The 49,577-nt window shown below is 42.0% G+C and carries 38 protein-coding genes, 1 tRNA gene and 5 rRNA genes (2 of these 44 running past the window's edge); 6 read left to right on the top strand and 38 right to left on the bottom strand.

The window, feature by feature from the left end; translation table 11 throughout:
- The 7 genes from IGI42_RS12995 to IGI42_RS12965 form a co-directional block, all read right to left on the bottom strand.
- Nucleotides 1-957, bottom strand: a 23S ribosomal RNA gene (locus IGI42_RS12995) (it extends 1,956 nt beyond the left edge of the window).
- A 259-nt stretch (nt 958-1,216) separates the two neighbouring features.
- Nucleotides 1,217-2,776: ribosomal RNA gene (locus tag IGI42_RS12990) — 16S ribosomal RNA — on the bottom strand.
- A 485-nt stretch (nt 2,777-3,261) separates the two neighbouring features.
- A 5S ribosomal RNA gene (gene rrf, locus IGI42_RS12985) occupies nt 3,262-3,377 on the bottom strand.
- A gap of 66 nt (nt 3,378-3,443) precedes the next feature.
- A 23S ribosomal RNA gene (locus IGI42_RS12980) occupies nt 3,444-6,356 on the bottom strand.
- 259 nt (nt 6,357-6,615) lie between these two features.
- Nucleotides 6,616-8,175 (bottom strand): 16S ribosomal RNA (locus IGI42_RS12975).
- The 16S, 23S and 5S rRNA genes sit together here, the layout of an rRNA operon.
- A 378-nt stretch (nt 8,176-8,553) precedes the next feature.
- Nucleotides 8,554-8,910 carry a hypothetical protein gene (locus IGI42_RS12970; protein WP_438716292.1) on the bottom strand — a complete coding sequence of 119 codons (357 nt, stop codon included), beginning with the start codon at nt 8,908-8,910 and terminating at the stop codon, nt 8,554-8,556.
- A gap of 94 nt (nt 8,911-9,004) precedes the next feature.
- A complete protein-coding gene (locus IGI42_RS12965; RefSeq protein ID WP_438716291.1) occupies nt 9,005-9,385 on the bottom strand; it encodes a CvfD/Ygs/GSP13 family RNA-binding post-transcriptional regulator in 381 nt (126 codons plus the stop codon).
- A 381-nt stretch (nt 9,386-9,766) separates the two neighbouring features.
- Between IGI42_RS12965 and IGI42_RS12960 the strand changes: the two genes are divergently transcribed.
- A complete protein-coding gene (locus tag IGI42_RS12960) occupies nt 9,767-10,933 on the top strand; it encodes a MalY/PatB family protein (RefSeq protein ID WP_438716290.1) in 1,167 nt (388 codons plus the stop codon).
- A 132-nt stretch (nt 10,934-11,065) separates the two neighbouring features.
- Here the strand turns inward: IGI42_RS12960 and IGI42_RS12955 are convergent, their stop codons facing one another.
- Complete coding sequence (locus IGI42_RS12955) at nt 11,066-11,653, bottom strand: peptidylprolyl isomerase (protein ID WP_438716289.1); 588 nt, start codon at nt 11,651-11,653, stop codon at nt 11,066-11,068.
- 215 nt (nt 11,654-11,868) lie between these two features.
- Here IGI42_RS12955 and IGI42_RS12950 point away from each other — a divergent pair, with 215 nt between their 5' ends.
- Complete coding sequence (locus IGI42_RS12950) at nt 11,869-12,858, top strand: NAD(P)/FAD-dependent oxidoreductase (RefSeq protein ID WP_438716288.1); 990 nt, start codon at nt 11,869-11,871, stop codon at nt 12,856-12,858.
- A 12-nt stretch (nt 12,859-12,870) separates the two neighbouring features.
- The gene (locus tag IGI42_RS12945; RefSeq protein ID WP_438716287.1) at nt 12,871-13,380 is read left to right on the top strand and encodes a phosphatidylglycerophosphatase A family protein; all 510 of its coding nucleotides are present in this window, start codon (nt 12,871-12,873) and stop codon (nt 13,378-13,380) included.
- A 151-nt stretch (nt 13,381-13,531) separates the two neighbouring features.
- On the opposite strand, the gene nifJ is transcribed toward IGI42_RS12945, so the two are convergent.
- The 14 genes from nifJ to IGI42_RS12875 form a co-directional block, all read right to left on the bottom strand.
- Nucleotides 13,532-17,065 carry a pyruvate:ferredoxin (flavodoxin) oxidoreductase gene (gene nifJ / locus IGI42_RS12940; protein ID WP_438716286.1) on the bottom strand — a complete coding sequence of 1,178 codons (3,534 nt, stop codon included), beginning with the start codon at nt 17,063-17,065 and terminating at the stop codon, nt 13,532-13,534.
- A gap of 15 nt (nt 17,066-17,080) precedes the next feature.
- Entirely contained in the window at nt 17,081-18,499 is a 1,419-nt protein-coding gene (gene gltA, locus IGI42_RS12935; protein ID WP_438716285.1) for an NADPH-dependent glutamate synthase, read from the bottom strand.
- Nucleotides 18,492-19,328 (bottom strand): sulfide/dihydroorotate dehydrogenase-like FAD/NAD-binding protein, encoded by an 837-nt coding sequence (locus IGI42_RS12930; protein ID WP_438716284.1) that lies wholly within the window; start codon nt 19,326-19,328, stop codon nt 18,492-18,494. Before IGI42_RS12930 ends, gltA begins: the two co-directional genes overlap by 8 nt.
- A gap of 28 nt (nt 19,329-19,356) precedes the next feature.
- A complete protein-coding gene (locus IGI42_RS12925; RefSeq protein WP_438716283.1) occupies nt 19,357-19,800 on the bottom strand; it encodes a flavodoxin in 444 nt (147 codons plus the stop codon).
- 585 nt (nt 19,801-20,385) lie between these two features.
- Nucleotides 20,386-21,198 carry an RnfABCDGE type electron transport complex subunit B gene (locus IGI42_RS12920; RefSeq protein WP_438716282.1) on the bottom strand — a complete coding sequence of 271 codons (813 nt, stop codon included), beginning with the start codon at nt 21,196-21,198 and terminating at the stop codon, nt 20,386-20,388.
- Between the two features lie 13 nt (nt 21,199-21,211).
- The gene (locus tag IGI42_RS12915; RefSeq protein WP_438716281.1) at nt 21,212-21,802 is read right to left on the bottom strand and encodes an electron transport complex protein RnfA; all 591 of its coding nucleotides are present in this window, start codon (nt 21,800-21,802) and stop codon (nt 21,212-21,214) included.
- Nucleotides 21,802-22,479 carry an electron transport complex subunit RsxE gene (gene rsxE / locus IGI42_RS12910; protein ID WP_438716280.1) on the bottom strand — a complete coding sequence of 226 codons (678 nt, stop codon included), beginning with the start codon at nt 22,477-22,479 and terminating at the stop codon, nt 21,802-21,804. The genes IGI42_RS12915 and rsxE overlap by 1 nt, the downstream gene beginning before the upstream one ends.
- A gap of 14 nt (nt 22,480-22,493) precedes the next feature.
- Nucleotides 22,494-23,048 carry an FMN-binding protein gene (locus IGI42_RS12905; RefSeq protein ID WP_438716279.1) on the bottom strand — a complete coding sequence of 185 codons (555 nt, stop codon included), beginning with the start codon at nt 23,046-23,048 and terminating at the stop codon, nt 22,494-22,496.
- Nucleotides 23,045-23,986, bottom strand: a complete 942-nt coding sequence (locus IGI42_RS12900) for an RnfABCDGE type electron transport complex subunit D (RefSeq protein WP_438716278.1) — start codon at nt 23,984-23,986, stop codon at nt 23,045-23,047. The genes IGI42_RS12905 and IGI42_RS12900 overlap by 4 nt, the downstream gene beginning before the upstream one ends.
- Nucleotides 23,983-25,308, bottom strand: coding sequence for an electron transport complex subunit RsxC (rsxC, locus tag IGI42_RS12895; RefSeq protein ID WP_438716277.1), 1,326 nt, complete (start codon nt 25,306-25,308; stop codon nt 23,983-23,985). Before rsxC ends, IGI42_RS12900 begins: the two co-directional genes overlap by 4 nt.
- A gap of 297 nt (nt 25,309-25,605) precedes the next feature.
- Nucleotides 25,606-26,241, bottom strand: coding sequence for a TIGR01906 family membrane protein (locus IGI42_RS12890; protein WP_438716276.1), 636 nt, complete (start codon nt 26,239-26,241; stop codon nt 25,606-25,608).
- Nucleotides 26,234-27,004: a TIGR01457 family HAD-type hydrolase gene (locus tag IGI42_RS12885; protein ID WP_438716275.1), complete on the bottom strand. Its 771-nt coding sequence runs from the start codon at nt 27,002-27,004 to the stop codon at nt 26,234-26,236. The genes IGI42_RS12890 and IGI42_RS12885 overlap by 8 nt, the downstream gene beginning before the upstream one ends.
- 5 nt (nt 27,005-27,009) lie before the next feature.
- A complete protein-coding gene (locus IGI42_RS12880) occupies nt 27,010-27,603 on the bottom strand; it encodes a YutD family protein (RefSeq protein WP_438716274.1) in 594 nt (197 codons plus the stop codon).
- A gap of 34 nt (nt 27,604-27,637) precedes the next feature.
- The gene (locus IGI42_RS12875; RefSeq protein ID WP_438716273.1) at nt 27,638-29,020 is read right to left on the bottom strand and encodes a bifunctional metallophosphatase/5'-nucleotidase; all 1,383 of its coding nucleotides are present in this window, start codon (nt 29,018-29,020) and stop codon (nt 27,638-27,640) included.
- An 85-nt stretch (nt 29,021-29,105) separates the two neighbouring features.
- Between IGI42_RS12875 and IGI42_RS12870 the strand changes: the two genes are divergently transcribed.
- Entirely contained in the window at nt 29,106-29,561 is a 456-nt protein-coding gene (locus IGI42_RS12870) for a methylated-DNA--[protein]-cysteine S-methyltransferase (protein WP_438716272.1), read from the top strand.
- A 42-nt stretch (nt 29,562-29,603) separates the two neighbouring features.
- Here the strand turns inward: IGI42_RS12870 and IGI42_RS12865 are convergent.
- The 4 genes from IGI42_RS12865 to IGI42_RS12850 form a co-directional block, all read right to left on the bottom strand.
- Nucleotides 29,604-29,687 (bottom strand) — tRNA-Leu (locus tag IGI42_RS12865).
- Nucleotides 29,688-29,757: 70 nt separating this feature from the next.
- Nucleotides 29,758-30,948 (bottom strand): AI-2E family transporter, encoded by a 1,191-nt coding sequence (locus tag IGI42_RS12860; RefSeq protein WP_438716271.1) that lies wholly within the window; start codon nt 30,946-30,948, stop codon nt 29,758-29,760.
- Between the two features lie 73 nt (nt 30,949-31,021).
- On the bottom strand, nt 31,022-31,504 hold the full coding sequence (locus IGI42_RS12855) for an LURP-one-related/scramblase family protein (protein WP_438716270.1): 483 nt from the start codon (nt 31,502-31,504) through the stop codon (nt 31,022-31,024).
- The gene (locus IGI42_RS12850; protein ID WP_438716269.1) at nt 31,501-32,391 is read right to left on the bottom strand and encodes an SPFH domain-containing protein; all 891 of its coding nucleotides are present in this window, start codon (nt 32,389-32,391) and stop codon (nt 31,501-31,503) included. The genes IGI42_RS12855 and IGI42_RS12850 overlap by 4 nt, the downstream gene beginning before the upstream one ends.
- A 180-nt stretch (nt 32,392-32,571) precedes the next feature.
- Here IGI42_RS12850 and IGI42_RS12845 point away from each other — a divergent pair, with 180 nt between their 5' ends.
- Nucleotides 32,572-33,702, top strand: a complete 1,131-nt coding sequence (locus tag IGI42_RS12845; RefSeq protein ID WP_438716268.1) for an AI-2E family transporter — start codon at nt 32,572-32,574, stop codon at nt 33,700-33,702.
- Between the two features lie 71 nt (nt 33,703-33,773).
- Here IGI42_RS12845 and IGI42_RS12840 read toward each other — a convergent pair whose 3' ends face one another.
- Nucleotides 33,774-34,274, bottom strand: a complete 501-nt coding sequence (locus IGI42_RS12840; RefSeq protein ID WP_438716267.1) for a hypothetical protein — start codon at nt 34,272-34,274, stop codon at nt 33,774-33,776.
- A gap of 371 nt (nt 34,275-34,645) precedes the next feature.
- Between IGI42_RS12840 and IGI42_RS12835 the strand changes: the two genes are divergently transcribed.
- Nucleotides 34,646-35,293: a hypothetical protein gene (locus IGI42_RS12835; protein WP_438716266.1), complete on the top strand. Its 648-nt coding sequence runs from the start codon at nt 34,646-34,648 to the stop codon at nt 35,291-35,293.
- Between the two features lie 45 nt (nt 35,294-35,338).
- On the opposite strand, the gene IGI42_RS12830 is transcribed toward IGI42_RS12835, so the two are convergent.
- The 11 genes in view from IGI42_RS12830 to IGI42_RS12780 are tightly spaced (at most 39 nt apart) and all read right to left on the bottom strand, a layout consistent with a single transcriptional unit that may run on beyond the window.
- The gene (locus IGI42_RS12830) at nt 35,339-36,118 is read right to left on the bottom strand and encodes a peptidoglycan amidohydrolase family protein (RefSeq protein WP_438716265.1); all 780 of its coding nucleotides are present in this window, start codon (nt 36,116-36,118) and stop codon (nt 35,339-35,341) included.
- On the bottom strand, nt 36,118-36,450 hold the full coding sequence (locus IGI42_RS12825; protein WP_438716264.1) for a phage holin, LLH family: 333 nt from the start codon (nt 36,448-36,450) through the stop codon (nt 36,118-36,120). The genes IGI42_RS12830 and IGI42_RS12825 overlap by 1 nt, the downstream gene beginning before the upstream one ends.
- 16 nt (nt 36,451-36,466) lie before the next feature.
- Nucleotides 36,467-36,997 carry a phage holin family protein gene (locus IGI42_RS12820; protein ID WP_438716263.1) on the bottom strand — a complete coding sequence of 177 codons (531 nt, stop codon included), beginning with the start codon at nt 36,995-36,997 and terminating at the stop codon, nt 36,467-36,469.
- Nucleotides 36,998-37,036: 39 nt separating this feature from the next.
- Nucleotides 37,037-37,198, bottom strand: coding sequence for a hypothetical protein (locus IGI42_RS12815; RefSeq protein ID WP_438716262.1), 162 nt, complete (start codon nt 37,196-37,198; stop codon nt 37,037-37,039).
- 1 nt (nt 37,199) lies between these two features.
- Nucleotides 37,200-37,652, bottom strand: coding sequence for a hypothetical protein (locus IGI42_RS12810; RefSeq protein ID WP_438716261.1), 453 nt, complete (start codon nt 37,650-37,652; stop codon nt 37,200-37,202).
- The gene (locus IGI42_RS12805) at nt 37,653-40,940 is read right to left on the bottom strand and encodes a BppU family phage baseplate upper protein (protein ID WP_438716260.1); all 3,288 of its coding nucleotides are present in this window, start codon (nt 40,938-40,940) and stop codon (nt 37,653-37,655) included.
- An 11-nt stretch (nt 40,941-40,951) separates the two neighbouring features.
- Nucleotides 40,952-41,179 carry a hypothetical protein gene (locus IGI42_RS12800; RefSeq protein ID WP_438716259.1) on the bottom strand — a complete coding sequence of 76 codons (228 nt, stop codon included), beginning with the start codon at nt 41,177-41,179 and terminating at the stop codon, nt 40,952-40,954.
- A 39-nt stretch (nt 41,180-41,218) separates the two neighbouring features.
- Nucleotides 41,219-41,638: a DUF1617 family protein gene (locus IGI42_RS12795; protein WP_438716258.1), complete on the bottom strand. Its 420-nt coding sequence runs from the start codon at nt 41,636-41,638 to the stop codon at nt 41,219-41,221.
- A gap of 18 nt (nt 41,639-41,656) precedes the next feature.
- A complete protein-coding gene (locus IGI42_RS12790; RefSeq protein WP_438716257.1) occupies nt 41,657-45,406 on the bottom strand; it encodes a gp58-like family protein in 3,750 nt (1,249 codons plus the stop codon).
- Between the two features lie 8 nt (nt 45,407-45,414).
- Nucleotides 45,415-45,774 (bottom strand): DUF6711 family protein, encoded by a 360-nt coding sequence (locus IGI42_RS12785; protein WP_438716256.1) that lies wholly within the window; start codon nt 45,772-45,774, stop codon nt 45,415-45,417.
- 11 nt (nt 45,775-45,785) lie between these two features.
- Nucleotides 45,786-49,577 carry the 3' portion of a hypothetical protein gene (locus IGI42_RS12780; protein WP_438716255.1) on the bottom strand. It continues 1,026 nt past the right edge of the window, so the window shows 3,792 of its 4,818 coding nt (coding positions 1,027-4,818); its start codon lies off the right edge, out of view; its stop codon occupies nt 45,786-45,788.

Here is a 49,577-nt window from a genome sequence, read left to right as displayed (position 1 = left end):
TTCGGAGTTTATCTGAATTCGGTAACCCGAGATGGGCCCCTAGTCCAAACAGTGCTCTACCTCCATCATTCTTACTCTGAGGCTAGCCCTAAAGCTATTTCGGAGAGAACCAGCTATCTCCAAGTTCGTTTGGAATTTCTCCGCTACCCACACCTCATCCCCGCACTTTTCAACGTACGTGGGTTCGGTCCTCCAGTGCGTTTTACCGCACCTTCAACCTGGACATGGGTAGATCACATGGTTTCGGGTCTACGACCACTTACTCATTCGCCCATTTCAGACTCGCTTTCGCTACGGCTCCGTCTTTTCGACTTAACCTCGCAAGTAATCGTAACTCGCCGGTTCATTCTACAAAAGGCACGCCATCACCCATTAACGGGCTTTGACTTGTTGTAGGCACACGGTTTCAGGATCTATTTCACTCCCCTTCCGGGGTGCTTTTCACCTTTCCCTCACGGTACTGGTTCACTATCGGTCACTAGGGAGTATTTAGCCTTGGGAGATGGTCCTCCCGGATTCCGACGGAATTCCTCGTGTTCCGCCGTACTCAGGATCCTCCTAGGTGCTATCCAAATTTCATCTACGGGGCTTTTACCCTCTCTAGCGGACTTTTCCAAGTCCTTCGATTATTTGAATAAACTACCATATCGGAGTCCTACAACCCCAAGATGCAAGCATCTTGGTTTGGGCTTTTCCCGTTTCGCTCGCCGCTACTCAGGGAATCGAATTTTCTTTCTCTTCCTGCAGGTACTTAGATGTTTCAGTTCTCTGCGTCTACCTCTAATCAGCTATGTATTCACTGAAAAGTAACATCCTATAAAAGATGTTGGGTTTCCCCATTCGGAAATCTCCGGATCAAAGCTTACTTACAGCTCCCCGAAGCATATCGGTGTTAGTCCCGTCCTTCATCGGCTCCTAGTGCCAAGGCATCCACCGTGCGCCCTTATTCACTTAACCTTATCAACCTTACGGTTGGTTCTTGATCTTCTCTTCTAGCGATAGAAGTCCGATCAATAAAAAAAGCAATTGAACTATATAAAAAACTCATTCAACGCGGTGTTTTTTTCTCGGTTTGTTTGTTTATTTTCTGTATCCAGTTTTCAATGAACGACGTGTTTCTTTGAGAGTAAACCTCTCAAAACTGAACGAATAAAAGCAAGCCTGTGTAGTCTTCCGTAACGCTAGTCTGCATTGCTGCATCCTAGCTAATCCTTAGAAAGGAGGTGATCCAGCCGCACCTTCCGATACGGCTACCTTGTTACGACTTCACCCCAATCATCTATCCCACCTTAGGCGGCTGGCTCCATAAAGGTTACCTCACCGACTTCGGGTGTTACAAACTCTCGTGGTGTGACGGGCGGTGTGTACAAGGCCCGGGAACGTATTCACCGCGGCGTGCTGATCCGCGATTACTAGCGATTCCGGCTTCATGTAGGCGAGTTGCAGCCTACAATCCGAACTGAGAGAAGCTTTAAGAGATTAGCTTAGCCTCGCGACTTCGCGACTCGTTGTACTTCCCATTGTAGCACGTGTGTAGCCCAGGTCATAAGGGGCATGATGATTTGACGTCATCCCCACCTTCCTCCGGTTTGTCACCGGCAGTCTCGCTAGAGTGCCCAACTAAATGATGGCAACTAACAATAAGGGTTGCGCTCGTTGCGGGACTTAACCCAACATCTCACGACACGAGCTGACGACAACCATGCACCACCTGTCACTTTGCCCCCGAAGGGGAAGCTCTATCTCTAGAGTGGTCAAAGGATGTCAAGACCTGGTAAGGTTCTTCGCGTTGCTTCGAATTAAACCACATGCTCCACCGCTTGTGCGGGCCCCCGTCAATTCCTTTGAGTTTCAACCTTGCGGTCGTACTCCCCAGGCGGAGTGCTTAATGCGTTAGCTGCAGCACTGAAGGGCGGAAACCCTCCAACACTTAGCACTCATCGTTTACGGCGTGGACTACCAGGGTATCTAATCCTGTTTGCTCCCCACGCTTTCGAGCCTCAGCGTCAGTTACAGACCAGAGAGCCGCCTTCGCCACTGGTGTTCCTCCATATATCTACGCATTTCACCGCTACACATGGAATTCCACTCTCCTCTTCTGCACTCAAGTTTCCCAGTTTCCAATGACCCTCCCCGGTTGAGCCGGGGGCTTTCACATCAGACTTAAGAAACCGCCTGCGCTCGCTTTACGCCCAATAAATCCGGACAACGCTTGCCACCTACGTATTACCGCGGCTGCTGGCACGTAGTTAGCCGTGGCTTTCTGGTTAGATACCGTCAAGGGGTGAACGTTTTACTCTCACCCTTGTTCTTCTCTAACAACAGAGTTTTACGATCCGAAAACCTTCTTCACTCACGCGGCGTTGCTCGGTCAGACTTTCGTCCATTGCCGAAGATTCCCTACTGCTGCCTCCCGTAGGAGTTTGGGCCGTGTCTCAGTCCCAATGTGGCCGATCACCCTCTCAGGTCGGCTATGCATCGTTGCCTTGGTGAGCCGTTACCTCACCAACTAGCTAATGCACCGCGGGTCCATCCTCGAGTGACGCAAAAGCGCCTTTCAAAAGAAAACCATGCGGTTTTCTTTGTTATGCGGTATTAGCACCTGTTTCCAAGTGTTATCCCCCGCTCGAGGGTAGGTTACCCACGTGTTACTCACCCGTTCGCCACTCCTTTTCTTTCGGTGGAGCAAGCTCCGGTGAAAGAAAAAGCGTTCGACTTGCATGTATTAGGCACGCCGCCAGCGTTCGTCCTGAGCCAGGATCAAACTCTCATATAAGATGTTTGAAACAGTCCTAAGACTGTTAAGCTCAATTTAAAAATTGATTCGCTAGCAATTGCTTGCTATGTTGTTTGTTTCTATATAATAGAAACGCCCTACACATTTGGTTTGTTTTATTCGTTCAGTTTTCAAAGGTCTACTTAATGAAATTTGCGTTTCTCGCTGCATCAGCAACTCATATATCATAACAGCTTACTGATTGTTTGTCAATAACTTTTTTGAAGTTTTTTGAATCTTTTCTTCGAAAAGTTATGATTTGTATTTCAGCGACTTAGTTATAATAACTTATATTAACAAGGCTGTCAATAAGTATTTGAATAAAAATGGTAATAATTTTATTCAAATTTTTGGCGTTGGGATAACATTTACCAACGTTTTGTATCATATCAATTAGCAGAAAAAAAGTCAACAGGTAAACAAAAAAAATTCAAGACATTATTTTAACGAAAAAAAAGACCACCCAAGACTGGATGATCTAACTTGCGTGGCGGCGTCCTACTCTCACAAAGGGAAACCCTTCACTACAATCGGCGCTAAGAAGCTTAACTTCTGTGTTCGGCATGGGAACAGGTGTATCCTTCTTGCCATCGCCACCACACTATTTACTTGAGTAAGTTTCGCTCACTCAAAACTGGATCAGAAAATAAACATTTGCCGAGTTTTTTTGGTTAAGTCCTCGATCGATTAGTATCAGTCCGCTCCATACATCACTGTACTTCCACTTCTGACCTATCTACCTGATCATCTCTCAGGGATCTTACTTTCTTAAAGAAATGGGAAATCTCATCTTGAGGTGGGCTTCACACTTAGATGCTTTCAGCGTTTATCCCTTCCCTACATAGCTACCCAGCGATGCCTCTGGCGAGACAACTGGTACACCAGCGGTAAGTCCATCCCGGTCCTCTCGTACTAAGGACAGATCCTCTCAAATTTCCAACGCCCGCGACGGATAGGGACCGAACTGTCTCACGACGTTCTGAACCCAGCTCGCGTGCCGCTTTAATGGGCGAACAGCCCAACCCTTGGGACCGACTACAGCCCCAGGATGCGACGAGCCGACATCGAGGTGCCAAACCTCCCCGTCGATGTGGACTCTTGGGGGAGATAAGCCTGTTATCCCCAGGGTAGCTTTTATCCGTTGAGCGATGGCCCTTCCATGCGGAACCACCGGATCACTAAGCCCGACTTTCGTCCCTGCTCGAGTTGTAGCTCTCGCAGTCAAGCTCCCTTGTGCCTTTACACTCTGCGAATGATTTCCAACCATTCTGAGGGAACCTTTGGGCGCCTCCGTTACTCTTTAGGAGGCGACCGCCCCAGTCAAACTGCCCATCTGACACTGTCTCCCAGCCCGGTAAGGGCTGCGGGTTAGAGTGGCCATAACACAGGGGTAGTATCCCACCAGCGCCTCAGCCGAAACTGGCGTCCCGGCGTCTAAGGCTCCTACCTATCCTGTACATGTGGTACAGACACTCAATATCAAACTGCAGTAAAGCTCCATGGGGTCTTTCCGTCCTGTCGCGGGTAACCTGCATCTTCACAGGTACTAAAATTTCACCGAGTCTCTCGTTGAGACAGTGCCCAAATCGTTACGCCTTTCGTGCGGGTCGGAACTTACCCGACAAGGAATTTCGCTACCTTAGGACCGTTATAGTTACGGCCGCCGTTTACTGGGGCTTCAATTCGTACCTTCGCTTACGCTAAGCACTCCTCTTAACCTTCCAGCACCGGGCAGGCGTCAGCCCCTATACGTCATCTTTCGATTTTGCAGAGACCTGTGTTTTTGATAAACAGTCGCTTGGGCCTATTCACTGCGGCTGATCGTTAGATCAGCACCCCTTCTCCCGAAGTTACGGGGTCATTTTGCCGAGTTCCTTAACGAGAGTTCGCTCGCTCACCTTAGGATGCTCTCCTCGACTACCTGTGTCGGTTTACGGTACGGGCCGTTGTTTTCTCACTAGAAGCTTTTCTTGGCAGTGTGACATCAGGAACTTCGGTACTTTTAGTTCCCTCCCCATCACAACTTGTCCTTAAAGAAGTAAGCATTTGACTCACCTCAAGACTCATTGCTTGGACAGACATTTCCGATCGTCTGATTCCTTAGCCTACTGCGTCCCTCCATTGCTCAAACAAAAACAACGGGTACAGGAATATCAACCTGTTATCCATCGCCTACGCCTTTCGGCCTCGGCTTAGGTCCCGACTAACCCTGGGCGGACGAGCCTTCCCCAGGAAACCTTAGTCATACGGTGGACAGGATTCTCACCTGTCTTTCGCTACTCATACCGGCATTCTCACTTCTAAGCGCTCCAGTAGTCCTCACGATCTACCTTCAACGCCCTTAGAACGCTCTCCTACCATTGCACCATAAGGTGCAATCCACAGCTTCGGTAATATGTTTAGCCCCGGTACATTTTCGGCGCAGGGTCACTCGACTAGTGAGCTATTACGCACTCTTTAAATGGTGGCTGCTTCTAAGCCAACATCCTAGTTGTCTGTGCAACCCCACATCCTTTTCCACTTAACATATATTTTGGGACCTTAGCTGGTGGTCTGGGCTGTTTCCCTTTCGACTATGGATCTTATCACTCACAGTCTGACTCCCAGAGATAAATGAATGGCATTCGGAGTTTATCTGAATTCGGTAACCCGAGATGGGCCCCTAGTCCAAACAGTGCTCTACCTCCATCATTCTTACTCTGAGGCTAGCCCTAAAGCTATTTCGGAGAGAACCAGCTATCTCCAAGTTCGTTTGGAATTTCTCCGCTACCCACACCTCATCCCCGCACTTTTCAACGTACGTGGGTTCGGTCCTCCAGTGCGTTTTACCGCACCTTCAACCTGGACATGGGTAGATCACATGGTTTCGGGTCTACGACCACTTACTCATTCGCCCATTTCAGACTCGCTTTCGCTACGGCTCCGTCTTTTCGACTTAACCTCGCAAGTAATCGTAACTCGCCGGTTCATTCTACAAAAGGCACGCCATCACCCATTAACGGGCTTTGACTTGTTGTAGGCACACGGTTTCAGGATCTATTTCACTCCCCTTCCGGGGTGCTTTTCACCTTTCCCTCACGGTACTGGTTCACTATCGGTCACTAGGGAGTATTTAGCCTTGGGAGATGGTCCTCCCGGATTCCGACGGAATTCCTCGTGTTCCGCCGTACTCAGGATCCTCCTAGGTGCTATCCAAATTTCATCTACGGGGCTTTTACCCTCTCTAGCGGACTTTTCCAAGTCCTTCGATTATTTGAATAAACTACCATATCGGAGTCCTACAACCCCAAGATGCAAGCATCTTGGTTTGGGCTTTTCCCGTTTCGCTCGCCGCTACTCAGGGAATCGAATTTTCTTTCTCTTCCTGCAGGTACTTAGATGTTTCAGTTCTCTGCGTCTACCTCTAATCAGCTATGTATTCACTGAAAAGTAACATCCTATAAAAGATGTTGGGTTTCCCCATTCGGAAATCTCCGGATCAAAGCTTACTTACAGCTCCCCGAAGCATATCGGTGTTAGTCCCGTCCTTCATCGGCTCCTAGTGCCAAGGCATCCACCGTGCGCCCTTATTCACTTAACCTTATCAACCTTACGGTTGGTTCTTGATCTTCTCTTCTAGCGATAGAAGTCCGATCAATAAAAAAAGCAATTGAACTATATAAAAAACTCATTCAACGCGGTGTTTTTTTCTCGGTTTGTTTGTTTATTTTCTGTATCCAGTTTTCAATGAACGACGTGTTTCTTTGAGAGTAAACCTCTCAAAACTGAACGAATAAAAGCAAGCCTGTGTAGTCTTCCGTAACGCTAGTCTGCATTGCTGCATCCTAGCTAATCCTTAGAAAGGAGGTGATCCAGCCGCACCTTCCGATACGGCTACCTTGTTACGACTTCACCCCAATCATCTATCCCACCTTAGGCGGCTGGCTCCATAAAGGTTACCTCACCGACTTCGGGTGTTACAAACTCTCGTGGTGTGACGGGCGGTGTGTACAAGGCCCGGGAACGTATTCACCGCGGCGTGCTGATCCGCGATTACTAGCGATTCCGGCTTCATGTAGGCGAGTTGCAGCCTACAATCCGAACTGAGAGAAGCTTTAAGAGATTAGCTTAGCCTCGCGACTTCGCGACTCGTTGTACTTCCCATTGTAGCACGTGTGTAGCCCAGGTCATAAGGGGCATGATGATTTGACGTCATCCCCACCTTCCTCCGGTTTGTCACCGGCAGTCTCGCTAGAGTGCCCAACTAAATGATGGCAACTAACAATAAGGGTTGCGCTCGTTGCGGGACTTAACCCAACATCTCACGACACGAGCTGACGACAACCATGCACCACCTGTCACTTTGCCCCCGAAGGGGAAGCTCTATCTCTAGAGTGGTCAAAGGATGTCAAGACCTGGTAAGGTTCTTCGCGTTGCTTCGAATTAAACCACATGCTCCACCGCTTGTGCGGGCCCCCGTCAATTCCTTTGAGTTTCAACCTTGCGGTCGTACTCCCCAGGCGGAGTGCTTAATGCGTTAGCTGCAGCACTGAAGGGCGGAAACCCTCCAACACTTAGCACTCATCGTTTACGGCGTGGACTACCAGGGTATCTAATCCTGTTTGCTCCCCACGCTTTCGAGCCTCAGCGTCAGTTACAGACCAGAGAGCCGCCTTCGCCACTGGTGTTCCTCCATATATCTACGCATTTCACCGCTACACATGGAATTCCACTCTCCTCTTCTGCACTCAAGTTTCCCAGTTTCCAATGACCCTCCCCGGTTGAGCCGGGGGCTTTCACATCAGACTTAAGAAACCGCCTGCGCTCGCTTTACGCCCAATAAATCCGGACAACGCTTGCCACCTACGTATTACCGCGGCTGCTGGCACGTAGTTAGCCGTGGCTTTCTGGTTAGATACCGTCAAGGGGTGAACATTTTACTCTCACCCTTGTTCTTCTCTAACAACAGAGTTTTACGATCCGAAAACCTTCTTCACTCACGCGGCGTTGCTCGGTCAGACTTTCGTCCATTGCCGAAGATTCCCTACTGCTGCCTCCCGTAGGAGTTTGGGCCGTGTCTCAGTCCCAATGTGGCCGATCACCCTCTCAGGTCGGCTATGCATCGTTGCCTTGGTGAGCCGTTACCTCACCAACTAGCTAATGCACCGCGGGTCCATCCTCGAGTGACGCAAAAGCGCCTTTCAAAAGAAAACCATGCGGTTTTCTTTGTTATGCGGTATTAGCACCTGTTTCCAAGTGTTATCCCCCGCTCGAGGGTAGGTTACCCACGTGTTACTCACCCGTTCGCCACTCCTTTTCTTTCGGTGGAGCAAGCTCCGGTGAAAGAAAAAGCGTTCGACTTGCATGTATTAGGCACGCCGCCAGCGTTCGTCCTGAGCCAGGATCAAACTCTCATATAAGATGTTTGAAACAGTCCTAAGACTGTTAAGCTCAATTTAAAAATTGATTCGCTAGCAATTGCTTGCTATGTTGTTTGTTTCTATATAATAGAAACGCCCTACACATTTGGTTTGTTTTATTCGTTCAGTTTTCAAAGGTCTACTTAATGAAATTTGCGTTTCTCGCTGCATCAGCAACTCATATATCATAACAGCTTACTGATTGTTTGTCAATAACTTTTTTGAAGTTTTTTCAAGAAAGTTTCGATTGATGTTTTCAATGTGAATCAGCAACTCCAATAATTTATCATTCTTTAGGGAGTACGTCAACTACTTTTTTGAAGTTTTTCAAAAAAAACAGCGGACATTTTTGCCGCTGCGCAGGTATTATGTACTTCTTTAAAAAAGTGGTACGCCTTCGATTTCAAAAGTATCCAAAATTTCACGTACACTGTCAGGTGTTTCCCAAGCAAAGCCCTCAGGCAGTTCCGTTACCTTCTCTTCGTTCATTTCAAAAACATACAATGGAAGGTTTACCCCATTTGATTGGGTATTGGTTAATTCAACTAAACTAATTTCATTGATATTAATTTGAACCACACTTTTCAAAAAATTCAAAAAGCTTGCTAGAACAGTGTTTTCTTTTCTGATCTCTGTACGGGCGAATTCATTTGCGGTACCTTCTTGATGGACCAAAAAACGTTTCGTTCCATCTGATAAATTCAACATTACTGTCCCGGATACTTCTTTTGTCAAACTGCTTCACTCCTATGGTAGCTACTTAGTCTTAACTGAATTCTATCATATCATATTTTCAGAAACAAAGATATCTGCTCATGAAAATAAATAGTCAACTTTCACTCTTTATATTACTCAAGTAGTGCAACGTTTCTTCTATCCATATAGGCATTTTTGTCTGAATAGAACGAAATCCGATATTCTTATTTCGATTGGTAAAATATCGTTTTCGTTGATAGGGTATTGCAGGAGGATGTTCTGCCAATGTTCTTAATGACAGACTGATTTTTTGAGTATATTCGTCAATATCGATGATTTGTACACGCACCTTTTGACCGATCTCTAAGAATTGATGGATATTTTTTGTATAGCCGGATTGTATTTCTGAAACGTGAATTAATCCTTGCGTGTGGCTATCTAAAGAAACAAAAGCTCCATATGGCTGTATTCCCGTTATATCTCCTTTAATAATTTGTCCAATTTTATATCCCATTTAATTCCCTCTTTTCGCAAGTTTTATTATACTGCATTTAACTTCTCACGTCACTAAAGAGTCTTATCTGATTAACAATCAGACTAAATAATGGCTTTACTAGTTTTTTTACCAATCTATTCCATCGTACAATGCGAGATTGCTCATACCTTTTTGCAACCATAGCATTTGATTGCTGAAATATGAACAACGATTACATCGTTCGTAGTAGAACTTTAGCAAAGAGTCCAGCTCACTGACGAGCAATTTCGTGGTATGATTCTAATAACACTAAAAAAGAAATTGGCACATTTTTGATAATCACTCCCCTTTGAATATCAAAATTTTTTTATTATACTATACCTATATTCAAAAGGAAGATAAAAAATTAGGAGGAATAGAATGGTTAATTTTGACGAACAACTGAATCGAAAAGGGACAAATAGCGTCAAGTGGGATGAAATTTGCCAGCGCTATCAAGAAGAAGAATTGCTGCCATTATGGATTGCTGATATGGATTTCAAAGCGCCAGCTGGTGTGATTAATGCCTATCAAGAGATGGTTCAACATGGTATCTTCGGCTACAGTACAACACCTAACTCACTTTATGATGCCATAATCAAATGGGAAAAAGAGCAGCATCAGCTGATTGTAGCTAAAGAAGAAATTCTTTTTTTCAGTGGTGTATTAGCTGCGTTAGCAACAGCAGTTCAAGCTTTTACTGAGCCAAATGATGCCGTTTTGATTCACGACCCAGTCTATCCTCCATTTTCTGGCATACTCGCGGAGAACAAACGAAGAATTGTCCGCAGTAGACTTCTTGAAAAGGATGGTCGATTTGTTATGGATTATGCGGACATGGAAGAAAAAATCAAACAAAACCAGATAAAACTAGCCATTTTATGTAATCCTCATAATCCTGGCGGACGCGTTTGGACGAAAAAAGAATTGAATCAATTCGGTCAGTTATGTCACAAATATGGTGTGCTTGTTTTAAGTGATGAGATTCATCAAGATTTAGTTTTTACACCTAACCAAATGACTAGTTTCTTCAATGCAGGAGAAGGCTTTGAGAATTTTGCTATCCAATTTACTTCTATGACTAAGACCTTTAATTTAGCTGGAATCAAGAACTCTGTTGCTTTTGCCAAAAATCCAAAACTGCACAAACAATTGGAACGAAAGCAAGCTGAAAACTTCCAACAAGAAATCAACACCTTTGGTCTGGTAGGGATGGAAGCTGCCTATCGAACAGGTGAAGAGTGGCTAAAAGAATTAATGGTATACTTGCAAAAAAATATCGAGGATACTTTCGCCTTCTTTGAAGAGCATTTGCCTGAGGCTAAAATTATGAAGCCTGAAGGAACTTACTTACTTTGGGTTGATTTTTCAGCGTATGGACTAACTGACGAAGAGTTAGAAAACCGCTTAGTTCACGAAGGAAAAGTTGTATTGAATACTGGAGTCAGCTATGGACCTGGTGGTAAGCAGCACATGCGCTTAAATGTGGCCTGCGCAAATGCCATATTGCAAGAAGGTTTGCAGCGTATTGCAAATACATTGAATTAAGGAGTACCGCAGAGTCTCACTCAATTTCTGTGTATTAAAACGAAAATTCCGATAAAGCATTCGCTAAGTTTCACTTTATCAGAGCAGATCGGCTAATTGAAGATAAAAAAATCGGCTCAATGGCCGATTTTTTTATTCGCTTACTTCAATAGTTTCAATGACTACATCATGAGTTGGACGGTCTTGTGGTCCACGTTGAACGCCACCAATAGCATCTACTACGTCCATACCTTCTACTACATGTCCAAAGACTGTGTGGCGGAAGTCTAACCAAGGTGTGCCTCCTTGTTTGTAGGTCTCAACGATTTCGCCAGGGAATCCGGCTTCTTCTAGTTGAGTCATCATGTTAGCTGGAACATTTTGGTTGTTTACGATAAAGAATTGGCTGCCGTTTGTGTTTGGGCCAGCATTCGCCATTGATAAAGCACCACGCAAGTTATAGACATTGCGAGAAAATTCGTCTTCAAATTTATCACCATAGATGCTTTCACCGCCCATACCTGTACCGGTTGGATCGCCACCTTGGATCATGAAATCAGGAATGACACGGTGGAAAATTACGCCGTCGTAATAGCCTTTTTTAGCTAATTCAACAAAGTTTTTCACTGTTTTTGGTGCTTCTTCTGGGAATAATTGAACAACGATATCGCCCATATTAGTTTTAATAGTTGCTTTTGGACCCTTATGGTCTGCTAAATTTAATTGTGGAAATTGAGTCACAGATGTAGCCTCCTTTAATTTTGTCTCGTTCTATCATAACAAACTTTACAGGTTTTTCCACGTAAATTTGATTGATGGATTTACTTTTTTATTGGTCATCGATTGAACATGGCTTCTTTACTAAGATTATTTCCCACTTCATCCGTCACACAACCTCATCTTGGTAGGTTTTAAAAAAGTTTGATACAATCAGTAGCAAAGAAAGGAAGAAGACAATGGAACTTTTTGATATAACAATCATCGGAGCAGGTCCAGTAGGTATGTTTGCGGCTTTCTATGCGGGGATTCGCCAAGGCAAGACTAAATTAATCGACAGCTTGCCCCAATTAGGCGGCCAGTTGACTACACTTTACCCTGAAAAAAACATTTATGATATTCCGGGATTCCCAGAGATCAAAGCAGCGGATTTAGTGGAAAATCTGGAAAAACAGTTAAGGACTTTCCCTCATACCTATTGCTTAGAAGAAGAAGTAACTGATCTAATACAACATGAGGATTATTTAGAGTTGGTTACTAACAAAGGGACCCATTACACGAAAGCGGTCGTTCTTGCTATCGGAAGCGGCTCATTTCAACCGAGACGCTTGCAAGTTGCAAACAGTGATCAATTTGAAAATAGAGGTATTGATTATTATATCAATGACCCAATGAAATATGCCGGTAAAAAAGTTGCAATTGCTGGCGGCGGTGACTCGGCGATTGACTGGGCATTGATGTTAGAGCCAATTGCAGAAAAAGTCTCTATCATTCATCGCCGCCCACAATTTCGCGGACACGAACACAGTGTTGCACAATTGAAGGCTTCATCTGTTGAAATTTTGACATCCTACTTAGTTAGCAACGTGTCTGGAGAGCAACAGTTGGATACTGTGACTTTACAAAAAGTTAAAACAGATGAGACAATGGAATTAGATGTGGATTATTTAATCGTAAACTATGGCTTTATTTCTTCCTTGGATCACCTGAAAAGCTGGGGATTAGAGACCACACGTCAAGCTGTGTTGGTGAACTCGGATATGAGCACCTCCGTTCCAGGCGTTTATGCGTGTGGTGACATCGCTACCTATCAAGGGAAGGTTAAACTGATCGCGACCGGCTCGGGAGAAGCCCCTACTGCGGTCAATAATGCGTTACATTACATTGATCCAGAAACCCGGAGACAACCTAGTCACAGCACTAGTTTATTTCCTAAAATTCAAGGATAACGGAGGAGTATTATGGTTTTTGAGACAACTGCTTTAGAGAAAAAGGCGCGCACTTTGCTGATTGAACGAGGAGTGACCATCCAAGATATCGGGGAACTTGTTTTCTTCCTGCAAAAAGATTACATCGACAAACTAACCTTAGACATGTGTATCCATAGTGTGGAACGTGTGTTAACAAAACGGGAAGTGCACAATGCCATCATCACTGGTATTCAATTGGATAAATTGGCCGAAAAGAAATTATTAGATTCCCCACTTCAAGAAATACTCGAGGAAGATGAAGGTTTATACGGAATCGATGAGATTATGGCTTTATCCATTGTCAACGTCTATGGATCAATTGGTTTTACCAACTATGGTTACATTGACAAAGTGAAGCCTGGTATTCTAGAAAAACTAAATTCTCATGACGGCAAATCGGTGCATACCTTTTTAGACGATTTAGTAGGTGCAATCGCCGCTTCTGCTGCCAGTCGTTTGGCACACGAAGATCCTGAAACATTAGATGATTTAATAAACTAAATACACGTCAAAAAGCTAGGCAGCACATTCCTTAAGAATGACGCCTAGCTTTTTGACGACATTTAAACAACCACAATGGACAGACAAAAATCCTCCAGCACAAGATACTTACTCAGCGGCTTGTACTGGAGATATTGTTTACTCATGTGGCTTATTTTTTGGGTTTCATTAATTCATTGTAGCTGGATAGTCGTTGTTCGGCATCTTCTACCGTTTGATTCAGCATTTCTTCTACTTCTGCATCATCTTTTTTGATGTTATGCAGTGCAGAGAAACGAGTCTGACCTTCTAGGAAGTCATTCATCTTGCTAAAATCGGCTTTCTTGAAGTCGATTCGCAACGGATCTTTTCCTTTATCCGCTTGACGAGGATCAAAACGATACAACTGCCAATAACCAGATTCTACTGCTTCCTTAGATTCTTCAATCGACTTACTCATACCACCACGAATCCCGTGATTAATACACGGTGTATAGCCGATAATAAGAGAAGGTCCTGGGTAGCTTTCGGCTTCTTGAATTGCCTTCAATGCTTGGTTTGCATTTGCTTCAATTGAAATTTGGGCTACGTAAACATCGCGATAAGTCATTGCAATCATACCCAAATCTTTTTTCTTCGTTTTCTTCCCACCAGCTGCAAATTTCGCAATCGCCGCTGACGGTGTTGCCTTAGACATTTGTCCACCAGTATTTGCATAAACTTCGTTGTCCATAACAAAGATATTAACATCTTCACCAGAAGCTAAGATGTGATCAATTCCACTGAAACCAATATCATATGCCCAACCATCGCCACCGACAATCCACTGGCTAGGTTTTGCAAACATATCTTTATCCGCTAAGATCGATTGCAATACTGGATCAGTTTCTTCTGAAAGAACCGCTGTTAGTTTAGCGGCACGTTGTTGTGTTCCGTCACCTTCAGACATATGGTCCAACCAATCTTGCATCAAGGCCTTCGTCTCTTCAGAACCTACGCCTTGAGCAAGGGCATCCCGCATTTTATTAGCAACCCGATTCCGCTTGGTTTCATTGGCTACGTGCATTCCTAAACCGTACTCAGCATTATCTTCAAATAGCGAGTTACTCCAAGCAGGTCCGCGGCCATCTGCGTTCACTGTATATGGTGTCGCTGGTGATGAAGCTCCCCAGATTGATGAACAACCTGTTGTATTGGCAATCATCATTCGATCTCCATATAGCTGAGTTAATAATTTAATGTATGGTGTTTCACCACAACCCGCACAAGCGCCAGAAAATTCAAGTAATGGCTGTTCAAATTGCGAGCCTTTAACTGAAAATTTCTTCACTGGGTTTTCTTTTTGTCTTAGTGTCATGGCAAAAGCCCAATTCATTGCTTGTTCTTTTTGTTCTTCATAAGACTTCATTACTAATGCTTTTTCTTTAGCTGGACAAATTTCAACACAAAGCCCACAGCCCGTACAGTCTTCCAATGAAACTTGAATACGGTACTTCAAGCCGTCTTTACCACGCATATCGCGAGTGACAAATCCTTCTGGTACTTGCTCCATTTCCTCTTCGTCGGCTAAGAACGGACGAATCGCCGCATGCGGACAAATAAAGGCACATTCATTACACATTGTACAAGCTTCTGGAATCCACTCAGGAACTTCTAAGGCAATTCCTCGTTTTTCATAAGCGGTCGTTCCAGATGGCATAACCCCACCTAACATACCATTTTCAATTAAGTCGTTTACAGAAAGTTGGTTACCTTCTTGACGGTTAATTGGTTCTAAAATATTGCGAACATAAGCTGGTTTGCTTGGATCTGGATCCGCCAATGGACGAACTTCTAAATCAGCCCATTCAGCTGGAATCTCGACTTTTTTCAAGTTTGCAAAGGTTTCATCAATGGCTTGATAGTTGCGTTCTACGACAATTTTTGATTTTTTGCCATAGGCTGCTTCAACTTCGCCTTTTAATAACGGCAAGAAAGTTTCGCGATCCATAATATCGGTCAATTCAAAGAATGACGTTGACATAACCATATTGATTCTGCGACCCAAACCAACTTTTTGGGCAATTTCCATCGCATTGATAATGTAAAAATTGATGTTGTGCTCTGCTAAGTAGCGTTTAATGCGATTTGGCAAGGCTTGTTTGACCTTCGCTTCATCCCAAACAGTATTAAGCAGGAATGTACCGCCATCTTTCAAGCCGCGTAATAAATCGTATTGATGGACATACGCATTGTTATGACAGCCAATAAAATCAGCTGCTTCGACATTGTAAGTGGATAAAATCGGATCTTTCCCAAAACGCAGGTGAGAATTGGTTACCCCGCCTGATTTTTTCGAATCATAAGAAAAGTATGCTTGCGCATAATAGTCCGTGTTATTTCCGATAATCTTAATCGCTTGTTTGTTGGCACCGACTGTTCCATCTGAGCCAAGTCCCCAGAATTTTGCTTGGAAAGTTGTTTCAGGAGTTAAGTCTAATACTTCACCCTGAGGCAATGACAGATGAGTCACATCATCATTGATTCCGATGGTGAAGCGTTGTTTCATGTCTTCCACCGGCAATAGTAAATGATCATAGACTGCAACGATTTGATCTGGTGTTACGTCTTTTGATGCGATTCCGTAGCGTCCGCCAATAACAATCGGACGATTAGAATGACGATAAAGTACACTTTGCACATCCAATAGCAACGGCTCACCATCTGAACCAGGTTCTTTTGTACGGTCTAAAACGGCAACCTTTTCAACTGTAGCTGGCAGTTTTTCCAACAGATTTTCTGCTGGAAACGGACGATACAAATGCATATCGATAAAGCCAACTTTGCGACCTTGTGCATTCAAATAATCCACGGTTTGCTGGATTGCTGGTGAAGCTGAACCCATAGCAACGATAACTTCAGTTGCTTCTGGATCACCATAATAGTTCGTTAAATCATAGTTTGTACCACGCAGCTCATTAATCTTTTGCATATATTTTTGGACAATCGCTGGCATTTCATCGTAATAACGATTAACGGTTTCCCGTTGTTGGAAATGAATATCGGGATTTTGAGCGGTACCTGAAACATTCGGATGATTTGGATTCATCCCTAATGCTCTAAATTCAGCTAACGCTTCCCAATTCACCATATTTTTTAAGTCTTCGTAATCGATTGCTTCAATTTTTTGTAGCTCGTGACTGGTTCTAAATCCGTCAAAGAAGTTCATGAAAGGCAATTTACCTTCGATACTTGCTAAATGGGCAACAGCTGACAGATCCATTACTTCTTGGACACTGCCTTCAGCTAACATACAAAAGCCTGTTTGACGTGCTGCCATTACATCACTGTGGTCACCAAAAATACTCAACGCATTGGTTGAAACTGCTCGAGCCGCTACGTGAAAGACGCTAGGCAACAATTCCCCTGCGATTTTGAACATGTTTGGAATCATTAAAAGTAATCCTTGAGAAGCCGTGTAAGTTGTTGTTAGGACGCCTGTCTTCAAAGAACCATGAACCGTTCCAGCCGCCCCTGCTTCTGATTGCATTTCAACTACTTTGACAGTTTCGCCAAAGATGTTTTTGCGGCCCTGTTCAGCCCACTCATCAACGACTTCTGCCATTGTTGAGCTTGGTGTGATTGGAAATATCCCTGCAACTTCGGTAAATGCATAAGAAATATGAGCAGCTGCCGTATTTCCATCCATCGTTTTCATTGTTTTCATCAATTTGCCCTCCGATTAGACCGGTTGCTCTTGCAACTTTTTATTTTGAACGTAGTTATCAATTTCGTTTGCTGCAATCTTACCAGCACCCATTGCCAAAATAACGGTCGCTGCACCGGTCACAATGTCTCCTCCAGCATAAACGCCTGGAATAGAGGTGGCACATGTTTCTTCGCTTGCATCGATGTAGCCCCATTTGTTCAAAGAAAGCTCTGGGAAAGTATCTAGCAAGACTTTGTTGGCACCTTGACCGATGGCCTCAATCGCGGTGTCCGCTTCGATAATAAATTCGCTGCCTGGAATCGCAACTGGTCGTCTCCGACCAGAATCATCTGGTTCTCCAAGCTCCATTTGGATACATTTTACTGCTACTAAACGACCTTCTTCGTCACCGATATATTCGATTGGATTCGTTAACCAATGGTAGTTAATACCTTCTTCTACAGAGTGATGGTATTCTTCTTCCCTGGCTGGCAACTCTGCCAATGAACGTCGATAAACGATGGAAACATTCTCTGCTCCTAGACGTTTAGCTGAACGTGCCGCATCCATTGCCACATTTCCGCCGCCAATAACGACAACATTTTTTGATGCTTGAACTGGCGTATCATATTGTGGGAATTGGTAGCCATGCATTAAGTTGATCCGAGTTAAATATTCACTTGAAGAGTAAACACCCTTCAAAGAAGTTCCCTTAATTCCTTGGAAATTCGGCGCACCTGCTCCAACTGATAGGTAGCAAGCATCAAACTCTTCCAAAATCTCATCCATTGTGATGGTTTTTCCTACTACCACGTTGGTTTCGATTGTTACCCCTTGCGCTTTGATCCGTTCGATTTCATTGTTTACTACTTTTTTAGGCAAACGGAATTCTGGAATACCGTAAGTTAACACGCCACCTGGAGCATGCAATGCTTCATAAACTATTACTTCATAACCCAGTTTTGCCAAGTCGCCTGCTGCTGTTAATCCAGAAGGTCCTGAACCAATAACGGCAACTTTGCCTTTATCGCCCTCGGCTTCCTTATACTCAATTGGTTGATCTAATGCCCAGTCTGCTACTAAGCGCTCTAGTTTACCAATGGCAACTGGTTCGAATTTCTTCGAGCGGCCCAGACGGCAGACCATTTCGCACTGCTTTTCTTGAGGACAAACACGCCCACAAATGGCTGGCAAATTGGTATAACGACTTAATACTTCATACGCACGAGGCATGTCGCCTTCTTCGATTGCTTTAATGAATCCAGGAATGTCGATCATAACTGGACAATTTTCGATACACGGTGCATTTTTACATTGCAAACAGCGGCTTGCTTCTAATTGACCTTCTTCAAGTGAGTAACCTAGAGCAACCTCTTCGAAATTATGACAACGAACCTCAGGTGCTTGCTCTTTCATTGGCGTTTTGGTATAACTTCTTTTTACTTTAGCCATTATGACTCACCTGCTTTTCATAGATTTCGTTAGCCTGTAATTCTTCAGGACGATACTGCTGCATCCGGCTAATAAATTCATCCCAGTCCACTTCTTCTCCAAGGAATTCTGGTCCATCAACACAAGCAAACTTAATGCTGTCAGCAACTGTTACCCGACAGCCGCCGCACATACCAGTGCCGTCGATCATAATCGGATTCAAAGAAACATAGATTGGCACATCATGCTTTTGCGCCGTGATCGTACAGAATTTCATCATGATACTTGGTCCAATTGCCCATGCAGTATGGATGTCTTCTCTTGCAAAAACTTCCTCCATTGCTTGAGTAACCAGTCCTTTTTGACCAATTGACCCGTCATCTGTCATTAAAATCAGCTCATCAGAATACTCTTTACATTCATCTCTTAAAATTAACAGGTCCTTTGTTTTCGCTCCAAGAATGGTAATTACCCGATTTCCTGCTTCTTTCAAGCCTTTTACAATCGGGAATAAAGCGGCAATACCTACTCCGCCGCCAACTAGCATAACGGTCCCGTAATTTTCAATCTCTGTCGGTTTTCCTAGCGGTCCAACAACATCTGCTAGGGACTCGCCTTCCATTACTTTTGCCAGCTGTGCGGTTGACTTGCCAATTACTTGGAAAATCAAACGAACAAGACCAGCTTCTGGATCTACATCCACAACTGTCAATGGAATCCGTTCCCCAAACTCATCAATTCGCAAAATAACAAACTGACCAGGTTTTGCTTTTTTGGCGATTCTTGGCGCATCGACAAATATCTCAAACTCTATCGGTGCTAATTCTTTTCTTTTCACTACTTTAAACAAGTTATCACCTCAACCTTTTCCCTGAAGTCTATGCCTCAGCTAAAGCTTTAACGAGTGCTTTTAATACTTCCTCGTCTTCATCGTCTGCTTCATTTTCGATCATGACTGTTTCCCCAACTTTTTTTGCGCCCGTTTTTGCAAAAGCTCCATCAAAATCAATTGCTGCTTGACAGAAATAATCTGGATACAACTCACTATCACCACTTCCAACAACCGCATATACTTTACCAGAAAGATCTTGATCAGGTAATTCTTCATACAAATCTTCTAAATCAAAAGGACGTTCGCCGTCTCCATCTGTATAAGTAGCTAATACACAAATATCTGCATCATCGTAAAAATCTGCGTCAGCGTCATCTGCTTCTACACGTTCTACATCTATTCCAGCTTCTTTTAAAGCATCCTCCAAAATTTCAGAAATTCCCTCTGTGTTACCTGTATTGCTTGCGTAAACGATTTTTGCTAATGCCATGTTAGTCATCCTTCCTTTTTTGTATGATTTATACCAGTAATTTTACTGATATTGACAAGTGTTAAAAGCGCTTTACTAAAACTTTATGGTACTACTTGCAACAAATATTCATCACTAAGGTCGATCGCTTCCTTTTCGACTTACTCGAAATCTATACTAAGGAGTCTATGAAAAAGAGCCTATCTGACCTAGCACTAAATTATTTGTATCAAGATAATTATAACAAAAAAATGGCGCAATTGTAGGAAAACAGTTAAATAAGAATGAGAACTGTTCTCAAGTGTTTACAACTAAATTGCTACACTTTCTAAGCCCTGATAAATACTGGTCTTATAACAAATATTCTTATTTGCATCTTTAATCATTCGACAGATATCTCTATCTGTTTTTTTTGAAATTTAATGTTCATACACCTCTGTTATACATCAACGCTATAATTAATCCGCACTGTTATATAACAACGCAGGCGAATATCCTCTTTACTTAGAGATGAGTTACTATTTACAATCTCCAAAAAAATCCTGCCTCGTACCGGATAGCAGGATTTTACTTCTTAATTATACATGGGTTGAACTACTTTAAAAATTAGCTTTTTACCGTTTCTTTCACTGGCATCTCCACAATACAATTTTGCGGACAGACCTCGACACACTCACCACAATTGATACATAACTCTGGATCGATTACCGCAACGTTATTTTCCATTGTAATGGCCTTTTGTGGACAAGTTTTGACACACCGGTTACAAGAGATACACCCTACATCGCAAATCTTACGTACGCCGCCGCCTTTGTCTTGGTTAGAACAGGCAACAATCGAGGTATTTTCTGCGGGTAATATCTTAATTAAGTTTTTTGGACAAGCAGTGATACATTTTAGGCAACCCACACATTTATCAGGATTGATTTTGGCAACACCATCCACAATATCAATAGCATCATAGGCACAAACTGCCTCACAATCTCCGTAGCCCATACAGCCAAAGCGGCAAGACTGGGGTCCCCCAAAGAGTTGGTTGGCACCATAACAAGTCCCTGTTCCTAGGTAGTCCATTTTTTTATTGGTAAATTCACAAGTACCATTACAACGGACGAATGCGGCCACTTTTTGAACTTCACCGACTTCTACACCTAATATCTCCGATAACGCTTGACGGGTAACCGCCCCGCCAGGTGTACAGTTGGTTGCTTCAGCTTTTCCTTCTGCCATTGCTTTGGCATAGCCATCACAGCCTGAAAATCCACAGGCACCACAGTTAATTCCCGGTAAGGCTTCGCGCAGTGCTTCTTCTTTTTCATCTACCGGTTTATGGAAGATAATTGTCGCTAATGAAAGAATGACACCAGCGATCAGACCCATTCCACTCACAATGCCAATGGGTATCATGATTTCCATCATATGTTTACACCTCCTATTGGAATAAGCCTTCTGCCAAACCGGCAAAGCCTAGAAACGATAACGCAACAATTGCGGCAGCGATTAACGTGATAGGCAATCCTTGAAGCGATTTAGGAATATCATTGCCTTCTAAACGACCACGAACGCCAGCGAAAATTACCATTGCTACTAAAAATCCAACGCCTGCCGCAAAAGAGTTAACGATCGATTGAACATACGAATAACTTTTTGAGAAGTTCAAAATGGTTACTCCTAACACAGCACAGTTCGTTGTAATCAATGGCAGGTAAATCCCCAACGCATTGTACAAAGGTGTCATATAGCGTTTCATCACAACCTCAACTAATTGAACTAAAGCGGCAATTGTTAAGATAAAAACGATGGTCTGTAAATAATCTAAGCCCAATGGAACCAATAACGAACTATATAATGGATAAGTCACCAAAGTTGCCAGTACCATAACAAAAGTAACTGCTAGTGACATTCCAACGGCTGTATCCAACTTTTTGGATACCCCTAGAAAAGGGCAAATCCCCAAAAACTGAGATAAAACAAAGTTATCGGTCAAAATTCCGGCAACTAAAATCGTCACAAAGGCCTGCATCAGCTTTCACCTGCCTTATCTTCACAAACAGTCGTACATGCTTCGGCGATTGGACAAGCAGAACAGTCCAGATCTTTTGACGTACGATCGCCCAATTTATTTGCCAGCATTACTAAAATACCAAAGACGAAAAATCCGCCAGGCGGCAATAACATAATGGTCATCGGCGGAACAAAGCCTGCTGTGATAGGAAAGCCAAGCAAAGTACCGCTACCGATCAATTCACGAATGCCTCCCATACATAAAAGAGCCATCGTAAAGCCCACACCCATACCCAAACCATCTAAAGCAGAATGGAGCACCGGGTTACTTTTCGCATAGGCTTCGGCTCGTCCAAGAATAATACAGTTTACTACGATTAAAGGTAAATAAATCCCTAATGTCGCATCTAATGCAGGTGCTAATGCTTTAACCGCCAATTGAACGACGGTTACAAATCCAGCAATGATCGTAATAAATGCCGGAATCCGAACGCGATCAGGAATCACTTTACGCAGCAGGGAGATCACGACATTCGATCCCAACAATACGACAGTTGCTGCTACACCCATCCCTAATCCATCCATCGCTGAAGTTGTCACAGCCAAGGTTGGACAGGTTCCTAGCATCAGACGAAGAACCGGATTTTCGGTAATCAGCCCTTTCGTAAAAATAGCGGATGCTTTTTCTTTTTCCATTAAATCTCCCCCCTTTAGTTTTCCGAAGCCGCCACTTGTTCAAAAAGAACTAGTGCTTCTTCTACTGATTGTGCGACAGCATTTGACGATCTTGTTGCACCTGTTACTGCTTCAACTTGGTTTTCAGTTGGTGCATTCTTTACAACCTCGGGCGTTCCAGTAAGTCCGGCAAACTGATCAATAAAATCTTTTCTGGTCACATTTTGACCTAGTCCAGGCGTTTCGTTTGAAGCATCTAAGATATCAATTCCCACAATTTCACCATTTGAGATTGCGCTCATTACACTGACATCACTACCATACCCGTAAGCTTGTGTAACAAAAAGATAGCCTAAGGTCTCTCCTGATGCATCTAGTGCTTTAAAAGCTTGATTATCTCCGGAAACATCGACTTCCTCGAATTCATCCGCTTTGATTAGTTGGCTCATCACGCTTTGGGTTTGTGCCCACTCTTGTTCAGCGATTCGTTCTTTAAAGACGGAACGGGTTCCAGCTACGGCAAAAGTAACAACTAAACAGATCACAAAAAGGCATAAGGCATCGGTAAAGATCACTTTTGATTGTTTCATTTTGCTTTCGCCTCCTCACCAAAGACTTTAGGAATTGTCAAATTCTCAATGTGAGGAACTAAAATATTCATTAATAAAATGGCGTAAGAAACCCCTTCAGGTAGTGCTGCGAAAAAGCGAATTGCAATGGTGACAATTCCGCAACCAATTCCGAAAATTATCTTACCTTTTCGGGTGATTGGCGATGTTGTATAATCGGTCGCCATGAAAATAGCCCCTAGCATTAACCCACCAGACATCATCTGATACAGCGGATTGGCGCCTAACAACGTACTCAAAATTGCCACAGTACCTATGAAACAAAGAGGAATAATTGGTGAAATCACTTTACGTGCGATTAAATAGATACCACCAATCAGCAACGCCAGTGTACAGGTTTCACCTAAACTTCCCGCCCGTACGCCTAAAAACATATCCATTAATGAAGGAATTGGCTGACCAGTCTGAACAGCTGAGAAATAGGTCGCTGAGGAAACAACATCTGATCCCACCATCATGTAATCCATCGGCGGCTGCCAAGTACTCATTTGAGAAGCAAAGGACATTAATAGAACGATTCGAGCAGTAATGGCTGGGTTTACAAAGTTTTGACCCACACCACCGAAAAATTCCTTAACGATCACGATTGCAATGGCTCCCCCTAAAGCAGCCATCCAAAATGGCAAAGTCACTGGCAGATTCAGCGCCAGTAAGATACCCGTAACCACAGCGGTTAAATTCTTAATCGTATCCGGTCGCTTTAAAATTTTTCTAGTTAAGTATTCACTTAACACACAGGAACCAACTGTTACTAAAATCAGCATAAGTGCTCGAAAACCAAAAATAATAGTGGAGGCAATAACAGCTGGTATCAAAGCAATAATCACATCAAGCATGATATTGCGACTACTGCGCCCGCAATGGAGATGTGGTGAAATTGAAACAGGTAACTTATTCATTTAGCTGCCTCCCTTTCTAATAATTTTGCTTGCTTCATCGATTGAACTAAGCGGCGACCTGCTGGGCAAACATAAGCACAACAACCACACTCCATACAGGCAGATACATTCAGTTTTTTCAATGTTTCTACATCATTGTTCCGGGCACAACGTTCGATCTGTACCGGTAGCAAGGACATTGGACAGGCGGTTACACAGCGGCCGCAACGAATACACGGTGATTCCTCAGGTAAGCCATGTGCCTCCGATAAAAGCGTGATTGCATTTGTTTGTTTCGTAATTGGCAATTCAAGGGAATATTGGGCAATTCCCATCATTGGCCCACCTAAGATGACTTTACTAGGCTCTTCAATAAAACCACCACAAAATTTCACGACATCACTGATCGGTGTACCAATTGGCACGATGACATTTTTAGGTGTCGCAATATTTCCATCTACGGTGATTCGTTTTTTGATCAACGGAACGCCTGTCTCCAAGTACTCTTGCAAGCGAGAGATTGTTGAGATATTCATGATTAAGCAACCTACTTCAGAAGGAAGTTTACCAGGCGGAACCTTGCGACCAGTTGTCGCATAAACCAACATTTTTTCCGCTCCTTGCGGATATAAAGAAGGAATCTCCATCACATCAATTGTCGGATCCAGATCAGCCAGCTCGTTCAACCGATCACGTAAAATCTGCAATCCTTTTGGCTTATTGCTCTCAATCCCTACAACCCCGTGAGGAATTTTCAAATACTTCATGACTGCCTGCATACCAGCGATGATTCGTTCAGGATATTCCAGACTTTCGCGATAGTCTGAGGTGATAAAAGGTTCGCATTCTGCTCCATTGATTACCAGTGTATCAATCGGTGTTTCATCTTTGACCGCCAGCTTTACGTGCAGCGGAAAACCAGCTCCTCCGATCCCAACTAGACCACTGTCTCTTGCAGCCTTCAACAGATCTTCTTTAGAATCGATCGAAACTGGTCCATGTTCAGCAACCTTTGTATCAAGTCCGTCATTTTCAATATGAATAGCGTCACACATCTGTCCGTTCGACAACATGACCGGCTTGATTGCCTTCACCTTGCCTGAAACCGAAGCATGAATCGGTGCGGACACGAAGGCCTCCGAGTCACCAATTACTTGTCCCACAGAAACAACTTCCCGCGCTTTTATAGTCGGTTTACAAGGACCACCGATATGTTGCTGTAGCGGGATGATTACTCTTTTCGGCGGATCAATTATAACGCTTTCATCTTCTGCCGTATTTTTGTTATGGGGAACTTTCACACCTCCTTTGAACTTTGCAATTGCTTTCACCAATGTTTCCATACACAATCCCCCCTGTAATAAGAAGAGCACCACGAGCTTTCATCAAGTTCGTGAAGCTAGACCTCGTTATTGTTACTAAACTAAGATTTACGCTTGTGAAATACTTCTCATTTAAACGTTTAAAATTAATCAGTTCGTGCTTTGCATCTGTTATTATTATAACCTTTTATAAAGCCCTTTCACAATCGATTCCAGTGAGAATCGTTCTTAATCAAAAACAACGTCAGCCTTTTGGCCAACACAAAAAACGGTGGATAGGACTAAGAAGTCCATCACACCGTTGCTGGTTCATTGATTTTATAATTTTTTTAGCGCACGTTTTCCGATCAAAACTTGCAGAATAAAAAATACTTCTAGCAAGACAAAAAACAGGATGAAGCAATGGAGGAAAAATTCCTCAGGTAATACGTTAATAATCGGGTCCGTCGCTGGATTAAAAATCCACGCATCGTTATTGAAAAAGACACCATGAAAAGCCACAAAAAACCGATCAAAACCCATCGCCATCACGACAGCTACTACTAATGGCACAACTACGGCTATCTGGAATGGCTGAATCAGTGTCCAAAGTCTTTTTTGCTTCACTAAATGGCGCAAATAGAGAACACTAGGAATCAAACTAACTAATAATACACTATAATTTAGCAAAAAAAGTCGTTTCACCTCATAAAAATGTAACGCACCACTAGCCGATACTGGAAAATCAGCCATTTGCAACTCACTTACCCAAGGTGTATTTAAATAATGCATCAGCTGACCAAAATTGGCTAATAGTTCTTTTTCAGACAATGTTGTGTAGTTTAATAAATCCAACTGTTGAATATCCCAGCGATACAACCAAGGGGCATTAATAGTTAAGGTAATTGCCAATGTCAGCAGCGTAAAAATCCAACAAACTAGTCCGGCTCGCTCCAGCCACAGCTGCTTACGCATCAAAATCCCACTCATCTAATGAGTCAACAATATACGTTGGCTGATCTGGCAAGGTAGGGACATCGGATTTTTGAGTGAAGCCAGAAAGAACTAATAAGGAATCAATGCCATTATCGATACCCGCACGGATATCCGTCAGATAATTATCGCCTACCATCACGACTTCTGATTTTTTCAGTCCTAATAGTGCCACAGCTTTATCCATGATAATCGCTTCAGGCTTTCCAATATAGGTTGCTGTTTGCTGGGTAGATGTCTCCAAAAAGGCAATTAGTGAGCCCGCTCCTGGTAATAATCCCCGTTCATTGGGAATGTTTTTATCTGGATTGGTTCCAATGAACATGGCGCCTTTTTGAATGGCTAAGGTCGCCAAGACGAATTTTTCATAAGTCACTTCGTTGTCTAAGCCTACCACTACATAATCAGGCGCCGTTTCATCCCATTCAAAGCCTGCATCTAAAATCGGATCCCGTAATCCAGGTTCACCGATAATAAACACTTTCTTCCCCTTGTTAGCGTCCTTCATGAAATCAATCGTCGCTAATGTTGCTGTATAAACCGTCTCAGCGGTCACATGAATATCAAATTCATCCGCTAAACGTGCGGCAACTGCTGCTGGGGATTTCGTCGTATTGTTCGTCAAAAAACGGAAAGGAATATTTCGTTTTTGCAGCTGCTCCACAAAACGTCGGCCAGCTAGTATGGGTTCCTTCCCACGGTAAATCGTTCCATCTAAATCAATCAAATAACCGTTGTATTTCAATAGCCTTACTCTTCTCTTTGTCGAATAACGAAGCGACCATCATTTTCCTTGGTCTTCATCGTTGCTTCTTTTTTCGGTTTGCGGTTTTTAATCACTGGTTTTTTCTTGGCTGTTTCTTTTACGGGCACTTTTTTCTCTTCAATGTGTGCCTGGTTTGGATTTCGGCGTGATTTTTTACGTTTTTTCCGATTGCTGTTTTGGCGTTTGCCGCCTACACGCTCAATCACAAAATAAGCACAGCCAAAGTTACAGTATTCATATAAGTAATCTTCTAATGTATCGATACGTTGTTCAGGATTGCTTTTGCGATCATCCGCCCGGAAAAAGCCCTTTAGGCGTAATTGATCGTAGCCCCAATCACCGACAATATAATCATAACGAGAGAGCACCTCGCTAAAGCGTTCGCCTAATCGTTCGGCATCAAAGCCCTCGCGATAATCTACCGCTATCCGGTATTGACGTTCACCGATCAATAGGTTCGTCTCGTCTACTCGTGTGACAAGCTCCCCTTTTTTCTTTTCTTCAGCGGGGGTCTCGACGATTTCTTCCAACGCTTCTGCCACTTCATCAGTCACAGTTTTCTTTTCTTTAGTTGTCATCGTTTCACCACCTGTTTGCTATTATACCTTGTTTTTATTGGATTGGGTAGTGAGCTTTTAGATAGTCACCCAACACACTGCGAATAAACTCTGGAAATAAGAACTCATACTCACCAGCAATTTCGATCGTCGGAAAGAAAGGTAAGAACATATAATGGTCTACCGTAGCCAACGTGTACTTAGCTGTTGGGTCCACGGGTTCACCTAACCAGCAAACTTTCCGATTCACGCGATCATAAGACAATCCTTCATAAACTAGATGGCCAAAAACTTTCCCCCGAAAGCCCATCCCGATTACTGGAAAGTTGATCAAGAAATGACGGTTCTTCTCCATTTCTAAAATCAAACGAATCAACTCATTTCCCAGTAATGTCACCTTGATTAAATGCATCGGATGAGGCAAGGAGGTATGCAGTTGATCTTGGTTAACAATCCCGGCAGGAATATCTTCTAAAAATAGCCCAGAATTCAAAATAGCTACATCTGTGCCTGCTTTCTCTTTGACTGCATGCAGTGCATATTCAATCATCGGATGTTCAGCATGTATATCAGCACTCATACTAAACGGCATGTCGGCAACGGTCTTTTCTGCTAATAAACGATGCCCTTCGGTTAAGTAGTCGTCAATTTCTACTTGATCCTCAGGTAGTTCTAGCATTTTCTCCGTCGCATAGGTATGAGCAGATGTACGAACAATCTGATGATCGTCGTCTACATAGATATGCACTTCCCCTACATAATAGCCGTATTTTCCCGCAGCTGCGATTTGAACTCCTGCAACAACTTCACCCCGTTCAAATAAGTGATGGGTGTGAGAACCTAAAATAATATCGATCTCTGGATGAGCCCGAGCTATATGACGATCGGCACTGATTCCTAAATGACTCATTAGAACCAATACGTCCACCTGCGGACGCAAACGAGCGATTAAATCAGGTATAATATCCTCCACTTGTCGGATATCCCAGCCATTGGGATTGTAGGTCAATGGAAAAGGTGCAGTAAAAGCCATTAAGCCGACTTTGGTGCCATTTTTAGTGGTAATAATTTTAGAAGCCTGTGACCACTCCGGTGTCTGTAACGTTTGCTTGTCAAATAAATTATCTAGCAGCACGTCAAAGTTTGCCTGATCATATAAATGGTTCAGGTCGTCTTTAGAGTTTCCAACACCTTCATTGTTACCGATTGTTGCCGCATCGTAATGAATTTGATTCATTAGATGCACATTTGCTTGTCCGTTAGTTGCTTCAGTTAAGGGATGCCAGCGATCGACAAAATCTCCGAGATCCACGGTGATTACCTCTTGACCCGGCTGTTGATCTTCTTGCTGACGAGTATGTAAAAAACGGCGGATCTTAGGCCAATTTTCCAAATGGGAATGCAGATCGTTGGTATGTAAAAGAATAATTTTTTCCATATTTTCGCTTCTCTCTGACCGGTTTTTGTTGGTTCTATAGTACCATAATCCTAGTATATTTAATGGATTGGAGGCATTAATCAACATGAAATTTGATACTTCTTTAGGTCCGCTGTGGTTAGATGCAAACGAACACGCATTGACTACTGTTTCTTACACGGAACTCTCTGAATCGCCAACAGCCAACTCCGCTATCTTGAAGCAAGCAAAAGACGAAATCCTAGCCTTCTTGGCTGGTGATTTAACAAACTTTACGGTTCCCTATGAATTTACTTACGGAACCTCTTTTCAACGGGAAGTTTGGCAGACCCTAGTTGAGATTCCCTATGGTGAAACCTGTTGCTATCAAGAAGTGGCTGCCAAAATTGGACGTTCGCAAGCTGTGCGGGCAATCGGTCAAGCCAATCGACGCAATCCCTTGCCGATCATCATTCCTTGCCACCGTGTGATTGGAAAAAGCGGGAAATTGACAGGCTACACAGGATCAAGTTCTGAAGGATTAGCCATTAAGCAGCAGCTTTTAACCATTGAACAGAGATAGAAAAAAGCTCCGAATCTCACAAAAAGATTCAGAGCTTTTTTATGCGGCCGAGAAGACTCGAACTTCCACGGTATTGCTACCACTAGCGCCTGAAGCTAGCGCGTCTGCCAATTCCGCCACGACCGCATGAATCTAGAGTAAAACAAAGAGCGAAATTTTGCAATGATTTTTTCCTTACCAGTACCGATAAAACTGCTTATTCATTGATATATTCATCTTGCGAAAACTCTGTATCCTCATAGTCACCTTCGTCTTTGCCATAAAAACGATTGTAACGTTGTTTGAATTTTCGGAATAAAAAGACGCCAAAGGCTTTAATGATGGCATAAATCGGCACACCGAAAACCAGTCCGAATAGACCGAACAAATTACCCATCACTAATAAAACAAGTACGATCGTTACTGGGTGAACCCGCAATTGTTCACCTAATACTTTTGGTTCAATTACATTGCCATTTAACACTTGTTCCACAATCCAGACAACGATCAATGCCAACAGCATTTGGAAAGATTCCAGTAAGGCGATAACGGCGCACGGAACAAAAGCAATAAATGGTCCAATATAAGGGACAAATGACGTGATTGTTACCAAGACTGCTAGCGGCATCGCATACGGCATGCCGATAATTAGAAAACCGACAAAGACAATCGCGCCATTGGCTAGTGCAACGATAAATTGCCCTTTCAAATAATTTCCCACTTGAATATCCAAAATTCCTCCTAGCTCATTGGCATCCTCACGAAATTTCGGCGGCATCAACTTTAAGAAATAGTGTTTGAACTTTCTTACATCTTTTAATAGGAAGAAAGCAATGATTGGCGCCGTCAGCATAATCACAAAAAAACCGCTGATAGTAGAAAAGATGTTTCCTACAAAATACTGAATATCCCCAAATGATTCCGACAAGGTGACAATTACCTGCGCTACAACATCTTCTAAAGAACCAAAAATATCTTGAACCGGTTCTTCAAACATTGTGCCAGCTACAAAATTTTGGACAGTTGCTTCAAAGTTAGCTAGGTGTTGCGGAAAATCATTGATTAAGCTAGCCGTTTGACTGTAGAGCTTGGGTACCGCCCAGACACCAAAGGTTGCGATTAGTAAGATTAGTATCAAACCAATGCCGATAATCGTATAAATGCGTTTTATGCCTTTTTTCTCAAAGTAACTCACGATCGGTTCCAATAAGTAATAAAAAATTAGTGCCAACAAAACGGGGGCAAAAATCGTCCCTAAAATAATACCTAGTGGTTCAAAGATAAAGCGTACCAAATAAAAAATAAAAATCAGAGCTCCTAACAACACCCCAGCAATTAAAGTGAAAATTAGGTTGCGGCCGCCGATAAATTCAATCCAGCGGGTATTTTTTGTCGAAGGTCGTTCCATTTCATCAAATCCTTTTTCTTTTATTGTAACGAAACAATGACCATCCCACAAAAAAAAGGCCTGTAACTAGGCCTTAACTGCTGGAGCTTTCATCGGCTTTTACCCGATCGATGGCAATCACTAACGAAATGATCAGATGCTCATAAGTCTCATCCAAAACGGCGACTTCATACGTATCGCCCCAAGAAACCCAGCGTTTATTAATATCGGCAATTCTTCGTCCATTTTTTTCAACCATAAAATCCATATCCCACCAATTGCCTTCGACACTCACGCCCTCAGCCTCGATGGAGTAACGTGCTTTCAAGAAGGTTAACTGCTTGGATATCTCAATCATCTCTTGGCCGTCAATTTCTACAAAGAACTTTGGCAACAAACTAATCGTCTTTTTGGTAATTTTGCTGATCACTTGTCCTTGCTCATCTTCAACCCGGAAGGTTTTCGGCAGTTGCATAAAACTGCCTTCGACAGAATATCGAGGGTTTTCATATTCATCCGTTACGGTGAATTTTTCACCAATGCTGAATACTTTTTGTTTGATGTACAGCTTTCTCATTTGCCGCCTCCTGTCCGAGAATTATCACTCATATCACCAGTATTGATTACTGGTTGGGTCCCTTTATCGGTAATAATAGAAACTAGTAAATTATTAATTAATTGGACTTTACGGTCATCAGTAAATTGGATATCTTGTCCATCCTCAATTTGTTCCAAGGCCATCTGAGTCATCGTGACTGCGCCTTCGACGATTGTTTGACGGGCTGAAAGGATCGCACGGGCTTGTTGCCTTTGCAACATGGCATTGGCAATTTCGGTTGCGTAAGCTAAATGGTTCAAGCGTGTCTCGATAACCTCTACCCCGGCAATGGCTAAGCGCTCTTGTAGTTCTTTTGCCATTTCTTCAGAAACTTTGGTCGTATTGCCTCGCAACGTTAAATCGTCCTCGTTAAAGGTATCGTAAGGATACTGAGAAGCAATGTGTCGTACAGCAGTCTCACTTTGAATCTCCACGAAGTCCAAGTAATAGTCCACATCAAATAGTGCTCGTGCTGTGTCCACAACTTTGTAAACGACCACAGCCGAAATTTCAATCGGATTTCCATCCGAATCATTCACCTTCAACAACGAACTGTTAAAGTTGCGGACCTTCATGGATATTTTGATTTTTTGGGTCAGTGGCATCGTAACAAACAAGCCGTTTTCTTTAATTGTACCCACGTATTTCCCGAAAAATAGAACTGCTTTGGCTTGATTGGGACTAACAATCGTTAATGAACTGATGAATAAAAAGGAAATCCCCCACAAAATTACTGCTAATACAATCAGTCCAATACTGTCATTGGCACTTCCTAATAATACAAACCAAATGCCTGCAATAATCATTAGAACCAAGATAAGCAAAGCTAAATATCCATTGACGTAAAATGCTTTTTTCTCTTTCACTAGTGACACCTCCAAAGGTTTTCTTTCAGTGTACTCCTATGTGTTAGCAGATTCAATAAGGAACTCATCTGGCAAAGCCTTCGAAAAACTTCGTGAATTTTTTCCTTAAATTCTGAAAAAAAGATTTTTTCGCTGACCAATAAATGATAAGATGAAGCCATCATGTAAAAGGAGGCTCTTATGCTGTCACGTTTCAAACACTCGAAGCTGTTTTTTTGGACAGCCGAAATCGTGTTAACGATTATCGGGATTTATTTTGTTTTGCAAATGCCCAATATTTTTGAGCCAGTCTTGGGTATGCTCTCAGCGGTGGTACTGCCTTTGTTGGTCGCAGGATTTCTTTATTATATGTTCGACCCGATCGTTGTCTTTTTAGAAAAACGCGGGGTTCCTCGTGTATTTGGCTTTTTAATTTCTTTTGTCGTCATTGCCTTTATCATTGTTTTAGTGGTAATGAATGTGGTTCCTCAAGTAATTGAACAAGCAGTTCAATTAACTCAAAACTTGCCCTTGTATGCAGAGGAAACAGGGAAATGGCTCACCGAGCTAGCGCAACGAGAAGAATTTAGAAACTTCAACTTAGAGGAACAACTTGCTTCCGCCAACATCACCATCAACAACCTGATCAATTTAGCGATTGTCAGTGTTACTTCCAGTTTGTCACGAATTGTCGGAGTTGCGATGCAATTTTTCGTCCTACTGTTTACGGTACCGTTTATTCTGGTTTTCATGTTTAAAGATGGTCACAAGTTTCTGGATGCTATTTCCCAGTTTTTCCCCTTAACGATTCGTAAAGAACTACGGCAAACGGTGCGGGAGTTAAATGAAACGTTGTCTGCTTATATTAGCAGTACAGTATTGGATGCATTTATTATCGGTACGTTGAGTTTTATTGCTATGACTATTTTTAAACAGCCTTATAGTTTATTATTGGCTCTGTTTTGTGGCGTAACGAATATTATCCCTTATGTGGGACCTTTTATTGGTGCGGTACCAGCAGTTATTGTAGGCTTCTTTATCTCCCCTTTACAAGCTTTGTATATGGGCCTTTCGATTTTAGTCATTCAGCAATTAGATGGCAACTTAATCAAACCCTTGCTGTTTGGTAAATCATTAAACGTCCATCCGTTAACGATCATCTTAGTTTTGATTGGTGCCGGTAGTGTTGCCGGCATTTTAGGAATGCTGATCTGCATTCCAGTCTATGCTGTAATCAAGACATTAATTATTAATATCCACAAGATTTATCATATCCGTCGTGAGAGTCAACTACTTAAAGACGATACTGAGCCACCTTCTAAATTGTTATAGGGCGTCTTAGAAAAATAAATAGGTAACAAAGAAACCCATGAAATCATAATGATCTCATGGGTTTCTTTGGATTAAAAACTACCGTAACAGTCTTTTGAAATAATTTGTCCGGAGTCTTTTTCATAGCGGATATAAACCGAGACGTAATCACCATCTTCTAAATCTTTTTCCCAAGTTGCTTCTACAATTGATGGTTCGGTAGATGTGCTTTTGTTGGTATAAGTTCTTGCAGGCGGTCCGACAGATTCTACTAATTCTGAATATAAATCTCCATCAGAATAGGTTTCCATTGACGTATCATTTTCTTCATCAAATTCTACATTGCTAGTTGCCACTTGGATATCTTCATAAATCGTGCGGTCCCAGTCGCCCACTTCATCGATGTAGTCTAATGCTTCCTCTTCTTCCCAGTTTACCTCTTCCTCGTAATCATAGGAAACCATTGAACTAGCATTAAACAAATCCTTCTCGGAAATGGCTACTGCTAAAATAATCAATAGAATCCCTAGTATGATACTTAACTGCGGGTTTCTTCCTGACCAGGTCTTTTTCTTGGGAGTTATCTTCTTCATGGTATGAGTCGCCCCTTTACTTTTCACTAAGCTGCTTTCTTCAACTTCATGATAGTATAAGCAAAGCACTGAATGCAATGATTTTTTCGAAAAAAAAACAGGCCTCTGCCTGTTGTAAGATTTTCTATTTTATTCAGACACATGCCGGATCCTGCTTAAATATGCCGCTTTGACGTGTGTCCTTGTATATTGTGATAAAACAAGGCTTTTTGCAACACGGTATTCTTGATTTTATGGGTAACCTTGTACAATATTGTAGATGATTTGCCCCTTTTTCGCCCCTTTTAGAGTTGGCAAAACGACTTTCTCTTTTTCTATCTTAGCCTGTAATGGTACAATATAAGGAAACAGTTAGAAAGAAGGTATGAAAAATGAAAAAGTTAATAAGTGTGGGTATTTTATTAAGTAGTTGTTTGATTTTAGGTGCTTGTGGTGGAGATGACACTGGTACAGGAGATTCTAACGGACAGGCAAACATAAGTAATACGAATCAGGTAAATACGCAAGAGGAAGATAATTCGCTTTTATCTAATCACGAAAACTTCAAAAAATTGGCTGTCAACAATGGGGCAACCGATGCTAAGGTACTTGACGAAAAAACTTATAACGTGGAATGGTCTGACAACACTTGGTCTGGTGTTACTATAAGTGCTAATGAAGTCACTATCTTGAAATTATCTGATTATAGCGATTACTCCGATAATCAATATGAGGGTTTCATAATCGTACATTTCAACATTGATAACGCTGAAAGAGATACAAGTTTATACCCTGAGCAAGCTACTTTAGTCACTAATACCGGAGAACAAACTGAGGGCAAGTATGACTTGGATCATTTCGGTGGCGATCTTCTACAAGGTAGTAAAGTTAATGGTTATGCTGCTTACCCTTTAAACACGTTAGAGAGTGTTGATAGCATCAATCAAATCAGAATGAAGTTTAATGGTACTTATATGACAGATGACTATCTTGACGAAAATTCAAATCATGAATATGACATCACTATTGATCTTCAATAGCGCTACTATTAAAGCCCCCACGCAAGTGAGGGCTATTTTTATGTCTTAAATCTTGTTCTCATTCAATCGGCGTTGCATTTCTTTCACACAATCTGATACGGAACTGATTTCTCCGTCTTGAATCGTACCCATGCGAGCTTGCAACGCTCGACAGGTAGCTGGTCCGAAATTGCCGTCCTGTGCTACTGCAAGCTTGGCTTGCAATGCACGGATCACGTTAGAGCCGCCTGTGCCGAATTGAGCTGATGGAATATTCTTATTCGCTCTATTCCGGATTTGACCGCTGATGACCCCGTCTTTACCGGCGGTGTCTAGCACCTCCTGCAATCGCCTTGTCGTAGCTGGTCCCCAGCTTCCGTCTATCGCTAACAATAGTTGTTGTGACTGAGAAACACCCCCGGACGGCTGACTACCTGCAGCAATGATTCGATAAAAGTGATGTTGCAGTCTGGTGCCCATATAGGCATCATTCGAATCTACGCTAATACCATTTCGAGAGTAATTGCAGTGAATGAACCGTTTATTGTCTAAAAAGATTCCAGTGTGTCCACCGCTACCCAAACTTTGCCCAGGCGTTCCAGCTACGAAAATATCACCTCTTCGACATTCACTGCGACTGATTTTTTTAAGAATTGTACCATTCAATCCAAACAACGTTTCGGTTGATCCGGGATAACTAAAACTGTAAAAACCTCCAGCTGCCATTGCATAAGAAACTGCACTAGAACAGTCATAGGAATTAGGTCCAGTTCGCCTTGCCATGCTGTAAGTGACTTTTCCCTGCCTGTCAGTCATCCACTTAATCATATTTTCAATACTAGCCATTACAATTCCTCCTTAGTCGCTTCCTTAGCTGCTTCCTTCATCGTTTTGACTGCTGCTTCAATCAACATTTCCAATTCTGCTTCAGTGTATTTAATGTTTTTCTTGTTCAGATAATCAATTAGCTGAGTTTTAGCTTTTTGAAACTTTACAGGTCCACCTGCCAATTGGTACATTTGTTGAGCAGCTTTAACTACAACGTCTGCGTATTGTTGCTTATTTCGTAAATCCGTCCAGATTAGTTCTTTATTTACGAATCTAATCCCGTTGACTACTAACCAAAAAACACCAGCTAAAAAGCCAGCAGTTAGGTATTGCACAATAATATCTTGCATAAGAATTACTCCTTTCTTATCTCACATTGTTTTCCTGATCATCCGCATCCGCTACGTTGGTTGGAAAATATTTATCTTTCTTAGCCTCAATTTCATCCTGCAACCAGTTTAGTAGCCACATCGGAAATTTATCACCCCAACCTAGTACAACCACATTGGCCAACAAGCTATAGAAATTGTGATAAATGAATGCAAAAGTGAACAGACAAAATATCACTGACCCTGAACCGAAGAGATAGTCAAATCCATAAGCGATCATACAAATCATCACGATTACAAAATCACGAATTGCTGAATCAATCATTATCCCACTTTCCTTGCGTTTTGCTGTTGATGCCCTCGCCAATCGGTGACCGACTATCCACTCTAAAACAAAAATAGCGAGTAAGATTGCCATCAATACACCATGTTGAATTCCTAGTTCTTTAGCAGTCACCCATTGCGGTATAGCTAATGACAAGCCTCCTCCTGCTGCACCCATAATCCAACTTCCATCTGAACACATCTTTGACAATTGACTTTTTAACAACTCTAAAATATCTAACATATATGCACCCTCTTCTACATAAAATAAAAGACCACTCAATTATGAGTGATCTTCGGCTGCCGCTTTTTCATCTTGTAATTTGTTCCATTCTTGTTGCACTTTCTTTCGCCAGATAATCGAGACTTTCGTTTTGATGTACTTCTCAGCTTCAGCGGCGGTCATGTTTTCTCGTGTCATGATTGTTAAGTAATAATTGACCATACTATTTCACCTCAATTGGATCACTTGGTATTTCAGGATCGACCGGATCAGCATCAACGGGTTCCCCTGGTGTTTCAGGATCGACTACTTCAGGGTCGGTCACTTCAGGATCGGCAGGGATTGGTTCTTCAGGAATAGGTTCTTCAGGACCCCCTTCTTCTGGCGGCATATCCTCGCTGTAGACCTTCTCAGCCAATTGACCAACGAACATAGCAAGTTCTTCAAAGCCAGCTTGTTGTGCTTCATACAGCTCCACTGGGACAACTTGCTCGGTAATGTATTCATCTTTATTCCAGTCAAAACCTTTGATAATAATGTTATCCGCTAACGGTGGTTCCTTCTCAGTGAATGGGCGGACTACAATTTTTTCTTTGGGGAATAAAATAGGAACCCTATAATGAGACGAATCGGGTTCCCAAGCTTTTTTATATTCTTCTAGGTTTATAGTTTCCATCTATTTTCCTCCTTCAATGATATTTACTCTGTCGATTGTTTCATTCAGCAATGTGTTAATACTTGCCAGTCGGGTTTCGATAATGTCTGAAAGCTTTAAATTGATTGTATATTCTAAACTAACATAGTCAATATACATTTTAGAAACCGTAATCCCATCCGCACCATCGGTATAGGTAGCAATATATATACACCCATCTTTTGATATAGCTCGCTCTACGTCAATATTTTGGGAGATTTCTTGGTTAACATCTGATTCGTGATACGGTCGCTCTTCTGAGTAATCACTATCATCAATTTGGTAAGCGATGTTTAGTTTACTTCCTAAATAGGAATTACCACGACCAAGTACAGTATGATTACAATTGGAAATTATTTTTCTTGCAACATCAATTTGTTTTTCGAGAGTATCTGCGCCTGATGCAGTGAACAATCCTTCGTAGCGTCGTTTAATATCTTCAACGATATTCCATTTCACAAAAAGCATAGGAAAATAATTCGCACGCCCTGAAACAGAACTTGTCGTTCGTTCTTTACCATCAACTGACATGAGTGAGTCATAGTCGTCTTGAAAATTATCGTGAACGGGGAATTGAGGCAATATTAGCCTACTACCATGTTCAATGAGCATCACATTAGGATTTTCTACTATGCTGCCCCTTACTTTTCCTATAAAGTCCATTTTCGCATTCTGAGTAATGCCACTTCCAACAAAATCAGAAATAGGAGTTTTAGCTGCTTCCGCTGCAATTTCTTCGACCACTATTCTCCCATCAATTTCCAATTCAATTTTCAGTGATATATCTCTAACTTCCACCCATGCGGGGGTTATACCATCAGATGCTGCACCATCATGCGCTGTAACACTAGATTCATTGGATACACACTTAAGATTAACAATCCCATTATCTCTAATTAGCTGAGTTCTATTAGCACTATCATTTCTATCATAACTAACTTGTACTGTTGTAATGTCAGCAGAAGATTGAGAAGGAGCAAAACCGATTGCTCTATCACTTACATTATAAATATAATATAACGCAATATTTTGCAATTCTTTGCTTGCTATTCCAATACCTTGACCTCTAAATGCTGATTTAATAGAGATTTTTTGAACAATATCTTTATATTTCTGAACTTTTTCAACTAGTGTCATGCCCACAAACAAGTATGGATACCGCTTTTCTAACTCAGATATCACATTGAAATCAAATTGAATCTCAGCACCACGACCGACAATGGTAGTTTCCGCTCGGACAACACCTAGCGGATCAGCAAGCGCTGCGTATTGGTCAGTATTGCAAGGAATCATGCCCTTGTTGATTACTGTTAGACCAGAGTCGACTTGTGAGGGTGTCCAGTCGTCCATTACTGCTACCGAACCTTTAATTAATTTAACCTTATGGACAATATACTCAACGTCTTGTGTATAAAAAATTAAACTAGGCGTATTCACAGAATTACCGGTGTACTCAAATATTGCAGTGTATTTCCCGTCCGCTGGTGCGGTAAATGCTTTATCCATACTAGCACTGAAATAGTCCCCAAAATATATTTTACTTCCTGCTTTCATTGTCACTGTAACTAATGAACCGTACTTTTGACCTACCTCATGTATCGTTTGTCTAGAGTACAATCTTGAATTGACCGGATTACTCGTGTCTGTACTACTAACTTTTATTCCGTCTGAAATTGAAGAGTCTATATTCAGATTTGACTCACTTTGAATAACCCAACGAGTCTTCAAAGTGACTAAATTGTTGAACAGTGAAAAGTCGGAACCATCTAGTAAATTAGGCTGACCGTGAACAACGCCGTAATCTTCTGTAGCGTTAATATGCTTCTCCGTTGGTGTACTCCCTTTTACAAGCGTAGCCCATTCAAATCGACATCCTCCAACTCGATCCATATCGTAAGCACCGAATATAAATCCCTGACCCTGATCCACATCAGATGGAATACTGAAAGTGATACTGAGTGTTTGTAGTTCACTTCCCTTAAAATCTAAAGACTGTGTATACGTATAAATGGTTGGGTTCTGAATGTACACTCTCATTCTCGAAGTGCTTGTACCAGATCCACGAACGGTCAAAGTGTACTCAGTGTCTCTTTCCAAACTAGTAAAATTAGTTTTTAAATCAACAACTGATCTAAAATTACAAAAACCATATTGACCCTCCGATGAAGTGACTGCTACATTTGATTGGTACAAAAGATTGACATCAGAAAAAAGCGGTGAGTCTTTCACATAAATACTACCCGTCCCTTGATCACCATCCACATCTAGCTGCTCACTATAAAGAACCGGTCTAGTACCTGATACAGTATCTAACACGTTGACACTAGTTTCCTGCTTAGTGAAAACTTCCGACTTGTTGTAAACATTGCTTTCTTCAAATATTTTATTGACCTTGGCTACGTCTGCCGCTAATCCTGCCTGAATTTCTTGAATAGTCTTTGCTTTTTGATCTAAAGAAGACGTATCCGTCTTGAGAGTAGAGACGCGTCCTTCTAGACTTGTTGTCTCAGCTTTAAGCTCCGTGGATCGCTTCGTTAAATCGGTAACCGTGACATCTAATGCATTAACGTTTTTCTTTGTAGTATCGTAGGCAGCACTGACATCTTTGCTTTTAGTATCAAGTGCAGATAAGTCATTGTTCAACTGAGTTGCTTTTGCTTCCAGTAAAGGAACATCTTTCTTTAGTTGAGTGACGGTTGTCTGAAGAGTACCAAAGTCGATACCTAGTCGAGCTGCGGTATCCGTCAGTTGCTTGTATTGAGTTTCTTTAGACTTAACAAAGTCATCGAAAGTTTTAGTTTTCTTGTCTTCGAACTCTTTCCAGTCTGAATTAAACTTGTTGATTAATGCGTTCAGTATAGAAATGTAAGACTGTGCTTCTTCCCACGTAATGTCGACATTTTGAACAACGTTGATAATAAAGTTCTCTGTTGTCGCTCTTCGTTCATCTTTTTCAAAAGAAAAATAAGCCGTATGATATTGATCTAAAACAGAAAAGACTTTGTTGGAGAAGGTATATTTGAATTTGCCTTCCTTTAAATTAACAATTTCTACGTTGTCAGCATCGACCACCACTGTGTCCGCTCTGGTTGTACCTTCAAATCGTATAGTGTATCCTGTCAGATCGAAAGGTTTGTCGTTTTCTAAAGTTGAGACAATAACCCCAGTTAAAAGGTGATCTCCTAACCGGCCTGTAACGAGCTGATTTAGATTTTTAGAAGCTGCTTTGTCGATATCAAGGGAGAAGCTTTGATAATTTTCCTCTGCCATTAATGCACCTCCTAGTTATTTGCCAGCATTGAGTCCTCGATCTCACGTACTTGCTTAGTAAATTCGTCAATGTCACTTCGGCATTCCTCTTTATTTTCGTTGTATAATTGCCGATTGTTAATTTGTTGTGAAATACTAGCAGGTCCTTCCTGGTCCGCACTAAGAGTTGCACTCATATAAACCACCCGCTGTTCGTCAATCATGGATTCACCTGAGATAGATTTACTAATTTTTAGCATTGTTTTTCCTCCGTTTCAAAAAATTAAAGAGGACGCCAATTATTCGACATCCTCTTGGCTATTATTTTCAAATTCATCTAGCAGACGATCATAGATTTCCGCATCTGCTCCCGATAGCTCACCATCATATTCATTTAAAATACGTGGTATTTCCTCGAAATTTTTGGTGAACATGCCTGATTCGATAGTTACCTGTTCATTGAATAACTTCAACTGCTCTTTAGATATTTTAGCAACCAGTATTGTGTCTTCGTTAACCTCTTTTTTTACTACGCCATTTTCATCTAAAGCATCGAACTCTTCTAATAATAGTTTTTCAGAGGCGGATAAGGCATCTGCAGCACCTGCTAATTGTTTTACAAACTTACTTCGATGACGGCTGTCTGCCGGCTTTAGTGTTAATGATTGCAAAAACTCGATAGCGGGGTTAATTTCAATATTTTTTAAAGTGATTTTCACTTGTTTCAATCCTTTCTATTACGGTCGATGCCAAGCATCTTCAATTTCTTTGTTTGATAACCCTGCTTCAACAAGGCGCTCATTTTCATATCCTCTGCGCTTAGCTTTCAATTCCCATGCAAAACGTGCAAGTGGCATGTCTGATTTAATCAGGAATTTATCAGGTTTAAAATCTGCCACCCAGAACCGAGCATCATCATAGGCTTGTAAAAATACTTCATATGCAATATCAGTATTGACTGTATCACTGAACAGTTGTTCAACAGGAATCCAGACCTCACAATCCTCTCTGGTGTAGTTTCTACCAATATCTCCTAAATAGGATTCAGTCGTTTCATAAGCCGGTGTCGCTCTAACTCCATCTCTTGTGGGATGAATAGCATTTTTTGTGCCCGTGACTCTAAAATTGTTGTAGACAGTCAAATATGTGCTGTCTGAATTTAAGTATGCAGAAAGTCCGTGATAGAATCTTATGCTTCCGCTACCACTAACTGATGTTTCAAATTGAATATCTCCTGATCTTGCAATATAAACTCTAAATTGATCCTTCTGCAAGTTTAATCCGAATGAATCCGTCAAAGATGAGCCAGCTACCATAGGTGCACTATACGTAGCAGAAAAACCACTTGTACTATAACTCAAAGTTCCTCTTTGCATTACCTGTGAACCAGTTCCATATTTCTCCCATAAGGCAACGCTAAAACTTGATGTATCTACTAAAGCACCTCTAATTCCATATTGATTAGCTCCGATATACGCATAGATTGCATCTGTAATATTAATGTTATATCCATCTTCTGGACGTACTTTGTAAGCGTAGAATCCATAGTCATTAACTGCAGTATATAAACCCGATCTTCTGTGAAATAACATTTCGCTACTATCTAGATTGAGTGTTAAGTAAGGAGATTCGATTCCTCCTTTTTTCAAAACAATCTGTCCAGTTGTTAAGTCCCAAAAGCTATTCCCATTTGATGAGCGAATGGTGAGTCCTGTTATTTCACCAGCAGTTAGGTTGTTAGCATTTAAGTTAATTACATTTATTAAAGCAGCGTTTAGTGTAGAGCCAACAGTTAGCTTGTTAGCTTCTAACGAGTCTATTGCAGCGCTTTTTATAGCTGCATTTTCAATGTATGTCTGTCCGGTAATTTGCACTTTGTTACCGGCTATCAAGATACTTTCGGAGCTAACATTGATCTGATTGATAATGTCGCCTTTTTTTACTGCAAGATTGATATCGTTTTGCAAAACGTGTATCGAGTTTTTATTACCCTCAACATCACTAACAACTAAAGATATTTGATCAGACAGTACAGTCAACTGCGCCTTATCTGCCTTATCATCAACAGTGAGCTGGATCGAATCTACTCTTTGACTCAAGTTTGAGAATTGGAGAGTGTCCACTTTACCAAGGACATCTTCCTGTAGAACGGCTATAGTACTGTTAAGTCCGCTGTAGTTGCTTTCCAATGTGCCTATTTTAGACGTGTGACCTTCAACTTTAGTATTCAACACAGAAAAATTTCCAGCTATCGTTGACACTTCAGTTTCGATAGAAGTAACTTTTCCACTTATAGTATCCACATTGGATTGACTAGCCTTTAGTTTTATTTCACTTTCGTTCTGAGTTAGACGGGTCTCATGACTGTCAACTTTTCCATTTATCGTATCAACGCTCAATTGACTTGCTTTGAGTTGTATTTCCTTCTCATTCTGAATCAGTCGTGTTTCATGAGTGTTGACAGTACCCTCTATTTTATCAACAGTAGTTTGACTAGCTTTTGTAGAAATTTCTTTCGCATTTTGACTGATCTGCGTTTCATGTGTGTTCACCTTGCCGGTGAGCGTATTCACGCTTGTTTGGCTCGCTTTTGTGGCAATTTCTTTAGCATTCTGACTAATCTTTGTCTCATGCGTATCCACTTTTCCGCTGATTGTATCAACGTCTTTGATACTTGCTTTTGTAGCAATCTCCGCTGCGTTTTGACTAATCAACGTTTCGTGCGTGTTCACTTTGCCAGTCACAGTATCTACACTCGTCTGGCTTGCCTTCGTTGCGATCTCTTTAGCATTTTGACTAATTAATGTGCCTTGATTCGTTACAGTACCTTCAAGCTTGTTAAACGTAGCCTGTTCGATCTTTGACGAAAGAGCACCATCTATACGGGTAATTTCTGTTGTCAGTTTACTATCGACACCTGAAATATCCTCTAAAGCTTTTTTTGCGTCTTCTAAAGCTGCATTACCCGTTACCTGCGCTTGCTTAGCATCTTCTAGAGCTGCATTTCCAGTCTCTTGCGCTTTTTTTGCATCTTCCAACGCTGCATTCGCTGAGTCCTGTGCTTGTTTTGCGTTCCCTGCTGCTTGCTCGCCGATTTTTCTTGCATCTTCAGCAGCTTGCGCAGAATTATCAGCTCTTGCTACAGCATCCTCAGCGATCACCCTTACGTTGTTAGCATCCGAAATTGCCTTTTCAGCTTCCTTTTTCGCTTCATCAATTTTATTGATTAACTCTTTACTTGGCTCGGTAGACAGTTTTAGTACCCAGTTGGAGATATCCTCACCCGTTTCCTCATATATCCACATCTCGATATAAGGGCCGTTGGGTTTGAACCAAATATCTCCCTCGATAGGGTTCGAAGGTTCCGCAGCACCGTGGAATATCCTGTTTACTCCATTAGCAGCTATCTGTTCTTCAAGGAATTGAATGACTTGATTAATACTCCCGCGGTATTTATATGTTGAAGAAGAGCCCGAAGTCGTTTGCGCAGATGACTTCATTTTCAAACCGCCATTGTAGTCAAAAGACATTAACAACTGCGGTACATGAAAACGCCGTTCCTCAGTGTCAGTGATCGAAATCCAGTCACCCACTTCAAGTTGAGGATTACCTCTCCATTGCATTTCAAAAGGTATAAAACTAATCGGACTCACTTTACGCCAAATCTCATCCAGTAGAGATTGAGTCATGACGGGATTGTTTAGTTCGACAACATTGCCTACTGTTGCTCCAGCCGTGAATACTTTCTCTTCTGAGTTATCAGTTCGTCTTGCTTTGACACGGATGCCATCTGTCGAATACGGCTTCTCCTTTACCTCTAGACCTTTTAATAGATAATCAGAGTCCGTAATCTCGTAATTGGTAGTTAACAGATTCCTAATTTCAAACTTACCCTCACGATTGAAATGGGCAAATCCTGAATGAAACTGTGCAATATAACCAATCGCTTCACGACAAGTAACACCCTCTATCTTGTCGATTTTCTGTTCTGATAATCTTGAGAAATTCACTTCATCAACTTCGATACCTGCTTGGTTACAAATCTCTAAAGCAACTCTGCGCATCTCAGCAGGATAACTGAGTTTCGAGTCGTATGGTTTTTCCATGTAGAGGAAACCATCAGATAATTCGATTGTAGTTTCTAAACTATTTCGATTTCTATAAAAGTCTTCAATATAAAATTTACCCATTGAGACATATTGAAGTTGTTCATTAGGTTCTTCCCAATGATCAACTTCAATACCTAAGTAAACTTTGACTTCTTGATCGTAGTCGATCGACTCTAGAATACTATCAAACACAATTTTTGCCGAGTTACTGTAAGTAGAGCCAACTAAAAACGACGAGCCAGACAAGATGCCTAGATCTCCACTGATCTTTTTGATTTTCCTCTCTGAATAAACCGCTCCGTTTATTTCAACTTTTGCATGTATCTTCCGTGTATCTGTTCGCATTGCTGCCGTGAACTCTTCTGTAGTTTTTAACATGCGTTCACCTACTTCTCAATGAAATTGACTTTTAAGCCATTCCATTCGTATCTAGAAAATTCTTTATTCCAAGAAAAAGCTGGGGCAGTGCGGTCGCCCGGATAGAATGTCCGAGTTTGCATGCCACCAGATTTGGCATCAGGATAAGTACATTGGAAGAAAACTTGAGTGGTTGGCTCAATAATTCGAGATATTTCCCCACTGCTTAAGGGCCCCCATTCGATTTCAAGCTTTACTTTCTCAGTAATTTTATCTCTGTTCATGTCACCATTGGCTGTACGGCTTGATTCACCATCAACATCCATTAAGCTCCATTGAAAACTTTTTGGAGTGGTGACAGTCACTCCATTAATTTGCAAATAACTCATTCACTCACTCCTTAATATATCAATTCAATTCTTCCTGTTTTCTTGTGATACTTGTTTATTCCTTTAACAGTAACCTCACCTAATCTAGTGCTATCCACTTGAAGTACGACCTCTAGGGTAGTATCCTCATTGCGGTTACTACCATCATTGACATTAAGAACACTAACTAGCTGCATAACAGCCTCCGTAACCTTGTTGCCGATTGTGCTTGCCATTTGATTCCCGAGTTCGGATAAGTCGGCTCCTTTGAAACTTGCCAACGATCCCCCTCTGTTTCCTCCTCCAATATTTGAAGTAGAAGAAGATTCTGCTGACCTGAACACTTCTGGCATTGTCAATTCAGGAACACCATCCATGCCCATGAAATCAAATGCATCATTCATTAACTCTAACGCCCGTGCAGGTTGGGTTAACGGAAGAATCATTTCAGCTTTATTTCCTTCAGCGCCCTCAAAGAATCCGTGTTGGTTGATCAACCCACCGTTTTCAAAACCGGTGAATTGGTTGATCATATCGACAACCATATTTACGACTGCATTTTTAGCTGTTCTAACAAATCCTTTTGCAATTGAAAACATTGGGTCTGTCATTCCTGATAAATTAACAAACTTTGAGATAGCTTCATTAACTAGGTTTGACGGATTTGAGATAATTCCCCAAATGCCTCCCAGATCATCCATATCGAATCCCCCAGAGAAAAACTTTTTGAACGTGCTGAATATTCCACCCGCATAATGAGGTACCGCATCTCCAGGTAGTACTTGAGTCCCTCTTGGCAGATCAACAAGCATGTTTTTCTTGCGTGGGAACATACCTAACTGTCCATTAGGCAGTCTAAACATTTCCTGCCAGCGATTGCCTGGTCCATCATTGACTAATGCTGGACCTCCTGGGTGATAGTCTGTCCCTTTGGCGTAATATGGGACTTGCCAAGGGCTTATGCTCCAACCGGAGTTTACAGCACCAAGAACCCAGTTAATACCGCCAATAACATTGTTGACAGCCGAAGCGATTGGTTGGGCTATTGAATTAGCAATTCTACTAATAGCATTACCAATTGAACTGACGCCATTTCTTAGACCTTCACCAATTTTTCTTGGTAGATCTGACGCCCAACTTCCAATTTTACTGAAAACATCAGAAGCTGTATTTTTTAGTGAATTTAGTTTTTCGGACACACCGCTCTGTAAACTGGAGAAGGCTGATACTGCTCCAGTTTTAGCTCTGTCAGCTCCCTTTCTCACAGCGTCGGCTGCGCTAGACATTTTGCTGCTTGCTGCTGATTTGACTTGCTCAAATTTACTTGCTGTGTTAGTTCTAAGTGTTTCCCAGCTCGAAGTAGCCCAATCTTTTGCATTCCCTGCTTTTTGTCTGACAGTGTTAGCGATAGACGTACCTTTTTCAACTGCTGTTTTCGCCATTTCTACGTTTGCTTTCACAAAAACATCTTTCATAGTTGTGAACTTTTCAGATGCCCAATCCTTCGCATTCCCTGCTTTTTCACTAACAGTGCTTGCGATTTCGCTGAATTTATCACTTACGTTCTGAGAAATTTCACTCGCTTTCTCAGAGACAGTAGCCTTCATTCCTTCCCATTTTTCAGACACGGTAGACTTAATATTTTCCCATTTCTCGGATGTGAAAGTTTTAATAGCTTCCCATTTTTCACCAAGCCAATCTGCTAGTTGTCCTGCTTTTTCCTTAATTGTGTCCCAATTTTTATACAGGAGAACTCCAATCGCAATAACTGCGGTAATTGCTATAACGACGAGTCCTAATGGACTTGTCAAGAAAGCGAATGCTGCTCCTAATGCTGTTGTGACTGTTGTTGCGATTCCTGCTACACCGTTCCACGCTATAGTAGCAGCTGTTAGAGCACCTTGAGCGATAGCATCAGCAGTTTTTGCAGCCGTTAATGCAATAAACTGAGCAGCTTGCTTTCCTAGTTGCAATGTAGTTACTGTTAAGTTTTTAATAAAGTCTCCTGCATAAAGAGCCATCAGAGCAAGCGTTTCTACCTTATCCGCAACTTTAGCAGCCAATAAAGCTGCATACTGTGCAATCTGTTTTCCAATCGCAACAGTTGAAGCTGCTATGGATTTAACGAAGTCTCCCGCATATAGTGCTTTGATCGCCATCGTTTCGACTTTATCTGCAATCTTTGCCACAGTTCCTGCAGTAATTGCAGTAGTAATCTTTTGCAACGCACCGACTACACCACCGCTCATTTGTATGAATGCTAGTAATTCAGTAGCTTTCCACGCTGCGAAGAAGGCTAAGACAATGCCAGTCATTGTCGCAACAACAGTTTGGTTTTTCCCAATCCAATTACCTATCGCAGTTAGTGCCTTGCCGATGCTTTCGAGTATTGAAACGATTGCTCCACCTGTCCAGGATGCAATTGGTTGCAAGAAACTATCCCAAAGCCAAGCAAACATCGGCTTGAAACCTTCAATTAAGCCGTTAAGGAGATCTATCGCTCCTGCCAGTGCTTTTAAGAAAGCTGGTATTAAATCCTGAATCGTGTACGAAGCTAGTGGTAATAATACATTCTTATAGAACCATTCAAGCCCTGCACCAATGTTTTGCGTTAGTGGCTCGATTGATTTTAGTAGATTGTCAATTGACAGTAATAGCGGTGTAAAGTCGACCGTTCTAGCCCACTCTGCTGTCGCTTTTGTGATACTGTTTAGGCTACTGAGGACACTCTCAATAATCCGTAAAATCGTCTTAAAGATTGATTCTCCGATTGCTCCCTGCTTCCAAGCTTCTGTAAATCGATCTGCGAGGTTTGCGACTGTTCTGTTTATATTCGTAAAAATCTCTAGAATGTTTCCTGCGATTCTTTGTCCCAAACCGTCATCATTCCAAGCTGCACGAAAGGCTACAGCAATTTCATGCAGCATTTGAAGAATTGAGTTAAACATATCAAAGATGGATTGAATCAGTGCTGTGCCTCGACACCCATCTTCCCAAGCACGCTTAAATGCCCCAGCTATATCTCCAACGATACTGAGGACATCTGCCAGCAGTATGAGCAGATTCTCGACAAATCGTTGACCTGTGCCGTTCGTCCACACTTCCATGAACGAGCGACCGATACCTTGAATCAATCCGATAACTTCACGAAGAGCGTATTTCCAAGCATCGATGACTTTTTGACCTTGAGCGTCCCAAGCAGCCTTAATCGGATCGAATAACTTCGACATAATTTCTTTGAACTTGTTGGCAAAATTGGTTAACCACGCTGGAATCTCAGGTTCGGCGCCTGACCAATCCAGACCTCCAGGAGTAGTTGGTTCATCTAGCGAATCCACACTATCATCATCGGTATCAAATTTTAGTGTGTTGATCTCATCAAATCCCATTAGGACTTGCTGGAGCTTCTTCACTTTATCTTTCGCTTTTTCGGAAGACTTACCAGTTTCTTTCATTGCATCAATATTGGACTGCAGTCCCTCAGCACCAGCTTTTGCTGCTGCGTAGTTTGTTCCAAATATCGTTGCAATAAAACTAGCAAGATACCCTGTAAGCTTAGCGATTCCTGCCATGAGCGTATTGATTGCCGGCATTACTGCTGTATAGATCGGATAAAATGCAGTAAGTAAATTTACTTTTATCTGATTTAGTGAACTAGCAAACTGCTCGTTGGTCTTCATCGCAGACCATAGCCCACCTACAAGTTTCATTATTCCTTGATACAAGAATGAAAAAATGAACAGCTGTGACCATAGCATCTTCATTGTTCGACCAAACCCACCCATCGAATTTGACATTCGATTAGCGCCACTTGAAACCTGTTT

Source organism: Enterococcus sp. AZ109, assembly GCF_051714625.1.
GTDB lineage: Bacteria > Bacillota > Bacilli > Lactobacillales > Enterococcaceae > Enterococcus_A.
Note: the sequence above shows the minus strand (reverse complement) of the source record. Positions and strands in the feature narration are given on the sequence as shown.

Bases quoted from the DNA above. Each gene is read 5' to 3' on its own strand.
- IGI42_RS12965 (WP_438716291.1), bottom strand. From the start codon at position 9,385: ATGGGATATAAAATTGGACAAATTATTAAAGGAGATATAACGGGAATA.
- IGI42_RS12960 (WP_438716290.1), top strand. From the start codon at position 9,767: ATGGTTAATTTTGACGAACAACTGAATCGAAAAGGGACAAATAGCGTC.
- IGI42_RS12950 (WP_438716288.1), top strand. From the start codon at position 11,869: ATGGAACTTTTTGATATAACAATCATCGGAGCAGGTCCAGTAGGTATG.
- IGI42_RS12945 (WP_438716287.1), top strand. From the start codon at position 12,871: ATGGTTTTTGAGACAACTGCTTTAGAGAAAAAGGCGCGCACTTTGCTG.
- nifJ (WP_438716286.1), bottom strand. From the start codon at position 17,065: ATGAAAACAATGAAAACGATGGATGGAAATACGGCAGCTGCTCATATT.
- gltA (WP_438716285.1), bottom strand. From the start codon at position 18,499: ATGGCTAAAGTAAAAAGAAGTTATACCAAAACGCCAATGAAAGAGCAA.
- IGI42_RS12925 (WP_438716283.1), bottom strand. From the start codon at position 19,800: ATGGCATTAGCAAAAATCGTTTACGCAAGCAATACAGGTAACACAGAG.
- IGI42_RS12920 (WP_438716282.1), bottom strand. From the start codon at position 21,198: ATGATGGAAATCATGATACCCATTGGCATTGTGAGTGGAATGGGTCTG.
- IGI42_RS12915 (WP_438716281.1), bottom strand. From the start codon at position 21,802: ATGCAGGCCTTTGTGACGATTTTAGTTGCCGGAATTTTGACCGATAAC.
- rsxE (WP_438716280.1), bottom strand. From the start codon at position 22,479: ATGGAAAAAGAAAAAGCATCCGCTATTTTTACGAAAGGGCTGATTACC.
- IGI42_RS12905 (WP_438716279.1), bottom strand. From the start codon at position 23,048: ATGAAACAATCAAAAGTGATCTTTACCGATGCCTTATGCCTTTTTGTG.
- IGI42_RS12900 (WP_438716278.1), bottom strand. From the start codon at position 23,986: ATGAATAAGTTACCTGTTTCAATTTCACCACATCTCCATTGCGGGCGC.
- rsxC (WP_438716277.1), bottom strand. From the start codon at position 25,308: ATGGAAACATTGGTGAAAGCAATTGCAAAGTTCAAAGGAGGTGTGAAA.
- IGI42_RS12890 (WP_438716276.1), bottom strand. From the start codon at position 26,241: ATGCGTAAGCAGCTGTGGCTGGAGCGAGCCGGACTAGTTTGTTGGATT.
- IGI42_RS12880 (WP_438716274.1), bottom strand. From the start codon at position 27,603: ATGACAACTAAAGAAAAGAAAACTGTGACTGATGAAGTGGCAGAAGCG.
- IGI42_RS12875 (WP_438716273.1), bottom strand. From the start codon at position 29,020: ATGGAAAAAATTATTCTTTTACATACCAACGATCTGCATTCCCATTTG.
- IGI42_RS12870 (WP_438716272.1), top strand. From the start codon at position 29,106: ATGAAATTTGATACTTCTTTAGGTCCGCTGTGGTTAGATGCAAACGAA.
- IGI42_RS12860 (WP_438716271.1), bottom strand. From the start codon at position 30,948: ATGGAACGACCTTCGACAAAAAATACCCGCTGGATTGAATTTATCGGC.
- IGI42_RS12855 (WP_438716270.1), bottom strand. From the start codon at position 31,504: ATGAGAAAGCTGTACATCAAACAAAAAGTATTCAGCATTGGTGAAAAA.
- IGI42_RS12845 (WP_438716268.1), top strand. From the start codon at position 32,572: ATGCTGTCACGTTTCAAACACTCGAAGCTGTTTTTTTGGACAGCCGAA.
- IGI42_RS12840 (WP_438716267.1), bottom strand. From the start codon at position 34,274: ATGAAGAAGATAACTCCCAAGAAAAAGACCTGGTCAGGAAGAAACCCG.
- IGI42_RS12835 (WP_438716266.1), top strand. From the start codon at position 34,646: ATGAAAAAGTTAATAAGTGTGGGTATTTTATTAAGTAGTTGTTTGATT.
- IGI42_RS12830 (WP_438716265.1), bottom strand. From the start codon at position 36,118: ATGGCTAGTATTGAAAATATGATTAAGTGGATGACTGACAGGCAGGGA.
- IGI42_RS12825 (WP_438716264.1), bottom strand. From the start codon at position 36,450: ATGCAAGATATTATTGTGCAATACCTAACTGCTGGCTTTTTAGCTGGT.
- IGI42_RS12820 (WP_438716263.1), bottom strand. From the start codon at position 36,997: ATGTTAGATATTTTAGAGTTGTTAAAAAGTCAATTGTCAAAGATGTGT.
- IGI42_RS12815 (WP_438716262.1), bottom strand. From the start codon at position 37,198: ATGGTCAATTATTACTTAACAATCATGACACGAGAAAACATGACCGCC.
- IGI42_RS12810 (WP_438716261.1), bottom strand. From the start codon at position 37,652: ATGGAAACTATAAACCTAGAAGAATATAAAAAAGCTTGGGAACCCGAT.
- IGI42_RS12805 (WP_438716260.1), bottom strand. From the start codon at position 40,940: ATGGCAGAGGAAAATTATCAAAGCTTCTCCCTTGATATCGACAAAGCA.
- IGI42_RS12800 (WP_438716259.1), bottom strand. From the start codon at position 41,179: ATGCTAAAAATTAGTAAATCTATCTCAGGTGAATCCATGATTGACGAA.
- IGI42_RS12790 (WP_438716257.1), bottom strand. From the start codon at position 45,406: ATGTTAAAAACTACAGAAGAGTTCACGGCAGCAATGCGAACAGATACA.
- IGI42_RS12785 (WP_438716256.1), bottom strand. From the start codon at position 45,774: ATGAGTTATTTGCAAATTAATGGAGTGACTGTCACCACTCCAAAAAGT.